This window comes from Metabacillus idriensis (genome assembly GCF_050483325.1).
GTDB classification, from domain to species: domain Bacteria; phylum Bacillota; class Bacilli; order Bacillales; family Bacillaceae; genus Bacillus_P; species Bacillus_P idriensis_A.
Genome location: NZ_JBCMYF010000017.1, coordinates 56,869 through 112,821 on the forward strand (window position 1 = coordinate 56,869; position 55,953 = coordinate 112,821).

At 40.6% G+C, this 55,953-nt stretch carries 64 protein-coding genes, 2 pseudogenes and 2 riboswitches (2 of these 68 cut by a window edge); of the genes and pseudogenes, 54 read left to right on the plus strand and 12 right to left on the minus strand.

What is annotated here, in order from left to right; all coding sequences use genetic code 11:
* The 7 genes from comGD to ABEQ24_RS10950 all read left to right on the plus strand — a co-directional run.
* Positions 1-94, plus strand: partial view of a competence type IV pilus minor pilin ComGD gene (gene comGD, locus ABEQ24_RS10920; protein ID WP_430006824.1) — the final stretch only. The gene continues 374 nt to the left of window position 1, outside the view; the window shows 94 of its 468 coding nt (coding positions 375-468); the start codon falls outside the window, past its left edge; the stop codon is at positions 92-94.
* The gene (comGE, locus tag ABEQ24_RS10925) at positions 78-410 is read left to right on the plus strand and encodes a competence type IV pilus minor pilin ComGE (RefSeq protein WP_430006825.1); all 333 of its coding nucleotides are present in this window, start codon (positions 78-80) and stop codon (positions 408-410) included. Before comGD ends, comGE begins: the two co-directional genes overlap by 17 nt.
* Positions 337-834, plus strand: a complete 498-nt coding sequence (gene comGF, locus ABEQ24_RS10930; protein ID WP_430006826.1) for a competence type IV pilus minor pilin ComGF — start codon at positions 337-339, stop codon at positions 832-834. The genes comGE and comGF overlap by 74 nt, the downstream gene beginning before the upstream one ends.
* Positions 831-1,205, plus strand: coding sequence for a competence type IV pilus minor pilin ComGG (comGG, locus tag ABEQ24_RS10935; protein ID WP_430006827.1), 375 nt, complete (start codon positions 831-833; stop codon positions 1,203-1,205). The genes comGF and comGG overlap by 4 nt, the downstream gene beginning before the upstream one ends.
* Before the next feature lie 76 nt (positions 1,206-1,281).
* A complete protein-coding gene (locus tag ABEQ24_RS10940) occupies positions 1,282-1,800 on the plus strand; it encodes a shikimate kinase (RefSeq protein ID WP_430006828.1) in 519 nt (172 codons plus the stop codon).
* Between the two features lie 24 nt (positions 1,801-1,824).
* Positions 1,825-2,004, plus strand: a complete 180-nt coding sequence (locus tag ABEQ24_RS10945; RefSeq protein WP_430006829.1) for a YqzE family protein — start codon at positions 1,825-1,827, stop codon at positions 2,002-2,004.
* A 359-nt stretch (positions 2,005-2,363) separates the two neighbouring features.
* A complete protein-coding gene (locus ABEQ24_RS10950; RefSeq protein WP_430006830.1) occupies positions 2,364-3,134 on the plus strand; it encodes a tyrosine-protein phosphatase in 771 nt (256 codons plus the stop codon).
* Positions 3,135-3,185: 51 nt separating this feature from the next.
* Here the strand turns inward: ABEQ24_RS10950 and ABEQ24_RS10955 are convergent, their stop codons facing one another.
* Positions 3,186-3,509, minus strand: a complete 324-nt coding sequence (locus ABEQ24_RS10955; protein WP_430006831.1) for a DUF3889 domain-containing protein — start codon at positions 3,507-3,509, stop codon at positions 3,186-3,188.
* An 84-nt stretch (positions 3,510-3,593) separates the two neighbouring features.
* Here ABEQ24_RS10955 and ABEQ24_RS10960 point away from each other — a divergent pair, with 84 nt between their 5' ends.
* Complete coding sequence (locus tag ABEQ24_RS10960) at positions 3,594-3,803, plus strand: hypothetical protein (RefSeq protein WP_430006832.1); 210 nt, start codon at positions 3,594-3,596, stop codon at positions 3,801-3,803.
* A 51-nt stretch (positions 3,804-3,854) separates the two neighbouring features.
* On the opposite strand, the gene ABEQ24_RS10965 is transcribed toward ABEQ24_RS10960, so the two are convergent.
* The gene (locus tag ABEQ24_RS10965; protein ID WP_430006833.1) at positions 3,855-4,202 is read right to left on the minus strand and encodes a helix-turn-helix domain-containing protein; all 348 of its coding nucleotides are present in this window, start codon (positions 4,200-4,202) and stop codon (positions 3,855-3,857) included.
* Positions 4,203-4,511: 309 nt separating this feature from the next.
* Between ABEQ24_RS10965 and ABEQ24_RS10970 the strand changes: the two genes are divergently transcribed.
* Positions 4,512-4,811: a DUF5658 family protein gene (locus tag ABEQ24_RS10970; protein WP_430006834.1), complete on the plus strand. Its 300-nt coding sequence runs from the start codon at positions 4,512-4,514 to the stop codon at positions 4,809-4,811.
* A 360-nt stretch (positions 4,812-5,171) separates the two neighbouring features.
* Here the strand turns inward: ABEQ24_RS10970 and ABEQ24_RS10975 are convergent, their stop codons facing one another.
* The 4 genes from ABEQ24_RS10975 to ABEQ24_RS10990 form a co-directional block, all read right to left on the minus strand.
* Positions 5,172-5,507: a helix-turn-helix domain-containing protein gene (locus ABEQ24_RS10975; protein WP_430006835.1), complete on the minus strand. Its 336-nt coding sequence runs from the start codon at positions 5,505-5,507 to the stop codon at positions 5,172-5,174.
* Between the two features lie 95 nt (positions 5,508-5,602).
* Positions 5,603-5,734, minus strand: coding sequence for an anti-repressor SinI family protein (locus ABEQ24_RS10980; RefSeq protein WP_430006836.1), 132 nt, complete (start codon positions 5,732-5,734; stop codon positions 5,603-5,605).
* Between the two features lie 31 nt (positions 5,735-5,765).
* A riboswitch (cyclic di-GMP riboswitch) is annotated at positions 5,766-5,852 on the minus strand.
* Between the two features lie 296 nt (positions 5,853-6,148).
* The gene (locus tag ABEQ24_RS10985) at positions 6,149-6,943 is read right to left on the minus strand and encodes a YqhG family protein (RefSeq protein WP_430006837.1); all 795 of its coding nucleotides are present in this window, start codon (positions 6,941-6,943) and stop codon (positions 6,149-6,151) included.
* Positions 6,944-6,967: 24 nt separating this feature from the next.
* Positions 6,968-8,650 (minus strand): DEAD/DEAH box helicase, encoded by a 1,683-nt coding sequence (locus tag ABEQ24_RS10990; RefSeq protein WP_430006838.1) that lies wholly within the window; start codon positions 8,648-8,650, stop codon positions 6,968-6,970.
* 312 nt (positions 8,651-8,962) lie between these two features.
* Positions 8,963-9,074, plus strand: a riboswitch (glycine riboswitch).
* A 162-nt stretch (positions 9,075-9,236) separates the two neighbouring features.
* Between ABEQ24_RS10990 and gcvT the strand changes: the two genes are divergently transcribed.
* From gcvT to gcvPB, 3 genes are read left to right on the plus strand one after another with little or no spacing between them, the layout of a single operon-like run.
* Positions 9,237-10,340: a glycine cleavage system aminomethyltransferase GcvT gene (gene gcvT, locus ABEQ24_RS10995; RefSeq protein WP_430006920.1), complete on the plus strand. Its 1,104-nt coding sequence runs from the start codon at positions 9,237-9,239 to the stop codon at positions 10,338-10,340.
* Between the two features lie 25 nt (positions 10,341-10,365).
* Positions 10,366-11,712: an aminomethyl-transferring glycine dehydrogenase subunit GcvPA gene (gene gcvPA, locus ABEQ24_RS11000; protein ID WP_430006839.1), complete on the plus strand. Its 1,347-nt coding sequence runs from the start codon at positions 10,366-10,368 to the stop codon at positions 11,710-11,712.
* Positions 11,705-13,165, plus strand: coding sequence for an aminomethyl-transferring glycine dehydrogenase subunit GcvPB (gcvPB, locus tag ABEQ24_RS11005; RefSeq protein ID WP_430006840.1), 1,461 nt, complete (start codon positions 11,705-11,707; stop codon positions 13,163-13,165). Before gcvPA ends, gcvPB begins: the two co-directional genes overlap by 8 nt.
* A gap of 119 nt (positions 13,166-13,284) precedes the next feature.
* Here gcvPB and ABEQ24_RS11010 read toward each other — a convergent pair whose 3' ends face one another.
* A complete protein-coding gene (locus ABEQ24_RS11010) occupies positions 13,285-13,656 on the minus strand; it encodes a rhodanese-like domain-containing protein (RefSeq protein ID WP_224771138.1) in 372 nt (123 codons plus the stop codon).
* A 219-nt stretch (positions 13,657-13,875) separates the two neighbouring features.
* Here ABEQ24_RS11010 and ABEQ24_RS11015 point away from each other — a divergent pair, with 219 nt between their 5' ends.
* The 6 genes and pseudogenes from ABEQ24_RS11015 to ABEQ24_RS11040 all read left to right on the plus strand — a co-directional run bounded on the left by ABEQ24_RS11015 (position 13,876) and on the right by ABEQ24_RS11040 (position 20,374).
* The gene (locus tag ABEQ24_RS11015; RefSeq protein WP_430006841.1) at positions 13,876-14,712 is read left to right on the plus strand and encodes a lipoate--protein ligase family protein; all 837 of its coding nucleotides are present in this window, start codon (positions 13,876-13,878) and stop codon (positions 14,710-14,712) included.
* Between the two features lie 326 nt (positions 14,713-15,038).
* Positions 15,039-15,827 (plus strand): annotated as a pseudogene (locus ABEQ24_RS11020) (ribonucleotide reductase N-terminal alpha domain-containing protein); the annotation flags it as partial.
* A gap of 243 nt (positions 15,828-16,070) precedes the next feature.
* Positions 16,071-16,928, plus strand: a complete 858-nt coding sequence (locus tag ABEQ24_RS11025; RefSeq protein ID WP_430006842.1) for a hypothetical protein — start codon at positions 16,071-16,073, stop codon at positions 16,926-16,928.
* A 57-nt stretch (positions 16,929-16,985) separates the two neighbouring features.
* Positions 16,986-18,758, plus strand: a pseudogene (locus tag ABEQ24_RS11030) (vitamin B12-dependent ribonucleotide reductase); the annotation flags it as partial.
* 128 nt (positions 18,759-18,886) lie between these two features.
* On the plus strand, positions 18,887-19,318 hold the full coding sequence (gene mntR, locus ABEQ24_RS11035) for a transcriptional regulator MntR (protein ID WP_070876642.1): 432 nt from the start codon (positions 18,887-18,889) through the stop codon (positions 19,316-19,318).
* Positions 19,319-19,489: 171 nt separating this feature from the next.
* On the plus strand, positions 19,490-20,374 hold the full coding sequence (locus ABEQ24_RS11040; protein ID WP_430006843.1) for a patatin-like phospholipase family protein: 885 nt from the start codon (positions 19,490-19,492) through the stop codon (positions 20,372-20,374).
* 7 nt (positions 20,375-20,381) lie between these two features.
* Here ABEQ24_RS11040 and ABEQ24_RS11045 read toward each other — a convergent pair whose 3' ends face one another.
* Both ABEQ24_RS11045 and ABEQ24_RS11050 read right to left on the minus strand, forming a co-directional pair.
* Positions 20,382-20,756, minus strand: coding sequence for an SA1362 family protein (locus ABEQ24_RS11045; RefSeq protein WP_430006844.1), 375 nt, complete (start codon positions 20,754-20,756; stop codon positions 20,382-20,384).
* Positions 20,757-20,798: 42 nt separating this feature from the next.
* Positions 20,799-21,746, minus strand: coding sequence for a DUF1385 domain-containing protein (locus tag ABEQ24_RS11050; protein ID WP_070876645.1), 948 nt, complete (start codon positions 21,744-21,746; stop codon positions 20,799-20,801).
* Between the two features lie 305 nt (positions 21,747-22,051).
* Between ABEQ24_RS11050 and ABEQ24_RS11055 the strand changes: the two genes are divergently transcribed.
* The 4 genes from ABEQ24_RS11055 to efp all read left to right on the plus strand — a co-directional run bounded on the left by ABEQ24_RS11055 (position 22,052) and on the right by efp (position 24,784).
* Positions 22,052-22,588 carry a YqhR family membrane protein gene (locus tag ABEQ24_RS11055; protein WP_430006845.1) on the plus strand — a complete coding sequence of 179 codons (537 nt, stop codon included), beginning with the start codon at positions 22,052-22,054 and terminating at the stop codon, positions 22,586-22,588.
* An 83-nt stretch (positions 22,589-22,671) separates the two neighbouring features.
* A complete protein-coding gene (gene aroQ, locus ABEQ24_RS11060; RefSeq protein ID WP_430006846.1) occupies positions 22,672-23,112 on the plus strand; it encodes a type II 3-dehydroquinate dehydratase in 441 nt (146 codons plus the stop codon).
* A gap of 1 nt (position 23,113) precedes the next feature.
* Positions 23,114-24,175, plus strand: a complete 1,062-nt coding sequence (locus ABEQ24_RS11065; RefSeq protein WP_430006847.1) for a M24 family metallopeptidase — start codon at positions 23,114-23,116, stop codon at positions 24,173-24,175.
* A gap of 51 nt (positions 24,176-24,226) precedes the next feature.
* Positions 24,227-24,784 carry an elongation factor P gene (gene efp / locus ABEQ24_RS11070; protein WP_430006848.1) on the plus strand — a complete coding sequence of 186 codons (558 nt, stop codon included), beginning with the start codon at positions 24,227-24,229 and terminating at the stop codon, positions 24,782-24,784.
* 20 nt (positions 24,785-24,804) lie between these two features.
* On the opposite strand, the gene ABEQ24_RS11075 is transcribed toward efp, so the two are convergent.
* Positions 24,805-24,981, minus strand: a complete 177-nt coding sequence (locus ABEQ24_RS11075) for a hypothetical protein (protein WP_430006849.1) — start codon at positions 24,979-24,981, stop codon at positions 24,805-24,807.
* A 117-nt stretch (positions 24,982-25,098) separates the two neighbouring features.
* Between ABEQ24_RS11075 and ABEQ24_RS11080 the strand changes: the two genes are divergently transcribed.
* The 23 genes from ABEQ24_RS11080 (at position 25,099) to spo0A (ending at position 45,127) form a co-directional block, all read left to right on the plus strand.
* A complete protein-coding gene (locus ABEQ24_RS11080) occupies positions 25,099-25,380 on the plus strand; it encodes a YqhV family protein (RefSeq protein ID WP_070876650.1) in 282 nt (93 codons plus the stop codon).
* Positions 25,381-25,453: 73 nt separating this feature from the next.
* Positions 25,454-26,374, plus strand: coding sequence for a stage III sporulation protein AA (gene spoIIIAA / locus ABEQ24_RS11085; RefSeq protein WP_430006850.1), 921 nt, complete (start codon positions 25,454-25,456; stop codon positions 26,372-26,374).
* Complete coding sequence (spoIIIAB, locus tag ABEQ24_RS11090) at positions 26,371-26,886, plus strand: stage III sporulation protein SpoIIIAB (RefSeq protein ID WP_430006851.1); 516 nt, start codon at positions 26,371-26,373, stop codon at positions 26,884-26,886. Before spoIIIAA ends, spoIIIAB begins: the two co-directional genes overlap by 4 nt.
* Before the next feature lie 21 nt (positions 26,887-26,907).
* Complete coding sequence (gene spoIIIAC, locus ABEQ24_RS11095; RefSeq protein ID WP_029279768.1) at positions 26,908-27,114, plus strand: stage III sporulation protein AC; 207 nt, start codon at positions 26,908-26,910, stop codon at positions 27,112-27,114.
* 12 nt (positions 27,115-27,126) lie between these two features.
* Positions 27,127-27,516 carry a stage III sporulation protein AD gene (gene spoIIIAD, locus ABEQ24_RS11100; protein ID WP_430006921.1) on the plus strand — a complete coding sequence of 130 codons (390 nt, stop codon included), beginning with the start codon at positions 27,127-27,129 and terminating at the stop codon, positions 27,514-27,516.
* Between the two features lie 26 nt (positions 27,517-27,542).
* Entirely contained in the window at positions 27,543-28,712 is a 1,170-nt protein-coding gene (gene spoIIIAE / locus ABEQ24_RS11105) for a stage III sporulation protein AE (protein WP_430006852.1), read from the plus strand.
* Positions 28,713-28,723: 11 nt separating this feature from the next.
* Positions 28,724-29,356 carry a stage III sporulation protein AF gene (gene spoIIIAF, locus ABEQ24_RS11110; RefSeq protein WP_430006853.1) on the plus strand — a complete coding sequence of 211 codons (633 nt, stop codon included), beginning with the start codon at positions 28,724-28,726 and terminating at the stop codon, positions 29,354-29,356.
* Positions 29,349-30,002: a stage III sporulation protein AG gene (gene spoIIIAG / locus ABEQ24_RS11115; RefSeq protein ID WP_430006854.1), complete on the plus strand. Its 654-nt coding sequence runs from the start codon at positions 29,349-29,351 to the stop codon at positions 30,000-30,002. Before spoIIIAF ends, spoIIIAG begins: the two co-directional genes overlap by 8 nt.
* A 17-nt stretch (positions 30,003-30,019) precedes the next feature.
* Positions 30,020-30,604 (plus strand): SpoIIIAH-like family protein, encoded by a 585-nt coding sequence (locus tag ABEQ24_RS11120; RefSeq protein ID WP_430006922.1) that lies wholly within the window; start codon positions 30,020-30,022, stop codon positions 30,602-30,604.
* A gap of 252 nt (positions 30,605-30,856) precedes the next feature.
* Positions 30,857-31,354: an acetyl-CoA carboxylase biotin carboxyl carrier protein gene (accB, locus tag ABEQ24_RS11125; protein ID WP_430006855.1), complete on the plus strand. Its 498-nt coding sequence runs from the start codon at positions 30,857-30,859 to the stop codon at positions 31,352-31,354.
* 11 nt (positions 31,355-31,365) lie between these two features.
* Entirely contained in the window at positions 31,366-32,718 is a 1,353-nt protein-coding gene (gene accC, locus ABEQ24_RS11130) for an acetyl-CoA carboxylase biotin carboxylase subunit (protein WP_430006856.1), read from the plus strand.
* A 23-nt stretch (positions 32,719-32,741) separates the two neighbouring features.
* The gene (locus tag ABEQ24_RS11135) at positions 32,742-33,149 is read left to right on the plus strand and encodes an Asp23/Gls24 family envelope stress response protein (RefSeq protein ID WP_070876659.1); all 408 of its coding nucleotides are present in this window, start codon (positions 32,742-32,744) and stop codon (positions 33,147-33,149) included.
* A gap of 201 nt (positions 33,150-33,350) precedes the next feature.
* On the plus strand, positions 33,351-33,743 hold the full coding sequence (gene nusB / locus ABEQ24_RS11140; protein ID WP_430006857.1) for a transcription antitermination factor NusB: 393 nt from the start codon (positions 33,351-33,353) through the stop codon (positions 33,741-33,743).
* Between the two features lie 33 nt (positions 33,744-33,776).
* Positions 33,777-34,652, plus strand: coding sequence for a bifunctional methylenetetrahydrofolate dehydrogenase/methenyltetrahydrofolate cyclohydrolase FolD (folD, locus tag ABEQ24_RS11145; protein WP_430006858.1), 876 nt, complete (start codon positions 33,777-33,779; stop codon positions 34,650-34,652).
* Between the two features lie 14 nt (positions 34,653-34,666).
* A complete protein-coding gene (gene xseA, locus ABEQ24_RS11150; RefSeq protein WP_430006859.1) occupies positions 34,667-36,019 on the plus strand; it encodes an exodeoxyribonuclease VII large subunit in 1,353 nt (450 codons plus the stop codon).
* Positions 36,012-36,248: an exodeoxyribonuclease VII small subunit gene (locus tag ABEQ24_RS11155; RefSeq protein ID WP_430006860.1), complete on the plus strand. Its 237-nt coding sequence runs from the start codon at positions 36,012-36,014 to the stop codon at positions 36,246-36,248. Before xseA ends, ABEQ24_RS11155 begins: the two co-directional genes overlap by 8 nt.
* Positions 36,245-37,129 (plus strand): polyprenyl synthetase family protein, encoded by an 885-nt coding sequence (locus ABEQ24_RS11160; protein WP_430006861.1) that lies wholly within the window; start codon positions 36,245-36,247, stop codon positions 37,127-37,129. Before ABEQ24_RS11155 ends, ABEQ24_RS11160 begins: the two co-directional genes overlap by 4 nt.
* Before the next feature lie 306 nt (positions 37,130-37,435).
* Complete coding sequence (gene dxs, locus ABEQ24_RS11165; RefSeq protein WP_430006862.1) at positions 37,436-39,328, plus strand: 1-deoxy-D-xylulose-5-phosphate synthase; 1,893 nt, start codon at positions 37,436-37,438, stop codon at positions 39,326-39,328.
* Positions 39,329-39,331: 3 nt separating this feature from the next.
* On the plus strand, positions 39,332-40,174 hold the full coding sequence (locus ABEQ24_RS11170) for a TlyA family RNA methyltransferase (RefSeq protein WP_430006863.1): 843 nt from the start codon (positions 39,332-39,334) through the stop codon (positions 40,172-40,174).
* 127 nt (positions 40,175-40,301) lie between these two features.
* Positions 40,302-40,751, plus strand: a complete 450-nt coding sequence (gene ahrC / locus ABEQ24_RS11175) for a transcriptional regulator AhrC/ArgR (RefSeq protein ID WP_133310156.1) — start codon at positions 40,302-40,304, stop codon at positions 40,749-40,751.
* Positions 40,752-40,782: 31 nt separating this feature from the next.
* Positions 40,783-42,507, plus strand: a complete 1,725-nt coding sequence (gene recN, locus ABEQ24_RS11180) for a DNA repair protein RecN (protein WP_430006864.1) — start codon at positions 40,783-40,785, stop codon at positions 42,505-42,507.
* A gap of 183 nt (positions 42,508-42,690) precedes the next feature.
* Positions 42,691-44,034, plus strand: a complete 1,344-nt coding sequence (gene spoIVB / locus ABEQ24_RS11185; RefSeq protein WP_430006865.1) for a SpoIVB peptidase — start codon at positions 42,691-42,693, stop codon at positions 44,032-44,034.
* Between the two features lie 301 nt (positions 44,035-44,335).
* A complete protein-coding gene (spo0A, locus tag ABEQ24_RS11190; protein WP_070876669.1) occupies positions 44,336-45,127 on the plus strand; it encodes a sporulation transcription factor Spo0A in 792 nt (263 codons plus the stop codon).
* A gap of 73 nt (positions 45,128-45,200) precedes the next feature.
* Here spo0A and ABEQ24_RS11195 read toward each other — a convergent pair whose 3' ends face one another.
* Positions 45,201-45,347 carry a YycC family protein gene (locus tag ABEQ24_RS11195; protein ID WP_430006866.1) on the minus strand — a complete coding sequence of 49 codons (147 nt, stop codon included), beginning with the start codon at positions 45,345-45,347 and terminating at the stop codon, positions 45,201-45,203.
* A 47-nt stretch (positions 45,348-45,394) separates the two neighbouring features.
* Between ABEQ24_RS11195 and ABEQ24_RS11200 the strand changes: the two genes are divergently transcribed.
* On the plus strand, positions 45,395-46,123 hold the full coding sequence (locus tag ABEQ24_RS11200; RefSeq protein WP_430006867.1) for a glycerophosphodiester phosphodiesterase: 729 nt from the start codon (positions 45,395-45,397) through the stop codon (positions 46,121-46,123).
* Between the two features lie 11 nt (positions 46,124-46,134).
* On the opposite strand, the gene ABEQ24_RS11205 is transcribed toward ABEQ24_RS11200, so the two are convergent.
* Positions 46,135-46,389, minus strand: coding sequence for a DUF2627 domain-containing protein (locus ABEQ24_RS11205; protein ID WP_070876672.1), 255 nt, complete (start codon positions 46,387-46,389; stop codon positions 46,135-46,137).
* A 155-nt stretch (positions 46,390-46,544) separates the two neighbouring features.
* Here ABEQ24_RS11205 and ABEQ24_RS11210 point away from each other — a divergent pair, with 155 nt between their 5' ends.
* The 8 genes from ABEQ24_RS11210 to ABEQ24_RS11245 all read left to right on the plus strand — a co-directional run.
* On the plus strand, positions 46,545-48,605 hold the full coding sequence (locus ABEQ24_RS11210) for a sigma 54-interacting transcriptional regulator (protein WP_430006868.1): 2,061 nt from the start codon (positions 46,545-46,547) through the stop codon (positions 48,603-48,605).
* Positions 48,606-48,751: 146 nt separating this feature from the next.
* Positions 48,752-49,642 (plus strand): phosphate butyryltransferase, encoded by an 891-nt coding sequence (gene yqiS, locus ABEQ24_RS11215; protein ID WP_430006869.1) that lies wholly within the window; start codon positions 48,752-48,754, stop codon positions 49,640-49,642.
* 48 nt (positions 49,643-49,690) lie between these two features.
* Positions 49,691-50,785 (plus strand): branched-chain amino acid dehydrogenase, encoded by a 1,095-nt coding sequence (gene bcd / locus ABEQ24_RS11220; protein WP_430006870.1) that lies wholly within the window; start codon positions 49,691-49,693, stop codon positions 50,783-50,785.
* Between the two features lie 82 nt (positions 50,786-50,867).
* The gene (gene buk / locus ABEQ24_RS11225) at positions 50,868-51,983 is read left to right on the plus strand and encodes a butyrate kinase (RefSeq protein ID WP_430006871.1); all 1,116 of its coding nucleotides are present in this window, start codon (positions 50,868-50,870) and stop codon (positions 51,981-51,983) included.
* Positions 51,984-52,000: 17 nt separating this feature from the next.
* Positions 52,001-53,422 carry a dihydrolipoyl dehydrogenase gene (gene lpdA / locus ABEQ24_RS11230; RefSeq protein ID WP_430006872.1) on the plus strand — a complete coding sequence of 474 codons (1,422 nt, stop codon included), beginning with the start codon at positions 52,001-52,003 and terminating at the stop codon, positions 53,420-53,422.
* A 44-nt stretch (positions 53,423-53,466) separates the two neighbouring features.
* A complete protein-coding gene (locus ABEQ24_RS11235) occupies positions 53,467-54,459 on the plus strand; it encodes a thiamine pyrophosphate-dependent dehydrogenase E1 component subunit alpha (RefSeq protein ID WP_430006873.1) in 993 nt (330 codons plus the stop codon).
* 12 nt (positions 54,460-54,471) lie between these two features.
* A complete protein-coding gene (locus ABEQ24_RS11240) occupies positions 54,472-55,455 on the plus strand; it encodes an alpha-ketoacid dehydrogenase subunit beta (RefSeq protein WP_430006874.1) in 984 nt (327 codons plus the stop codon).
* A gap of 30 nt (positions 55,456-55,485) precedes the next feature.
* Positions 55,486-55,953, plus strand: partial view of a dihydrolipoamide acetyltransferase family protein gene (locus ABEQ24_RS11245; protein WP_430006875.1) — the 5' portion only. 843 nt of this gene lie beyond the right edge of the window; only the first 468 of its 1,311 coding nucleotides appear in the window; its start codon is at positions 55,486-55,488; the stop codon falls past the right edge of the window.

Sequence of the window (55,953 nt, forward strand, 5' to 3'; positions counted from 1 at the left end):
AGCAAGCGGAACAATGAATGTTGCCTATCGCAAAAAGAAATACAGGATGATCTTTTATATGGGAATGGGGCGAATGAATGTTGAAGGGCTGTAATGGGTTTACTTTGGCTGAAATACTGATGGCCTTCAGTATATGGTCGATGATTTCTCTTATGCTTCTTCCTGCATCGGTATACATAAAAATAGAGCGGGAAGAATCTAAGCTTAAGCATGAAGCCCTGGTTCTGCTGAAAGATCACATTGAAACCCTGAATTTTGAAAACTCTGCAAAAGAGAACTTCAATCTTTCCGTTAATAATCAAAGATTTGAGATTACATGGAGCAAGGAGGAAGGCATTGATCAAGCCTGCATCAAATGGGAAAGTCAGAAAGCTGCGGAAGCTGAATGCCTTTATTCTTTTACAAAATAAAGGATTTACGTTTCTTAACATGCTTTTCTCTTTAAGCATTGTCATAATAATTGTTTCTTCTTCCGCCATTCTTATCCCTTATCTTTATGGAATATCCGAAAGAGAGAATGATTTGAATCTTCTGGAATGGGAAGTTTTTCAGCAGCAGATCTTGATCGAAATGCGGGAAGGGACGAATTTAATTGTTGAGCCGCAAAGAATATCATTCACTTCTAAATCAGGAAGAATCATTGAATATGAAAAATACGGATTTCTTATCCGCAGACAAGTTGATGGAACGGGGCATATCATCGGTCTGAGAAATGTCAAAACGATTAAATTTGAGCCGATAGCTGGCGGTGCCGCTCTTATGGTTACAAGTATGACAGATAAAGAATACCGCTGCAGTTTCAGAAATTTTCATGAACTGAGGGCCATGCAATGAAAAATGAAAGCGGGTATATTCTTCCTTCAGTCTCGATACTGTCTCTCTTTTTTCTTATGATTCTCTTTCATCATTCCGCTTTATATATAACAGAAAAAAAGTTTTATGAGGATAGGAGCGAGTCGGTTTTATTAGAAAATCTTATGCTATACGGTGTGAAACACTCATTACATCAAATTACTGGAGAAGAGATGACAGATCAGCAGCTCATAAAATTTAAAAAAGGGACAATCGTTTATACGGTTAGTGAAATTGATCCTGAATATATTCTTGTAGAACTTTCATGCGAAACAGAAAATAAGAATTTTACTTCTGCTAAATATAGATACAGCATCATTCAAAAGAAAATTGTCTATTGGACGGTATATTAGCAGCACGCTTGAAAATCATTTCCCATTAAGAGCAAATCTGTGTTAAAGTTATGAAAAAAATGCGGAGTGAATGTTTGTGAAGGCGATTTTTTTAACAGGATTTATGGGAACAGGAAAAACAACCATCGGAAAAGCCTTGGCTGAGAGGCTGAAAGTCCCTGTTTATGATATTGATGAATTCATAGCAGAAAAGACCGGAAAAGAAGTGAAAACAATCTTCAAAGAAAAGGGAGAAGAATTCTTCCGGGATCTTGAGACAAAATCCATCCGGATGCTTCCGCTTGTAGATGCGGTCATTACAACGGGAGGCGGGCTTCCTGTGCGCGCCGAAAACCGGAAGTATATGCTGGAGCATGGAATAGTTGTCTTTTTACATACAGATTTAGATGTCATTTTTGAACGGCTGAAAGAGGACAAAAATCGGCCTCTTGCCCTCCATGCTTCAAAAGAAGATCTCACTGAATTGTATTTGTCCCGAAAAACTGCATATGAAGATTGTTCATTCATGATGAAAACGACAGGAAAATCCATCAATGAAGTTACTGAAGAAATGATTGAGAGATTAGAAAGACAAAACACTGGCTATACTGAATAAAAAAGTGTGCATGAGGTGTTTGTTTTGTCTGCCAATGATTATGTGAAATATATGACACAGCAATTAGTTCGTTATATGGATACACCAAAGGAAGTACGAAAAGCCAAAAAGTCAATCCGTAAAACAGAGCGGACTCCATTTGCAAGCAGATGGTTCGGAATTTTGCCATTTGCCGTCATGTTTTTTATGAAGAAAAGAAGATAAAAGGGCAAGTGCTGGTATGAAGTGACCCCACAATGTTAGAATGATCTAATATTTGGGTGCAATTCATACCAGCACTTTTTTTGATGTGAAATGTTAAGCAGGCTTTACAATAAATATTTTCAATCTTACAATACAAGGAGAAATCGGCAGAAAGTGATCAACGTGATGAAAATCGAGTGAAGAACATGCGTTCAAGATTTGACTTCACTCAGGAAAAGCTTGCAGCACGTGCAGAAGTTACAATACAGGCAATCGCAGTAGTTAGCTTTAAAAATCTGCAAGTATTTTCCCTTAGATGAAAGAATTATTGTGGATTGAAAAGCAATGAAAGAGTGAATTTATAAAAAATGGAGAATGATATGCATCCAAAATTTGATGGACTTTATAATTTCCGCGATATTGGGGGACTTGTCACAAAAGATGGGCGGAAAATAAAAACAGGTGTTATCTTCCGCTCAGATGAGCTTTCTAAATTATCTAAGCAAGATCTTGATAAGATGTCACAGCTGAACATTAAAATGGTTTGTGATTTGAGAACATTGAGAGAACAAAAATCAAAGCCAAGTAAAATAACGGTTGAACACGGGGTAAACGTAATAAAAGTTTCTTTCCAGGATCAAAGCCAGGAATTTACGCATTTACAATTCTTTAAATTTCTTGCAGGGCAATCAGGCAGGATTGATTTTTTAGAAGTTATGGAAAATCTTTACGGTCAAATGGCATTTGACAGCGGGAAGCAGTTAAGAAAAATTATGGAGGAGCTTTCAAATGAAAGCAAGCTTCCTGCTCTTATCCACTGTACTGGGGGTAAAGACAGAACAGGTTTTATTTCAGCTTTTATTCAGCTTTTGGCAGGAGCTTCGATTGAAGATGTCACGCATCATTATCTTATATCAAACGAGCTAATTGGGCCGCGCATGAAAAAAATAGAGCGTTTTATTAGATATTTTAGTTTGTTCCGCGTTTCAGCTGAACAGCTAAAACCGGTTTTAGAAGTGAGACGGGAATATTTGCTTAAAGTCTATGAGGAAATTTTGAAGAAGCACGAAACGTTTGAAAATTATGCGGAAGAGGTTTGCGGCATAAATCAGGATCAGATAGAGAAGTTAAAACAGAATCTCCTTGTGTAATCAGAAAAGGCACCCGTTTGGGTGCCTTTTCTGGTATTGTTTCTTAATCCATTAGTCTGCCTCTTCTAATACTTGAATCTTTTTTACCTTTTCTGTTTTGGCATCGTAAGAAATTGTTACGAAAACGCCAATGTCTTTCATTCCTTCACGTACTGTAACTTTATATTGTTTTACTGTTTGATTCTTTTTGGTATTATCCCAAATCTTTTGTGCAAATAGAACCTGTGACAATGGATAACGTTTTTTTGTCTCATTAACAGCAACGTTCTTCCAGTCTGTATGCTGTGCGGCAGAAACATCACTGGAAATTGAAACCAATGAAGGAGTTAATCCGTATATAAAGAGAAGAAGCAATAAAACAATCGATTTTTTCAAACGTATCACCTTCCTTTTTAGTTATTTTTACCAAAAAGGGAGCCATTATTCAAAAATGGGTTTTTATCCGAAGGGGGCAATAATATGGTATTCGTGATCCTTTTCTTTTTTATTATCCTTCTTGCTGCAATTGTTACAGATGGGAATAGAAGCAAAAACAGGCACAGAAGCAACGGTTCCTCCGCAATTTTTCCTTTTGCGGGAACAGATTCGGATGATCGCCATCACTCTGACTCTGGCTCCTCTGACTGGGGAGGCGGAGGAGATTCAGGAGGAGGAGGCGGGGGAGATTAATCAGAATAAAGCAGCGGCTTTATTCTTTTTTTCATTTTGCGGATTACCTGCTCATTTTTTCTTTTTTTCTTTATAATGTTTGAATTTAATAAAATCTTGAAAGGTGCGAAAATCTTCCTTCGTCAAACCCTGGTCAATTGCCTCAGAAATGAGATCCGTCCATTCTTCGTCCAATTGTTTTTCCGCCTTAGGTTTTGAATCCTGATCTTCTGCAAGAAGCTGTTCAAGATCTGTTCCTAATGATACAGCAACTTTAGTCAAAAACTGCATGGAAGGATTTTTTTGAATATCCCGTTCAATATAGCTTAAATAGGATTTTGAAACTCCTGAAAGCTCTGCTAGTTCAGAAAGGGAGTATCCTTTCTTTTGCCGTAAAGATTTAATCCTTTCCCCAATCATCAAGAATGCTCCTTTACTATCAGTTTGATTTCATTATATAGAACAAATTGTTCTTAATAAAGTGGTGAGATAGTAAGATAATTAAAGCAAATAGCAGATTGTGTGCGGAAAACGTTCTTTAAAACGAAAATATGGCGGTTTTTGATGATATATTATTTGTCATTAACGTTTTATAATTTAATAGATCTTTATAAATAATAACTGATTGAAAAGAGTGCATAAAAATAGATTATGCAGCAGTAAATGGCAGCAAAAACGTTCTTAATTAAGAAATATTAACGGTCAATCAACCAAAAAGGGGAGACGCCCTTGAAACGTGTTTTCATATATTTGGCTGTTGTTAATGCATTAGATGCTTTGCTTACTGTTATTGGTCTTAAATACGGATTAATCGCTGAAGCGAATCCATTTATGAAGCTGCTCTATGAGATACATCCCCTTTTATTTGCAGGTTTCAAACTGACCTTTTCAATTTTGTTGCTTTTATTTATTTATTTCAGGTGCCTGCCTTCTTCATCGGCAGTAAAATTCATTGCTTATACAGCTTCCTTTGGTTATGGAATTGTGCTCGCGATGCATGTCTATTGGATTCATATTATTTTCATATAGAGCGGGGGACAGGTTAATGTATAAAAAACTTTGCAATCGCTGTTATCAGCCATCATTCAGCAGCTGTCCTGCAGATCGGTGGATTTGTCCAATCTGCACAAATGATCTGACAAACATTAAAGCTATTCGATCGGTGCATACGGCTAAATTTAATCCGGAAAAATATATTTCCAACAATAGGATGAAATTACCCGATCATGTTAATAAATACGCATAATAAAAACGTTCTGGCAAAATACCGGAACGTCTTTGTTTATTATTAATTCGGCTTAATTCAGTTTCATGTGGCACCGATAGTGAAAAGCACCAAATGAATTAAACCTGATTTTTAGGTTTTTTTCAATTTGGTGCACGAATTTATTATTTATCTTGGTTCATTTTCCACCGGTTAAATTCAAGAAATTCACGAAATTGATCCTTCGTCACACCAGAATTCATCGCTTCTTTCACAAGGTTTGCCCATTCATTATCAAGATTATCTTTTTTAGTCTCATAGATGGCTTCTTCTAAAATCAGGGTATTCATAGATACTCCCAGCACGGATGAGACTTTTTCAAGAAATTGAACAGAAGGGTTAGACTGCAGATTCCGTTCAATTGAACTCAAATACGATTTAGCAACACCAGCGCGATCAGCAAGTTCTGATAGAGAAAGTCCTCGTTCTTTGCGGTATTTACGGATGCGTTCACCAATCATATGATCACCTTCCCAGAGCCATTATAGCATATAACGAAGGTGGTGTTATATATATAGAACAATTTTTACAAAAAAATATGTACAATTCTAGCTTGTCAATTTTTAAGTGTTTGCGTTTTCAAAAATTCTCTAATTTCTTCTTTGCTGATGCCCATTTCCAATGCTGACAGGATTAACTCTTTCCATTCCTGATCCATCTTCTCTACATCCTTCATTAACATCTCCATTTTATCTCCTCCTAAAATACATCTCAGTATTTCAGGCAGTCCAGCCATCATAGTTTTTGTGAACCTTAGATCTGTGACTTTGCGTCCTTGCCTTTCAGCAAGTTTGCCTTTGTCTGATTATGTGCAATCGTCCGTTTTGCATAAATCAATGTTTGTTTCTTTAGTCCTTAAGGTTAATGTATCTTATTTACTACTATTATAAAAAATGATTTTTACTTTTTCTGCTGAATTGTGTCGATTGCAAAAAAAAAATTAATTTTTTTGAAAATATTAGAATTAATTGGGTGTAAATTCCTTTATTGTAGGCATTTTGATGGGTTTTGTTTTTAAGAAACGACAGGAAATTTTTCGAAATAATACAAATGGCAAAATCCCATTTTCTTTATTGAAAATGAAATTTTGCCGTTTTCGACATTAATTGAATGCATTTTGCGACAAATAAAAAATACCTCCATTGACAATCGATACATTTATTTGCGGATCATATAATTCTTTTAATGCTTCTTTTTCTAATTGATAGGCTTCCGGTTTTTCATCAAGATCTTCATAAAAATGGCTGAGAAGCATCATATCAGCATTCCAGCGCTGTCTGGCATCTTCCGCCCATGAGTGATCATCCTGCTCAATAATGGATTGAATATAGTTTTGAATTCGATTTAAGCCGCTTTGTTCCTTAATCATGGGGGAGGTCGTAAAACAAAGATCAGGAATGCGGGGAGTAAGCGTCATTTTTTCCAATTGATCCTGGAAGTTTTCAATGATTGCGCCGCTGATTAAATGGAGACCGATTGAATATAGCTGGTCCTTCTTTTTATCACTCTGATAAGATACCATGATAGTTACTCCAAGCCATGGATGCAGAGATTGCGATCTTCCTTTGTTCAGAGGACTTTCATAAAGGCGGATGTGGCTTCCGAGCTTCTTGCTCGTCCTGAAAATTTGATGGAGCCGCGGTGCACCAAAATGCATGATTTCTCCTTTTAAATCTTCAGGAACCTGTTTTGCATCTGTAAGAAATGTCAGCTGCATTGGATTTGGAATACCGCCGGTTTTTTCAAGATAGGTCCAGTAAAAAGGCCGATTCATCAGCTCTTTATCCATTTCAATTGTTAACTGCACAGTCATAAATCCTGGCTGTTTATCTGTGATCTGGCATGAATTTGCCGTGAAGAAACTTTCTAAGAATTGGCTGATCTCTTGCTGCAGCATATCTTCTAGCCTCCTTGCCTAATGTTATTTATCATTTGCAGCTTTTTGTTCTGAGCGTTCCTCCTCTGCAAAATGAAGGATGGATGTTAAATTTTCCATTTTGATTTTCATTTCGCCCTCGCTTTTAGATTGGAAGAGAATGTCCTGCAAATGATCTTCAAAATTGGAAATTTCCAGTTTGGTTAAGATTTCATCTAGCTCACCAATTACTTTTTCGAATAGATTAATTTTTTCATAAAGCAGTTTTAATATATGCTCTTCTACCGTGTTTTTTGTAGCCATGTTATAGATGTAAACGTCCTTTTCCTGACCGAGGCGATGTATCCGGCCGATTCTCTGTTCGAGCCGCATGGGATTCCAGGGCAGGTCATAATTGATGATGTGATTGCAAAATTGAAGATTTATGCCTTCGCCGCCGGCTTCTGTTGCAATCAGGACTTGAACCCGGTTTTTAAATAAATCTTTCATCCAATCTTTTTTGCCCCGCTTAAAGCCTCCCCGGAATGGCACGGAAGTAATGCCATGCTGCTGCAAAAACCACTGCAGGTAAAATTGAGTGGCACGGTATTCAGTAAAAATGATCACTTTATCATCAATTTTTTTAATAAGCTCCACTGTTTTTTGTGCCTTTGAGTTTCCGTCCACCTCATCTATGCACTGCATCAATTCCCTGATAATAGGTTCAGGAAGTGGAGAAGTTTCACCTTCAGGCCGCTCGATCATTTTTTTCAGCGTCATATAAACAGCTTCTCTGCTTGAGCAGGCTTCTCTTTGAAGGGTCATGATGGAAAACATGCTTGCAGCAGCGGTTCCGAACGATTTCAGCCTTGAAATGGCTGTGTACAAATTTCGTTCAGTTGGAGAGAGGTCAATTGGAACCGTTTCAACATGACGTTTAGGCCAGTCAATTCCGGTATCGCCGCGGCGGTTCCGAATCATTACCTTGTTGACAAGTTCCTGCAGATGTTCATGATGTTCGAGTGCGCGGTTTTTTGCTCTGAAAACTTCTGAAAAATAAGCTTCGTTTCCAAGATGACCGGGTTTGAGAAGCGAGACAAGATTAAAAATCTCTTCTACTCGGTTTTGGATTGGAGTTGCTGTCAGAAGCAGGCAGTATTTTTTTTTCAGGCTCTGAACAAATTCATAGTTTTTTGTTTTATTATTTTTGAGTTTATGAGCCTCATCTATAATGACTAAATCATATTGCTGGGCAAGGACAATTTCCCTGTGCGGACTTCGTTTTGCTGTATCTATAGAAGAAACAACCACATCACATGCTTCCCATACATAGCTCTTTTTCTGCTCAACAGCTGGAATATAGAATTTTTCATGCAGTTCTCTTGCCCATTGTGAAACAAGGGAGGCCGGCACGAGAATTAAGATCTTATTGGCAAGTCCGCGGATCATATATTCTTTTACAATCAGTCCAGCTTCAATCGTTTTTCCAAGCCCGACCTCATCTGCAAGTATTGCTTTGCCGTTCATATGCTCGACTACTTGTCTTGCAACCTCCAATTGGTGCGGAAGCGGTGTGAAATCGGTCAGATGATTTGGTGCCTGCAAGCCTTCAAATGAAGGGACAATTAACTGTTTTTGCACTTCACAGGCAAGTTTGTAATTTTCCCAGCTTGCCCAAGGCCCATCATCTTCAAGTTTTTTTAAAAAAGTATCCTGCCAGGAGGAATCAAAGTTGATTTTTACATTCATAAATGACAGCCCTTTCAAGAAAAGGTAATGTTATACTGAATCGTTCACTTTAAAGTGGGAATTCGTAGTTTATTATGATAAAATACAAATAAAACAGGTTAAACACGAACATTAAACTAAAATATATGTTTAATATTTGTGTAAAAATAGATTGATGAATAATGTTCATAATGGTAGGATGTTAATAAGTAAGAAAGTTGCTAACATACTTACTTTTCAGTCAGCAGCTTCTTTTGTCAAAAATGTCAAAATGTCAAAATGTCAAAGAATGTTATCTTTTAGTATGACCAGTTTTAAAGAAAATATGAGCGAATGAGAACAAGGGGAGAGACTGCCGGCGGCTTCATTGAATGTATGCCGCAAACGCAGCGCCGAAGGAGCAAACATCTGTGAATCTCTCAGGCAAAAGAACTCTTGTTTGACGCAACTCTGGAGAGAGTTTGTGAAAGCGGCAAACCACCAAAGGGGAAAGCTTTGCATATAGTGGCAAGGTAAACTTTCAGGTGCAGGGACAGAGACTTCCTTTTTTACATAAAAGGGGGGTCTCTGTCCTTTTTTTATACTTTTTGGGGAGGCGATCTGAATGATGGCAGATTTAAAGCGAACACCATTATTTGATGTTTATAAAGAGCTTGGAGCAAAGACCATTGATTTTGGAGGATGGGATCTTCCCGTTCAATTTTCTTCTATTAAAGAGGAGCACGAAGCGGTTCGGGGAACGGCAGGCTTATTCGATGTTTCGCATATGGGTGAAATTGAAGTGACCGGCACTGACAGTCTCGCTTTTCTTCAAAAAACAATGACAAATGATGTTTCCCTGCTGAAAGACGGCGGAGCGCAGTACACGGCTATGTGCTATGAAGATGGCGGAACAGTGGACGATTTATTAATTTATAAAAAATCAGACTCTCATTATTTATTAGTGGTAAATGCTTCAAATATTGAAAAAGATTATGATTGGCTGGACTCTCATAAATTCGGAGATACAGAGCTGCAAAATATCTCAGCTGACATTGCCCAGCTGGCCGTACAGGGTCCTAAAGCTGAATCAATTCTTCAACAATTAACAGAAACAGATTTAAGTGAAATCAAATTTTTCAAATTCAAAGATGACGTTGTTATTAATGATAGTAAAGCACTTGTTTCCAGAACGGGCTATACAGGCGAAGACGGCTTTGAAATCTATTGTCCTTCTTCAGAAGCGCCTTCTTTATGGAATGCGATCCTGGAAGCAGGGAAAAATGAAGGAATTCTGCCATGCGGATTAGGGGCACGCGATACGCTCCGCTTTGAAGCGAATCTTCCTTTGTACGGACAGGAGCTTACTAAGGACATTACTCCGATTGAGGCAGGGATCGGCTTTGCTGTAAAACCGAATAAAGAGACAGTTTTCATCGGGAAAGAAGTATTAAGAGATCAAAAAGAGAATGGCACATCAAGAAAGCTTGTCGGCATAGAGATGATTGACAAGGGAATTCCAAGGCACGGGTATGAAGTATTTCATGGAGACGAACAAATCGGCGAGGTAACAACTGGCACACAATCTCCTACATTAAAGAAAAATATTGGCTGGGCTCTGCTGAAAAAGGAATTTACAGAACCAGGCTCTGAAGTGAGTGTTCAAGTGCGCAAGAAACGCTTAAAAGCAGTTGTAGTTGCTACACCTTTTTATAAACGACCAAAAAAATGAACTAGTTTGAAAGGGGAACACATCCATGAAACATCGTTATTTGCCGATGACAGAACAAGATCAGCAGGAAATGCTTGACGCTGTCGGAGTATCTTCTATAGATGAGCTTTTCTCAGATATTCCCGAGAGTGTGCGTTTTCAGGGGGATTACAAAATCAAACAAGCAAAGTCTGAAACGGAACTTGTAGGTGAGCTAAGTGAGCTTGCTTCAAAAAATAAGGATTTAAGAAGCAATGCTTCTTTCCTTGGTGCAGGTGTATATGATCATTACATGCCGATTATCGTTGATCATGTAATTTCAAGGTCAGAGTTTTATACAGCCTATACTCCTTATCAGCCGGAAATTTCACAAGGCGAGCTTCAGGCCATCTTTGAATTTCAAACAATGATTGCTGAACTTACTGGAATGGATGTTGCAAACTCATCCATGTACGACGGCGGTACTTCTCTTGCTGAAGCTGCCATGCTTGCTGCCGGTCAAACAAAAAAGAAAAAAGTCATCGTTTCAAAAGCTGTTCACCCGGAAAGCAGAGATGTTCTTAAGACATATGCAAAAGGACAGTATATTGAAGTAGTAGAAGTGCCTGTTAAAAATGGAGTAACAGACCTTGAAGCTTTAAAAGCGGAAATGTCAGACGATGTTGCGGCTGTCGTTGTGCAGTATCCAAACTTCTTCGGGCAAGTCGAGCCTCTTAAAGACATTGAGCCGATTGCTCACACCGGAAAGAGCATGTTTATCGTGTCTGCTAATCCGCTTGCGCTGGGAGCTTTAACACCTCCTGGAAAATTTGGAGCTGATATTGTGGCAGGCGATGCTCAGCCTTTCGGTATTCCGACTGCTTTTGGCGGTCCGCACTGCGGATATTTTGCTGTAACTCAAAAATTGCTCCGCAAAGTACCGGGACGATTGGTTGGACAAACGACAGATGAACAGGGCAGACGCGGGTTTGTCTTAACTCTGCAGGCACGTGAGCAGCATATTAGACGTGACAAAGCGACTTCTAATATATGTTCAAATCAGGCTTTAAATGCTTTGGCAGCCTCGGTTGCCATGACTGCACTGGGAAAAAAAGGCGTAATAGAGATGGCTTTGCAAAATATTCAAAAAGCAAATTACGCTAAAAAAGAATTTGCTGCAAGCAGGATTGAAGTTCCATTTGAAGGGGCAATTTTTAACGAATTCGTCATTAAATTAAACAAACCGATTAAAGAGGTAAATGCGAAGCTCATTCAAAAGGGCATCATTGGAGGTTTCGATTTAGGCAGTGTATACCCCGAGCTTGAAAACCACATGCTTGTTGCGGTAACTGAATTGCGCACAAAAGAAGAAATTGACTTATTTGTTAAGGAATTGGGGGATGGACATGAATAAGCAGGATCAGCCACTAATATTTGAACTGACAAAACCAGGACGAACAGGCTATAGTTTGCCTTCATTGGATATCCCTGAAATTGCTGCAGATGAATTGATTCCAAGTGAATATTTGCGTGCAGATGATGCTGAACTGCCGGAAGTATCTGAACTTGATATCATGAGACATTATACAGCTCTTTCCAAGAGAAACCATGGAGTTGATTCCGGATTTTATCCGCTTGGATCCTGTACGATGAAGTACAATCCGAAAATTAATGAAAATGTTGCGCGTATGGCAGGGTTGGCTCATATTCATCCATTACAGGATGAGAGTACAGTTCAGGGTGCACTTGAGCTAATGTATGATTTACAGGAGCATCTCATTGAAATTACCGGAATGGATGAAGTTACACTTCAGCCTGCAGCAGGAGCTCATGGTGAATGGACCGGCCTGATGATGATCCGTGCTTATCATGAAGCGAACAATGACTTGAACCGGACAAAAGTAATTGTTCCTGACTCGGCTCACGGAACAAATCCGGCATCTGCAACTGTAGCGGGATTTGAGACGATTACGGTTAAATCAAACGAACAGGGTCTTGTTGATCTTGATGATTTAAAGCGCGTCGTTGGGGATGATACAGCTGCGCTTATGTTGACGAATCCTAATACCCTTGGTCTTTTTGAGGAAAATATATTGGAAATGGCGAAAATTGTTCATGATGCAGGAGGCAAGCTTTATTACGACGGTGCAAATTTAAATGCCGTACTAAGCAAGGCACGTCCCGGAGATATGGGATTTGATGTCGTTCATTTAAATCTTCACAAAACATTTACCGGTCCTCATGGAGGCGGCGGCCCTGGATCTGGCCCGGTCGGAGTAAAAGCTGATCTGATTCCGTACTTGCCAAAACCTGTTTTAGTAAAAAGAGATGATAAATATACGTTTGACTATGACCGCCCACAGTCTATCGGCAGAGTGAAGCCATTCTACGGCAACTTCGGCATCAATGTCCGTGCATATACTTATATCCGCACAATGGGACCGGATGGTTTAAAAGCGGTGACGGAATATGCCGTTCTAAATGCCAACTATATGATGAGAAGACTTTCGAAAGCCTTTGATCTGCCTTTTGACAGACATTGCAAGCACGAATTTGTTCTGTCAGGCAAGCGCCAGAAAAAATTAGGGGTGCGCACGCTCGATATCGCAAAAAGGCTGCTTGATTTCGGCTATCATCCGCCGACAATCTACTTCCCGTTAAATGTTGAAGAGTGCATCATGATTGAGCCGACTGAAACAGAATCAAAAGAAACGTTAGATTCCTTTATTGAGGCGATGCTCCAAATCGCAAAAGAAGCGGAAGAAAATCCTGAAATCGTACAGGAAGCTCCTCATACGACAGTTGTCAGCCGCTTAGATGAAACTACAGCAGCAAGAAAGCCGATTTTGCGTTATCAAAAGCAATAAAAGGCGCAAGAAAAAGGATCCGCTCTATATGCGGATCCTTTTTCTATCAAAAAAAGCCTGCAGAACTGTCTGCAGACTTCTTCTTAAGAGATAAGCAAGGATAAAATTTTGCGCTTTCCTTATTTCTTTGCTTTAATTTTTCCGCCCCAGCCCTTGAAGCCGCCTTTAAGCATGTAAAGATCATTGTAGCCTTTTCTTTTCAGCATTTGAGCTGTCCGTCCGCTTCTGACAGTGTTTTGACAGTAGATGTAGACAGGCTGATCTTTGCGGATTTCCTTATGTCTTTGTCTCATTTGGGATAAAGGAATGTTTCTTGCTCCAAGGATATGCCCGCCGTCAAATTCATTTGGTTCACGGACATCAATTAACTGAGCTTTTCTGTATCCTGCTCGGAATTCTTCTTCCGTTAAAGTTTTCATTATTTTACGCTGATAAAAATAAGAGTAAATCGTGTAGGCTGCTAGTGCGCCTAAAAGAATCAATAAAAAAATCCATGTTGTCAAGCTGACCCGACTCCTTTATAAGCAACTTTTCTAAGACAAGTTCAAATGAACTTTAATAATATTGGACAACTACTATTATATAAGAGCAGGATCAAATTGTCATCTATGAATAAGACATAAATATTTTCAACCTTGCCTTCTTTTTGATAGACTAGGTAAGGCACAGAAAATGAAATACATACTTATCATGGAAAATGGGGTATGAAGATGGCAAAAGAAACTTGGAGATTTATTGATTCAGGGAATTGTTCCCCGTCCTATAATATGGCATTAGATGAAGCGCTGCTTGAGTGGAACAGTCAGGGCATTATCCCGCCTGTCATTCGTTTTTACGGCTGGAACCCTGCCACTCTTTCAGTTGGATATTTTCAAAAAGCCGAAAAAGAAATTGATCTTGATGCCGTTAAAGAGTACGGGCTGGGCTTTGTGCGCAGGCCTACAGGAGGCAGGGGGGTTCTTCATGACAAAGAACTGACCTACAGCGTCATCGTGTCAGAAGAGCATCCTGAAATGCCAAAGACTGTAACTGAAGCATATAGAGTCATATCAGAAGGTATTCTTCAGGGTTTCAGGGAACTGGGACTTGATGCATATTTCGCCGTTCCGAGAACGGAGGAAGAGAAGCAGGGACTTAAGAATCCGCGTTCTGCCGTATGTTTTGACGCACCATCCTGGTATGAACTCGTTGTAGAAGGACGCAAGGTGGCAGGAAGCGCTCAAACGCGCCAAAAAGGAGTCATTCTTCAGCACGGCTCCATTTTGCTCGATATAAATGAAGAAATGCTCTTTAACCTGTTTAAGTATCCAAGTGAGCGGGTAAAAGAACGAATGCAGAAAAATTTTAAAAATAAGGCAGTTGCTGTCAATGCTTTGCGAGAAACTCCTGTTACCCTGGAGGAGTCAAAGCATGCTTTTAAAAAGGGCTTTGAGATGGGTTTGAATATATCGCTTGAGCCTTATGCACTGACAGATGAAGAACATGCATATGTAGAGAAGATTGCAAGGGGAAAATATGATACAGATGAATGGAACTATAAACGATAAGCGACTTGAACCCAGTCGCTTTTGTTTATTTTTTTGTGATGATTTTCAACTTATTTCAATAAATTCCTTATTTTTCTAACCTCATGTTCTCTTCGGATTTTGCAAGCGACAAAATTCATCAAAAAAAGTGATTATGGAGTTCCTATCTTCTTTTTTCTCATTAATTCTGCTTTATTTGTGCAGTTAGTAATTTGACAAAATAAAATAGGTTTGCCTTTTTATCCATATATAGTATTGTCGAACGAAAATGTAATACTATATATTGATAAAAGACTGGCTGTGTGATAAATTAAATCAAGTATAAGATAGATAGGGGAGTTGTTTGAATGAGCGTAGCACTTAATGAAAATTTAAAACTTGATGTGGACAAGCTGAACCACGATATTTCATTGTTTCCCCAAGTTCACCCAATAACTGATGACATGAAATTGAAACACAAAGGAGTATCGCGTTTAGTCATGCTTGACCGATACACGTATAAAGACACTGAAAAGCTGACATTATCAAAAGGGGATTTTGTCGTTCTGACGATCAAAGAAGATCCGAAATTCCCTGCAAGAGGGCTTGGCTATATTTTAGAGATTGACTGGCAGGCTAAAATGGCAAGTGTACAGGTTGAAGAAGAGTACCGTCATTCACTAGAAAAGCCTGAAGAGACTGAGACGGGTGTTATCCACCGTTCTTTGGATGTCATCGAAAAACCACTTGAAGTATTTTATGAGCAAATTGCAAAACGAAATGCTACAGGGCTTGCTTCTGTTGAAAAAACAGAAGAGAAGCGGAATGAATGGTTCGAGAAGTTCTATCAGGAATTAGTCGGATTGAACTTTGTGCCGGCGGGACGTGTTTTATACGGAGCTGGAGCAGGAACAGACGTGACTTACTTCAATTGTTACGTGATGCCCTTTGTACAGGATTCACGCGAAGGCATCTCAGAGCACCGCAAGCAAGTAATGGAAATCATGAGCAGAGGCGGCGGTGTTGGAACAAACGGTTCAACCCTGCGCCCAAGAAATACACTCGCACGCGGAGTGAACGGCAAATCGTCCGGTTCTGTCTCATGGCTGGATGATATAGCGAAACTGACGCATTTAGTTGAGCAAGGGGGATCCCGTTAATAAATAAGTCCACACGGCGGGATTAAAATCTCGTGAATTGCTGGAACACCCTAAAGCTTTTTCAACCACAACGTGACTGGCAACAGTGAGCGTGAAGGTCCAAAAATGAAAAAGATAAACAATGGGCAATCAGCAGCGAAGCGTCTTTGGAAACGCAGACGAACGTTCAGAGACTATTGAAACTTTCTAAGGGTTAAGAAATTAGAAAATTAATTAACCTATGTGAGGAGTAAACCAAATATGCGTAGACGTATATATGGGGCGCGAGACAAAGAAGAATTGATAAAGGTTATAGTCAATCTCCATAATAAAGGATTTAGCCAGGTAGATATTGCTAAAAAAATTAACATAAATAGAGGAACAATAAAACGTTGGAATGATGAATTGAATTTTATTAATATTAGAACTCCTGGTGAAGCAGGTAAATTAAAAAATAAAATTTATAAATATAATGAAAATTATTTTGCTCATATAAAAACTGCAAATCAAGCATATTTAATTGGATATATTACAGGAGATGCAACCATTATTGACCGTGAAAAGTCCAAAAGGCTGGTCCTCAGTCTTGCTGAAATGGACAAACAACTCCTAACTGATATTTCAAGGGAATTAAATATGTTAGATGCAATAAAATTCAGGCGGAAATCTGCAGAAAACGAACAAAATAAATTTTCATTAGTCATTAATTCAACAAAAATGTGTAATGATTTGATTAAACTGGGAATTGGACCAAGAAAAACGGGAACTGAAAAATGGATTAACTTTGATGATAATGCTCTTCAATGGGCATATTTAAGGGGATTCTTCGATGCCGATGGTCATATAAGAGTTTATTCGAGAAATGGATATAAGAAAGCAAGACTTGGATTCACAGGTAATCCACAGTATTTAAAATGTATTTTAACATTTTTAAAATCAAATGGTCTTGCCACTAAAGTTAATTCCATTACACATAAACAAGGTTGTTCTGATTTGTGTATTAGCAGTATTAAAGATCTGATTTTAATCTTTGGATACTTATATGAATATGGGGATATTAAACTAAACCGAAAATATCAAAAACTTTCTACTTTGATGATAGAGTCCGAACTCATGTGAAAACATGAGAGACAGGCAGAAATGACCTGGCCCCTCAATCAAAAGAGGAGTAACAATTTGCGTGGCGCTCAAATGATCATGCTTGCCGACTGGCATCCTGACATTATCGAATTTATCATTTCAAAAATGCAAAACCCTCGTATTTTACGCTATTTAATCGAAAATACGAATGACGAAACAATCAAGAAATACGCACAGGAAAAATTAAAGTTCAAGCCTCTGACTGAGGATGAAAAAGCAATGTACCAAAGCATTGTGAACTACAAGCAAATTCCAGGCTTCGGCGGATTTAATGAAAAAATCATTAAAGATGCAGAATTAAAGCTTGTGACTGGAGGAACATACAGCGTTCATAACTCTGAATTCCTTACAGGCGCCAACATTTCCGTCACGTTAACGAAGGATTTCATGGATGCTGTTGAAAAAGATGAAGATTACGAGCTTCGCTTCCCTGATGTGGAAAGCTATCATGCAGACCAAATGAAAGCCTATAACGAAGACTGGCACAATCATGGCGATGTCCGCGAGTGGGAGAAGCTGGGATACAAAGTCCGCACATACCGCACAATCAAAGCGAAAGAACTTTGGAACTTAATCAATATTTGTGCGACATATTCGGCAGAGCCCGGCATTTTCTTTATCGACAATGCAAACGACATGACGAATGCTAAAGCGTATGGACAAAAGGTTGTAGCAACAAACCCATGTGGAGAGCAGCCTCTCGCTCCGTATTCTGTCTGCAACCTTGCAGCGGTCAATCTTGCTGAAATGGCAGACAAAGAAAGGAAAACGGTCAATTTCGAAAAGCTGAAAACAACGGTTGAAGTCGGTGTCCGCATGCAGGATAATGTCATCGATGCAACACCTTATTTCTTAGAAGATAATAAGAAGCAGGCATTAGGCGAACGCCGTGTCGGCCTTGGCGTTATGGGATTGCACGATCTGCTGATCTACTGTGAAACAGAGTACGGTTCAGAAGAAGGCAATCAATTGATTGATCAAGTCTTTGAAACGATCGCAACAACTGCATATAAAGCTTCTGTTGAGCTTGCAAAAGAAAAAGGAAGCTTCCCGTTCCTCACTGGTGAAACAGAAGAAGAAACAAACCGTTTGCGTGATGCATTCACAAAAACAGGCTTTATGAGCAAAATGCCGGCTGATCTTTTAGATGATATTAAGGAATACGGCATTCGGAACTCCCATTTATTGACTGTTGCACCGACGGGCAGTACAGGTACAATGGTTGGCGTATCTACTGGACTCGAGCCATACTTCTCTTTCTCTTACTACAGAAGCGGAAGATTAGGAAAGTTCATTGAAGTAAAAGCGGATATCGTAAAGGAATATCTGGATCAGCATCCTGAAGCAGATCCTGATAATCTGCCAAAATGGTTTATTTCAGCTATGGAACTGAGTGCAGAAGCTCATGCAGATGCGCAGTGTGTAATTCAGCGCTGGATTGACAGTTCAATCAGCAAAACAGTAAACGCACCAAGAGGATATACGGTTGATCAAGTTCAAAAAGTATATGAACGATTATATAAAGGCGGCGCAAAAGGCGGAACGGTTTACGTTGACGGAAGCCGTGACACTCAAGTTCTGACTTTAAAAGCGGAAGAAAACACATTCTCTGAGAGTGAAGAAACACCAGCTAAAGAAAAAGGAAAAGTTGTGCTGGTTGATACAATACAGGCATTAAGATCAACAAATGTAACAATCGGCAACGAAGTAGGAAATACATGTCCGGTCTGCAGGGAAGGTACGGTTGAAGACATCGGCGGCTGCAACACTTGTACTAGCTGCGGAGCACAATTGAAGTGTGGTCTATAAGATAAAGAGCTGGATTGCCAGCTCTTTTCTTTTTGCAATTAGAACGAAAGCTTCCTTGTCATCCCCCTTAAACTAGTGTACACTTGTAATGATTTCCTATGTTTTGAACGTTTTTTGGAGGGGACCGCATGCCAACACCGAGTATGGAAGATTATATTGAACAAATTTACTTATTAATAGAAGAAAAGGGATATGCCCGCGTTTCTGATATTGCGGAAGCACTATCCGTTCATCCCTCCTCAGTAACAAAAATGGTCCAAAAACTAGATAAAGATGAATATCTCATATATGAAAAATACCGTGGACTTATCTTAACGCCAAAAGGCAAAAAAATTGGAAAGCGTCTCGTCTACCGTCATGAGCTTTTAGAGCAGTTCATGAGGCTGATCGGCGTGGATGAAGAAAAAATTTACAATGATGTTGAAGGCATTGAACATCACCTTAGCTGGAATGCCATTGACCGCATCGGCGATCTTGTGCAATTCTTTGAAGGGGATGAAGCGCGCGTTGAAACGCTGCGTGCTATACAAAAACAGAATGAACAGGACAGCGAGTCCTAAGAAGACGGAAGCAGATGCTTCCGTCTTTTTTTCTGAATTGCTTTTTAAACAGTAAAAATATATCTGCAAAAATGATCATTGAAAGAGCGCTGTCCTAAACGAGCGGAAAAGGTCTATTTTCCGCCTCCCAAACTTACAATGTAAGGATGGGAGAAGAGGGGAGGAACTTCTGTGTATATTGATGGCGTCTTCTCTGGCGGGGGAATTAAAGGCTTTGCCCTAATTGGGTCTTATCAGGCGATTGAGCGAAGGGGCCTGCAATTTGTAAGGGTTGCAGGAACAAGCGCCGGCTCCATTATTGCTGCCTTTATTGCTGCGGGATACCGAAGTGATGAAATCATAACAATGATGGATGATATGGAACTAGGAAAGTTTTTAGAGCGAAACCCTTCCATCCTTCCATTTAAATTTATGAAATGGCTGAATATTTATTGGCGGCTGGGTCTTTATAAAGGCGGCAAACTTGAAGAATGGATAGCAGGCAAGCTGAAGGAGAGAGGGGTATCGACCTTTGGTGATTTAAGACCAGGCTCCCTTAAAATCGTTGCTTCTGATCTGACTAATGGAAGAATTATTGTGCTTCCGGATGACCTGCCAAGGTACGGACTTGCTCCAGAGCGTTTTTCTGTTGCGAGAGCTGTTCTTATGAGCTGCAGCCTTCCCTATTTTTTTGAACCTGTCAAACTGACTTCTGCTGAAGGAACCAATATTGTCGTGGATGGGGGAGTTTTAAGCAATTTTCCAATTTGGCTGTTTAAAGAAAAGAAATCGATTCAGGCACGGCCGGTTCTTGGCATCAAATTAAGTCCAAGAGATGAAGAGAGACCGAGAAACAATATCCGAAATGCAATAGAAATGTATGGCGCTCTTTTTGAAACGATGAAAGACGCGCATGATGCCAGGCATATTTCGAGCAGGCATGAAAAAAATATCATTTTTCTGCCTGTCGAAAGTATTTTAACAACTGAATTTGACTTAACAGAACAAAAAAAACTAGCTCTTATTGAGCTAGGAAGAAGCCGTACTGAACTTTTTTTAAAAAAATGGACGTATTAACAGCAGGCTAGAAAAATGCCCTGCTTTTCTTTTTGCCTTTTTTTCCTTCAATCACTGTTAAATGAGAGGCTTGTTTCTTTTTAAGAGCAGATGTTTTGCTGCTCTTTTTTTGTGTTGAAACGCTTTTCAAATGGGAGCTGCTCTGATTGCGGTCGCCAAAACGTCTTTTAGAATGTTTAGCAGCTTTTGAGTATGAGGAAGAGTCTTTTCCCATTCTTTGTTTTGTAAAGTAACGGACAACAAAATAGATGATGGCTAGAACAATAATGAAGATCAGCATCTCTCTGAAGAGGAATCCGGGTCTGGTTATAAGCGTAACCAGGAACCCGATGCCGCCAAGAGCTAACACAATCATCACAAATGGATTCACACGATTTTTCATGAGTCCACCTCCCAAGATGAAAATGAATTAATGAAGTTCAGCTTATACAATTTGTTCCGTTTTTATACCTTCTTCCGTTTCCTTTTCCATCCGCAGCAATTCATTAAAGCTTGCGATGGCAACTTCCACCTGATCATTGTCAGGCTCTTTCGTCGTCAGAAGCTGAAGACTTAAGCCGGGATAACCGAGCCATTTTAAAACAGGAACATCCCTGAGTTTGTTTGTAAACTGAAGGACTTCAAATGAAATGCCAATCACAACAGGTATTAATGCCAGCCTGTTAAGGACGCGCACATAAAGCGGTTCTGTCGGAACAAGCATGTAGACAAATACCCCTACAATCACAGTGAATAACAGGAAACTGCTTCCGCACCTGTAGTGCAGACGTGTTTGTTTCTGAACATTTTCTATCGTAAGCGGCATTTCATTTTCATAGCAATTTATGACTTTATGCTCGGCACCGTGATATTGAAAAACACGCTTGATCAGCGGAGTAAACGATATCGCATAAATATAGACTAAGAGCAGAATTAATTTGAATAAACCTTCAATTAATATTTGTGCAAGGTCAGAAGAGAAAATTGGCCTTGTCAGCTCAGCCAGAAACAGCGGCACTAATGTGAAAATGAATTTCCCAAAGAGAAACGACAGGACACCGATTGCAGCAACACCGAGAATCATCGTCATCTTGGATTCTTTTTTAGGCTGCTTGAGTATTTCATCTTCCTCAGGATCGAGATCATACCTGTCTGTTGAAAAATTCAGGTGCTTCGTTCCATTTGCGCTTGCTTCTATAATAGCTGCGATGCCGCGAATGAATGGAATCTTTTTAAGGCTTGTCATCATGCTGCTTGATTTTCGCGGTAACCGGAAATAGTCGATTTGTTTGTTTTTGCGTCTGATGGCTGTTACATAATGATGCTTTCCGCCGAACATGACGCCCTCTACCACTGCTTGCCCGCCATATGCAGGCTTATTCTGCTTTGACATTTTTCACCAACCTACCTATCTATTCTCTTTTTGGACTGTTTTTAAACAAAGCTGCAGAGAATGTTATGTTTATATTCTACATAAAAACAGGATAAACCTCTAGGCAGTTGAATTTAAATCTTTTTGAATTGATCAATTTTGCTATTTTAAGTCAAAGATCTGCTTGCATTTTACTTTCAGTGCTGATCAAGTGATGTATCACTTTTAATAGTATAACCCTGCAGCTATTTGCTAGACATCTAATTGCATCCTTTTTGAATGATGGAGCAGAATTCCTGCACATACTATAAGCAGGAGGTGTACATATGACAGAAGATTTTCAATCTAATTCTGCCGGAGAAAAAAGAGATGATCCTGATAAGCCAGGTGAATCGATTCCTTTTATAGGAAGAGTGGTGATTACAGGTTTTGCAGGCGGTGTGATATGGAGTTTGCTCGGTTATTTAGCTTATGTCCTTAACTTAACAGAAATTAGCCCGAATTTATTGCTTCAGCCATTTATTTTAGGGGAATGGAAAAATGGCGTCATTGGAAACTTTGTTTCAGTATTCTGTATTGGCATTCTTTCCGTAGGAGCGGCGCTTTTGTATTATCTTGTTTTAAAAAGATTCTCATCCATGTTTGTTGGCCTTGCTTTTGGCCTCTTGCTATGGGCGCTCGTATTCTTCCTGTTAAATCCCATTTTTCCTAATTTAAAATCCGTCTTTGAACTTGAACGGCTGACTACGGTTACGACGATATGTCTTTATATTTTATATGGGGTATTTGTCGGCTATACCATTTCCTTTGAACATAACGAGCTCTTAAGCAAAAAAAATGCGAAAGCAGCCACTCAACATTAAAGCAAGTAATCGGTGATTATGGTAGAATGTTCATAAATTGAACATTCTATTTTTTTAGCTTATAGAAGCAAGGAGTTTTTATGATGCGGCATTTCTTAATAATCAACGGTCCAAATCTCAATCGTCTTGGTAAGCGGGAGCCGGATGTTTATGGCAGCAAAACGCTTACAGACCTAGAACATGAATTAATGTTATTTGCAGAAAAACAAGGATTTCAGATCACTTGCTTTCAATCAAATCATGAAGGGGACTTGATCGATGCCATTCATGAGGCAGACGATCAATATGATGGAATTGTGCTTAACCCCGGAGCTTTTACTCATTACAGCTATGCTATAAGAGATGCAATTGCAAGCGTTTCCCTGTCTGTCATCGAGGTTCATATATCTAATGTACATAGCCGCGAACCATTCAGGCATCAATCTGTAACAGCTCCTGTAACAGCAGGACAAATTATCGGCCTTGGTTTTGAAGGTTATCAATATGCTTTACTCGCATTACATAAAAAGATGGGGGAGAAATAAGATGAAGCTTGAGAAAATGAGAAACAGATTAAAAGAACTTGATGTAGATGGAATTCTTATTACGAGCACCTACAACCGCCGTTACATGACAGGCTTTACGGGATCTTCCGGTGTAGCGGTCATCACTGACTCGCATGCTGTTTTTATTACAGATTTCAGATACACTGAGCAGGCAGCGACACAAATTGAAGGTTTTGAGATTGTTCAGCATAAAGGACCGATTCTTGAAGAAGTGGCAGCCCAAGCCGCAAAGTTGTCGATTAACCGCCTTGGTTTTGAGCAGGATGATCTTTCTTTCGCTTCATACTCTGCTTATAAGGCTGAATTAAAAGGGATTGAGTTTATTCCCGTCTCCGGTGCTGTAGAAAAGTTACGCTTGATTAAGTCTGCAGCAGAGATTAAGATATTAAAGGAAGCTGCGGAGATTGCAGATGCTGCATTTAAGCACATTTTGACAGTTATTCGACCAGGAATGAAGGAAATTGAGGTCGCGAATGAACTTGAATTTTTCATGCGAAAACAAGGCGCTGTTTCTTCTTCATTCGATATTATTGCTGCATCAGGATATCGCTCTGCGCTGCCGCACGGTGTAGCAAGTGAAAAAGAAATTGAAAAAGGCGATTTTTTAACACTTGATTTTGGTGCATACTACAAAGGATATTGTTCAGATATTACAAGAACGATTGCGGTGGGAGATCCAAGTGATGAGCTGAAGAAGATTTATTCCATTGTACTCGAAGCACAGCTGCGGGGAATGAATGGGATAAAAGCAGGAATGACGGGAAAAGAAGCAGATGCTCTTACAAGAGACTACATTGCAGAAAACGGCTACGGTGAATATTTCGGCCATTCAACTGGCCATGGTCTTGGCATGGAAGTTCATGAGGGCCCGTCACTGTCTGTCAAATCTGAAACAGTACTTGAACCCGGCATGATCGTAACTGTCGAGCCTGGAATTTATATACCAAATCTTGGCGGGGTGCGCATCGAGGATGATACAGTGGTTAAAGAAGACGGTAATGAATCACTGACACACTCCCCAAAAGAGCTTATTATTTTATAATAAAAGCTTCCAAACCATTAATAAAGCAGCATTTACATAGGAGGAACATAAATGATTTCAGTAAATGATTTTCGTACAGGCTTAACAATTGAAGTAGATAATGGCATTTGGCGCGTAATGGATTTCCAGCACGTAAAGCCAGGTAAAGGAGCAGCATTCGTACGCTCCAAGCTTCGCAACCTGCGTACAGGAGCTGTTCAGGAAAAAACATTCCGCGCAGGTGAAAAAGTGGCGAAAGCTCAAATTGAGAACCGCAAAATGCAATATCTTTATGCAAACGGAGATCTGCACGTTTTCATGGATAACGAATCATACGATCAAGTGGAACTTCCGGAAGCATCTATTGAATACGAATTGAAGTTTTTAAAAGAAAACATGGAAGTGTCCATCATGATGTTTGGAAGCGAAACACTTGGAGTTGAACTTCCAAACACAGTTGAACTCGAAGTTATTGAGACGGAGCCTGGCATTAAAGGCGATACTGCTTCAGGCGGAACGAAGCCTGCAAAAGTGCAGACCGGACTGGTTGTAAACGTTCCTTTCTTTGTAAATGAAGGAGACGTTCTTATTGTTAATACTACTGACAGCTCATACGTTTCAAGAGCATAGTCATGAAAAACTCCATCTTTTCAGATGGAGTTTTTTGTATCCTCTAATAGTGGCTGCGTCCGGAAGGCTTTTCCCTTATCCTCTTTCTTTTTACCCGCTCTGAAAAGAAGTGCTGCCGGTATGAAAATATAAATCATCATTCCAATGAACCATTGTAAATAGTTATATAATTCATAAGCTTCCACTCCAAATCCCATGACACATCCCCCTTTCTACCTATTATTATTAAATCTGAAAATTCTGTCAAGTATTCTTTTTGTCTATTTAGCCTCCGTTCTTCATAGGTTTTAGTAATAACCATGGAGGAGGACAAGATGAAACACTACCTCGCTAATTTAGATCCGGCAGTAAGATCAATGGCTCTTTTAAGATTATTATCCGCAAGCATTGAAATGACGGCAGCTATATTAATGCTCGTCTTTAACGATGTGCGCAAAGCTGTATTAATTAATTCCATGCTTGCCATCGTTGGCCCGATTATTTTTATTTTAACCATGACTATAGGAATCTTTCAGATTGCAGAGCAGCTTTCATATGCAAAACTGATTTTTATCGCAATAGGGGTGTCATTTATATTAATTGGCGTCTATAAGTAACATAAGAAGTCATATTGTGTCCAAGCCTGCATAAACATTAGAGTATCAAGAGACCATGCAAGGAGGAAGCCAGTTGAACGAGATTACAGAGATGCTTCCTGAAACCATAAGAAAACACGTGCAGAATCTGCCGCGGGAAGCGCTTGAAAAAATCGAAGAGATCCGCATCAGGATTTTGAAAAGAGTAGAAATTGTAGTAGCAGGAGAACCATTTTTTCTGCCTTGCGAGGCTACTTATCAAGACGGAATATCTCTTTTAAATGAGCTGAGCCAATACTCGATCTATACGCTTGAAGAGGAGCTGAAGCGAGGCTTTATTACGATTCAGGGCGGTCACCGCGTGGGATTGTCAGGGCGTGTTATTACAGAAAACGGCGCTGTGAAAGCCATTCGAAATGTAACATCCTTTAATATTCGAGTGGCAAAACAGAAAAAGGGCATTGCTGAACCTTTTATTTCCAGCATCTATCATAATACTTGGATGAATACCATGATTATCGGTCCCCCTCAAACAGGAAAAACAACTCTTCTTCGTGATTTTGCAAGAGTTATGAGTACAGGAACAGGCAGTATTCCTTCGATAAAAGTAGGAATTGTGGATGAGCGGTCAGAAATTGCAGGCTGCATCAATGGAATTCCCCAGCATGATTTCGGGGATAGAGTGGACGTGCTTGATGCTTGTCCGAAAGCAGAAGGAATGATGATGATGATCAGGTCGATGAGTCCGGATGTTCTGGTTGTGGATGAGGCAGGCAGGATGGAAGATACAGAAGCGATTTTGGAGGCCGTTCATGCAGGAGTAGGGCTTTTCATATCCGTTCACGGCTATTCGCTTGACGACGTCATTTCACGTCCCACAATAAAGCCTTTGGCAAAGCATGGCATCTTTAACCGGTATATTGAACTCTCAAGAACAAATGGTCCTGGGACGGTTCAAAGAATATTGGATGCTGATAGACGGCTGATACGAAATAAAGTGAGTATAACGTCATGATAAAAATACTTGGAGCTGTATTTATTTTGCTTGCGACTACTTGGACAGGGTTTGAAGTGGCGAAACACATAAGTGAGCGTCCGCGGCAGCTAAGGCAGCTCAAGGTTGCTCTCCAGGCACTTGAGGCAGAAATTATGTATGCGCACACACCTCTCAAAGAAGCGGCAGCCACTTTATCAAAACAGATGCCAAAGCCGCTCTCCTGGTTTTTCGAAGAGTTTTCAAAACGATTATCCGCAGGGCATACAAGTGTGAAGGCAGCCTGGGAAAATAGCCTGCAGGAAGTTTGGCGGATGACGGCATTTAAGCAGGGAGAATATGAAATTTTAAAGCAATTTGGAGAGACGCTCGGACAGCACGACACAGTATCGCAGCAAAAACATATTCGCCTGACTTTAACCCATCTTGAACGAGAAGAAGCGGATGCTCTTGATAAACAAAGCCGCTATGAAACAATGCTGAAAAGCTTAGGTTTTTTATCTGGATTATTGCTCGTTATTTTATTGATGTAGCAGTCAGGAGGATTTCATGAAATGGGAGTAGATGTAAATATCATTTTTCAAATAGCTGGAATTGGAATAGTCGTAGCATTTCTTCACACCATACTTGATCAAATGGGAAAGAAAGAGTATGCACAATGGGTTACATTGCTTGGGTTTATCTACATTCTGTTCATGGTTGCTTCCATAGTTGAAGATCTGTTCCAAAAAATAAAATCAGTCTTCCTCTTTCAGGGTTAGGGGGGATTATCGATTGAAATTATCCAGATTGTCGGACTTGGCTTAGTGGCCACTTTTCTCGCATTAATCGTAAAAGAACAAAAGCCGACATATGCATTTATGCTTGTAGTATTTGTCGGCTGCGTCATTTTTCTATTTCTGGTCGATCAGGTTTCACAGATTATCACGATGATTGAAAAAATAGCCTTAAATGCAAATATTAATATGATGTATGTAGAAACCATCTTAAAAATAATCGGAATCGCCTATATTGCAGAGTTTGGAGCTCAGATTACAAAAGATGCCGGTCAGGGCGCCATTGCCTCGAAAATTGAGCTTGGCGGAAAAATATTGATACTTGCCATGGCAGTGCCTATATTAACTGTCATTATTGAAACCATAATCAGCTTAATACCGGCTTAATAGCGGGGCTTAAAGGGGTGAGTAAAATGAAAAAAGGAATCATTGCTATTTTTTTTCTTTTCTTTTTTTCTTTTCCAGTGATTGTACAAGCTTCTCCCCCTCCACAGCAGCAGGACTTGATTGATCAGCAAATAGACAAGCTCGGAATTCAGGAAATTAAAAAATTCTGGGATGACATTATGACAGAGTATGGAGGGTATCTTCCGGAGAGTCAAAAGGGAAGTTTGCTTCAATTTTTAAATGGAGAAAAGGAATTGTCGTTCCAGGAATGGTCAAAAGCGTTTTTGAAATATATTTTTCATGAGATCATTGCAAACGGCAAATTGCTCGGAACGCTGATTCTTCTGACGATTTTCAGCATGCTTCTGCAGCTGCTTCAGGATGCATTCAGCCAAAGTACGGTAAGCAAAGTAGCATATGCGCTTGTCTATATGGTGCTGATGATTATCGCTCTTAATAGTTTTCACATAGCAATTGAATACACAGTTGAAGCGATACAGACGATGACAAGCTTTATTTTGGCTCTGATTCCCCTGCTGCTTGCGCTCATGGCGGCTTCAGGCGGCCTGATCTCAGCAGCATTTTTCCATCCGGTCATCCTCTTCCTTATGAACACAAGCGGAGTATTGATTGAGAAAATCGTTCTGCCGCTGTTATTCCTTTCTGCTCTGTTAAGCATCGTAAGTACATTGACAGACCAATACAAAGTGACCCAGCTTGCACAGCTGCTGCGCAACATAAGTATTGGCCTGCTCGGAACGTTTTTAACTGTCTTTCTCAGTGTCATCTCTGTTCAGGGAGCATCTGCCGCCGTATCTGACGGTATGGCGATTCGTACAGCTAAATTTGTCACAGGCAACTTTATTCCGGTGCTTGGCAGAATGTTCACCGATGCAACCGATACAGTCATAAGTGCTTCAGTCCTTTTAAAGAATACAGTCGGGATTATCGGTGTTGCGATCCTGCTTTTTATCGCAGCGTTTCCTGCGATAAAGGTTTTGACACTTGCCTTTATCTATAAATTTACGGCTGCCCTGCTGCAGCCGCTCGGCGGAGGCCCGATTATCAAGTGCCTCGACATCATCAGTAAAAGCGTGATTTATATTTTTGCCGCACTTGCCATTGTTTCTTTGATGTTTTTCTTAAGCATTACAGTCATTATTGCTGCCGGAAATATTACCATGATGGTTCGATAGGAGGATGAGGCATGTCTTTTTTAACAGAATGGATAGCGAATATCATTCTATTTATTATGCTTGCTGTCATCCTTGATTTGCTGCTGCCGAATTCGGCCATGCAAAAATACGCAAAGATGGTCATCAGTCTTCTGCTTATCGTCATCATTCTCACACCGATCTTCAAATTATTATCGGCTGACATCAATACGCTTGTATCAGATGTTCAAATGGAGTCTCCCACAAAAGAAGAAGAAATAAAAAAAATGATAGATTTGCAAAAAAAAGAAATACAAGCTTCCAATGATGCATATATTTTAAAAAACATGGCTGTCCAATTAAAATCACAGGCAAAAGAGGAGCTGGTGCAAAGCTATGATGTATCGATTAAAGATATCTCTCTATCTGTAGAAGAACCATTTGAAGAAATTCAAAAAAGTCTTCAGGGCATAGAGGTGATACTTGTTGCAGAGGAAGCAGAATCCGAAGCAGTTGAAACCATTCAGCCAGTTATTCTTGGTGCGGAGGAAACAGATGAAACTGAAAAAGAAAATCAAATCAGGCAGGCATCAGAGATTAAATCATACCTGGCTAATATCTGGGAAGTTGACCCTGATAAGATTTCCTTGAAAATGGAAGGAGGGGAGGGCAGCACAGATGAGTAATCCAAAGAATCTGTTTGAAAAGCTAAAAAGCATGATGAAAATTGAAAACGGCAAAAAACCATCTAAGTATCACTATGTTCTGATCGTTTTGGCAATCGGAATAGGTTTTATGCTTATCAGCAACCTTTTCACGAATGAGGCAAGTTTGCCGAAGGTGTCGCAAGTATCCGGTCTGACATCAACAGCTTCAGGTGATGCCGATGTCTTTAAACCCTCTGAAGAAAGCGGGGGATCAGGGTCTATAGATAAATATGAGCAAGAATATGAGAATCAATTAAAAGAGGCGCTGGATTCAATGATCGGCATTGAAAATGCAATGGTTGTCGTCAATGTTGATGCCACATCAGAGCAAATTCTTGAAAAAAACAGCGTGTCACAAAGCCAAACGACAGAAGAGACTGATCCTCAGGGAGGAAAGAGGACGGTCGAAGATGGTTCTACAGAAGAATCCGTTGTCATTATCCGAAAGGGAGAGCAGGAAACTCCAATCATCCTTCAGACAAAGAAACCGGAAATCAGGGGAGTGCTTGTTGTAGCTGCGGGTGCTGATAACATTCAAATAAAAAAATCAATTGTTGAAGCTGTAACGAGAGTGCTGGGAGTACCGAGCCACCGCGTTGCAGTTGCAGCTAAAAAAGGGAAATAAAGGAGGATTCACGAATGATGCTGAAAAAACAAACGGTTTGGTTATTAACGATGTTAAGTTTGGTTGTAGTCCTGTCAGTCTACTATATTACAACTCCCGAAGAAGTGAAAAATGATGTGGCATTGACTGGAGCAGAGGCTGAAAAAGGTGAAAAATCAGAAGCCGTGAAAGGGACAGAAAAGGAAAATGATAAAGGGGAAGTTACGATCGAGGAGGCTGAGGATGGAACTGTTGTATCGGTTTCAAACGATGAGCTTTTTGCTACCATGCGTCTGCAGCTTGAAGATGCGAGAAGTGCAAGAAAAGAAAGCTTAGAGGATATTGTTGCAAGCAAAGATGTAACAGCCGCTGAGAAAAGTGCCGCAAGAGATGAAATGAATGCAATTGATGAAGCGGTGGCCAATGAGGAAATACTTGAAACGTTCATAAAATCCAATGGTTATGACGATGCTCTTGTCCGCATCGAAGGAGAGAAAGTGAAAGTAACGGTGAAAGCGAAAGAGAGCTCAGCATCTGAAGCAAACAAAATCATTCAGCTTGTCAGCAGTGAAATGAAAGGCATGAAAGATGTAGCGGTTACATTGGAACCTTCTAATCAATAAACAGCAACTTCCCTGTGTGTGTGCCACACGGGGATTTTCTATTTAATTGGTGTAAACGTTTCATATTTATTTGATTTACCTTATAATTTAAAGTAGTCTTACATATTAAGATCCTGTCCTCAGGAAAGAATTAATATTGAATTTCATGCATGACCTGTCGTAAGATATAATAGGACTAAGTTTTAGTACTAGATATTAAAACAAAAAAGATGGTCAAAAAATCATCAAGAATTTGAATAGGGGTGCCAGCAGATGTTGAAGATACAAGAAATCAGAGAACTGATCAAACTTATTGACCAGTCTTCTATTGATGAATTTACTTATGAACATGAAGGATCAAAAATTAAATTAAAAAAACGTTTGGATGAATTAGAGAAAACTGCAAATCGCGTTACTTCAGTAGCGGCAGTCGAACAGAGCCAAAGCCCTGCTCCACAGGCTGCAGCAGCAATACAGGAAGTAAAAGAACAGCCTAAAAAAGAAGCAGAAGCTCCTGTGCAGGAGGAATCCTTACATAAAATCACGTCTCCAATGGTTGGAACGTTTTATGCTGCTTCTTCACCGGATACAGACGACTACGTAAAAATAGGATCAAAAATAACATCTGATTCAGTCGTTTGTATCGTTGAAGCCATGAAATTGTTTAATGAAATTGAAGCAGAAGTAAAAGGGGAAATTGTTGAGATTCTAGCTGAAAATGGTCAGCTTGTTGAATACGGTCAGCCATTATTCCTTGTCAGACCAGAGTAAGGAGAGAAACTATGATTAAGAAATTGCTTATAGCAAACAGAGGAGAAATTGCGGTTCGGATTATTCGGGCATGCAAAGAACTTGGAATAGAGACGGTTGCAGTCTTCTCAGAAGCCGACAGAGACTCTTTGCATGTACAGCTGGCAGATGAAGCGTTTTGTGTAGGTCCGACAGCTTCAAAAGACAGCTATTTGAATTTCACGAACATTATTAGTGTTGCAAAATTAACCGGCAGTGAAGCTATTCATCCCGGCTATGGTTTTTTAGCTGAAAATGCTGATTTTGCAGAGCTTTGCCAGGAATGCAACATTATCTTTGTGGGACCAAGCGCTGATGCCATTTCAAAAATGGGAACAAAAGATGTTGCAAGGGAAACGATGAAAAAAGCGGGAGTGCCGATTGTTCCGGGCTCACAGGGAATTATTAAAGATTCTGGCGACGCTGTTTCGCTTGCAAATGATATCGGGTATCCTGTTATAATTAAAGCAACAGCAGGCGGAGGCGGAAAAGGAATCCGTGTCGCAAAAACGGAACAAGAGCTGATAAAAGGCATCCAAATTACTCAGCAGGAAGCAGCAACTGCATTTGGAAATCCTGGAGTCTATATTGAAAAGTACATTGAAGATTTTAGACATGTAGAAATTCAAGTTATGGCTGATTCCCTTGGGAATGTCATTCACCTTGGTGAAAGAGATTGTTCCATTCAGCGCCGTCTTCAAAAATTAGTTGAAGAAACACCTTCTCCGGCATTATCAGCGGAAATGCGCGAGACGATGGGAAGAGCAGCAGTTAAAGCAGCAGAAGCAGTAAACTATACGGGAGCAGGAACAGTAGAATTTATTTTTGATTATAATGAAAATAAATTTTATTTCATGGAAATGAATACGCGCATTCAAGTTGAGCATCCCGTGACTGAAATGGTAACAGGCGTTGATTTGATTAAAGAACAGATTAAAGTAGCGTCAGGATCTGCCCTGTCTGTAAAACAGGAAGATGTTGTTTTCAATGGCTGGGCCATCGAATGCAGGATCAACGCAGAGAATCCAGAGAAGAATTTTATGCCGTCCCCTGGAAAAATTGAGATGTACTTGCCGCCTGGCGGACTGGGTGTTAGAGTGGATTCTGCCGTATACCCGGGCTATTCAATTCCGCCATACTATGACTCAATGATTGCTAAACTGATTACATACGGAGCTACGCGCGAGGAAGCTATTGCGAGAATGAAGCGTGCCCTGGGTGAGTTTGTGATTGAAGGAATTCATACAACGATTCCTTTTCACCAAAAGCTGCTTGAGCATGATACGTTTGTATCAGGAGAGTTTAATACGAAATTTTTAGAGATCCATAAAGTGATGGAAGCTTGAAAAATATATGGAGGTGCTGATTCTTGAAAGAAAACAAATTACTTGAAATGACTCATGAAGAAAATGGTCTTGGCAAGGTTGAAATTGCCCCTGAGGTCATTGAAGTTATTGCCGGGATTGCAGCTTCTGAAGTAGAAGGCGTTGCCCAAATGCGCGGCAACTTCGCATCTGGCGTAGTTGAACGTTTAGGGAAAAAAAATCACGGCAAAGGTGTAAAAGTTGATCTTTCAGAAGACGGAATTACGATTGACGTTTATTGTGTCATGATGTTCGGAGTTTCTATTCCTACTGTTGCTCAGCGCATTCAGGATAATACGCGCCAGGCTTTATACAACATGACAGCACTTGAAATCAATGAAATTAATATTCATGTAGTCGGAATTCAGTTTGAAACAAAGTCACAGGAAATTGAAGTCGACCAGGAAATGTAAAGCCAGAGGAGATCTTCCTTTGGTTTTTTTTTACTTAAATAGAGTGAACATTTGGTTAAGTACGAATATTAAGTTGTGTGAGAAGTTTTTTATTCGTCATTTCGACAGAAAAGGTTTTTAACGATGTGCTTCTGTCCATGAAATATGGTATTATCTTTTTATGACATTTCGACATTTTTGTACATAAAGGAGCAAGAACAAATGAAACGAAGATTAGCAAGGGAAAAAGCGCTGCAGGCACTCTTTCAAATAGATGTAAGTGATATTGATCCTAAAGAAGCGATGTCTCATGCGCTTGACGGGGAAGATCTGGACGAGTTTATGACTGCTCTTGTTCTTGGAACAATTGAGCATATGGCTGAGATTGATGAACAAATCAAACCTCATTTAGTGAAGTGGAAACTTGAGAGGCTTGCAAATGTAGATCGGTCAGTACTGCGTCTCGCTGTATACGAAATGATGTATATTGAAGAAATTCCAGTCAATGTAACTCTTGATGAAGCAATTGAACTCGCAAAAACCTTTGGCGATGATCAATCACCGAAGTTTATTAATGGTGTCCTCTCGAACATTAAACAGACAATTGACAAATAATCAGTCACAATACTCAAGAGGAGGAACAAAACAATGACAGCTTCAATAATCAGCGGAAAAGAATTAGCTCAGGAAAAACGCAAACAGCTTGCACAGGAAGTGAAAGAATTAAAACAGCAAGGTGTTGTGCCGGGACTTGTCGTAATTTTAGTAGGCGATCATCCAGCATCTATTTCTTATATTAAAGGAAAACAAAAAGCGTCAGAAGAAATCGGTGTGGCATTCACGCTTGAACATTTTCCTGAATCAATGGAAGAAAAAGAACTTCTGGATGTAATTGAGAAATATAATCATGATGAAAGCTGCCATGGCATCCTTGTTCAGCTTCCATTGCCAGATCATATTCAAGAAAAAGCCGTCATTGAAAAAATTTCTCCTTTAAAAGATGTAGATGGATTTCATCCTCTGAATATCGGGCAAATGATGATCGGCGAAGATACATTCTTGCCGTGCACACCTGCTGGAATTGTGGAAATGATCAAATCTGCAAATATTGAAATTGCCGGTAAACATGTTGTAGTAGTAGGACGAAGCAATATCGTAGGCAAACCGGTAGGCATCCTGCTTTTGAATGAGCATGCTACCGTTACTTATTGTCATTCAAGAACACCGGACTTAAAAGAAGCAACAAAGCAAGCCGATATTTTAGTTGTAGCTGTCGGAAGAGCTAATTTCATTACAGGCGAACACATTAAAGAGAATGCTGTCGTAATCGATGTGGGTGTTAACAGACTTGAAACAGGGAAGCTTTGCGGAGATGTCGTTTTTGAAGATGCAAAGGAAATTGCAAGCCATATTACTCCTGTTCCGGGCGGCGTAGGTCCGATGACGATTACAATGCTTGCTCACAATGTAGTAAAATCAGCAAGAAATTCCGCTGAAAGACTGCAGGTAAGTAAAGAGCTTTAAAGGAGTCCTGATCAATGAGTGAAATGAAGCATGTGACAGTTACGGCCCTGACAAAGTATATTAAACGCAAGTTTGATGCTGATCCCCACTTGAAGGATATCTGGGTAAAGGGCGAACTTTCAAATGTTAAAATGCACAGCCGGGGCCATATGTATTTCACATTAAAGGATGAAGGAGCGCGAATTGCTGCCGTTATGTTTGCAGGGCAAAATTCATCGCTTAAATTCAAGCCTGAAAATGGCATGAAAGTGCTGCTGCGCTGTGAAATTTCAGTTTATGAACCGAGCGGCAGCTATCAAATGTACGTGAAAGAAATGCAGCCTGACGGTATCGGAAGCCTGTATCTTGCATATGAGGAACTTAAAAAGAAACTCGAACAAGAAGGGCTGTTTGATCAAAAGCATAAACAGCCGATTCCAAAATATCCTCAGGCAATAGGTGTCATAACTTCCCCTACTGGAGCTGCAATCAGGGATATTCTGATTACAATCAAGCGCCGCTATCCTTCGGCTAAAGTCATCATTCTCCCTGCACTTGTGCAGGGAATCCATGCTGGACCGTCTGTTGTTAAAGCGATTAAGCAGGCGAATGCATTGGGTTATCTTGACGTGATGATTGTTGGACGCGGAGGAGGATCCATCGAAGAGTTATGGGCATTTAACGAAGAAATGGTTGCAAGAGAAATATTCAATTCCGCCGTTCCGGTCATCTCGGCTGTTGGACATGAAACGGATTATACGATAGCAGATTTTGTTGCAGATTTAAGGGCGCCAACTCCAACTGGGGCAGCAGAACTTGCGGTGCCGCATTTTGCAGAGCTTCTGGAGAGGATTTCCAATAGGGAAACACGTTTGATGCGTACAATGCAGGAAAAGATTTCTTCAAAAAAAGAGCAGCTTGCTTATTTTCAAAAGTCGTATGCCTTTAAATATCCTAAGCAGCTGTATCAGCAGAAGGAACAGCAGCTCGATCAATTGGTTGAAGCACTGCAAAAAGAGAGCCTCAGATCCATCCAGCTGAAAAAGGACAAATTTGATCAATCAAAAAGTCGTTTATACCGTCTGCATCCCCGTGAACAAATCCGCCGTGAAAAAGAGAAGCATCAGCAATTGGTCAAGAAAATGACAAGGGATATGTCTGTTCTGCTGCGTCAAAAACAGGCCGGATTTCAGTCAATGGCCGCAAGTCTGAACGCGCTGAGTCCCCTGAAAATAATGGAGCGCGGATACAGCATTGCTTATCAGGATGAAGATCTTGTGAAAAGCATCTCACAAGTCAAAACCGGTGATGAACTTCACATTCAAATGCAGGACGGGCAGGTTATTTGCCAAGTTACAGGAGTGGAGGAGAGAAAAGCTTATGAGTGAGAAAAAAGAAGCAACTTTTGAACAAGCCATGGAAGAGCTCGAACAAATAGTCGAAAAGCTTGAAGAGGGCGATGTGCCCCTTGAGAAAGCAATTGCTTATTTTCAGGACGGAATGAAGCTTTCAAAACTTTGCCATGATAAGCTGCAGACGGTTGAAAAGCAAATGGACCAGATTCTCCGCGAAGACGGAGAGCTTGCTCCTTTTGATCTGCAGGAGGAAGAGGAATGACACTGTCTCTTGACACTTTTCTTTCTTCGAGAAAAGTGATAATTGAAAAAGAACTGCCTTTATACATCAGCAGGCTGGCAGCCCCGCCTTCTATAAAAGAGGCAATGATCTACTCGCTTAGCGCTGGCGGCAAACGAATTCGTCCTGCTTTAGTGCTTGCCGTGCTGCATGCTTTCGAAAAGAAGGAAGAAATCGGAATCCCTGCTGCCTGCGCAGTGGAAATGATTCATACATATTCTCTTATTCATGACGATCTTCCCTCAATGGATGATGATGATCTAAGAAGGGGAAAGCCTACAAATCATAAAGTGTTCGGAGAAGCACTTGCCATTCTTGCAGGAGACGGTCTCCTTACACACAGCTTTGGACTGATTGCTGATCAGGATGGCATTTCTGCAGAGATGCGCCTTGCCCTGATCAGTGAATTAGTAAAAGCTGCAGGCATTGAAGGGATGGTAGGAGGCCAGGTGGCAGACATGCAGGGAGAAGCAAAAAACCTGAGCCTATCAGAGCTTCAGTATATTCATGAACATAAAACAGCAAAATTACTTGCCTTCAGTATTATCGCTGGTGCAATCTTAGCTGAAGCATCCCGCGAGGAAATTGCTCAGCTGCGTGAATTTGCTTATCATATCGGAATTGCTTTTCAAATTCAGGATGATATTTTAGATATTGAAGGGCAGCAGCTTAAAATAGGAAAACCTGTCGGATCGGATGAAACAAATCAAAAAACGACCTATCCGTCACTTCTTACTTTAAACGGTGCAAAACAGAAACTAGAAGACCATATTAGCCATGCAAAAGCAATTCTGGGAGATATCAATATTCATTCAGGCCTGCTTGAAGAATTATGCGACTTAATTGCTTCTAGAGATCATTAAACCAAAAACGTGACAGCTGAATGTCACGTTTTTGATTTTTACGATTTTTTACCCCGATTCAGTTTCACTTTCTGCTCAATATCCCTTCAACCTGTTATAGCACACCATCAAATTGAGGTTTTTATAACGGTATGTTATACTTACACCATATTTTATACATATCGATTCCATACAGCGCGGGATATTAGGATGAAAAAAGAATTTCATGAAATGCTGCAAATTTCGCCGTTATCACAGCTGTGTTAGCGGCTATTTTAAACATTAAAAGAACCATTTTGAAAATGAACCTGAAAGTGAGTGATCCATTTGGATCTGTTATCCATTAAAGACCCTTCATTCCTTAAGAAGCTATCAAATAACGAACTAGAGCAATTGAGTGCCGAAATCCGCAAATTTTTAATCGAGAAGCTGTCTGTCAGCGGAGGACATATCGGACCTAATCTTGGCGTTGTCGAGCTGACAATTGCTCTTCATAAAATATTTGACAGTCCTAATGATAAATTCCTTTGGGATGTGGGACATCAATCGTATGTTCATAAAATTTTGACTGGACGGGCATGCGAATTTGATACAATCAGGCAATATCAAGGTCTGTGCGGGTTTCCTAAACGCAATGAAAGCGAACACGATGTCTGGGAAACAGGACACAGTTCTACTTCTTTATCTGCAGCAATGGGAATGGTTATTGCTAGAGATTTAAAAGGGACAAAAGATCATATCGTGCCGATTATCGGAGACGGCGCCTTAACGGGAGGAATGGCTCTCGAAGCGCTTAATCATATCGGACACGAACAAAAAGATATGATCATCATTTTGAATGATAATGAAATGTCTATCGCACCAAATGTAGGTGCTCTTCATAATGTTCTTGGAAAATTAAGAACGGCAGGAAAATATCAATGGGTTAAAGATGAGCTTGAGTACATTCTAAAGAAAATACCTGCTGTTGGCGGCAAACTCGCAGCGACTGCCGAACGCGTAAAAGACAGCTTAAAATATATGCTGGTCTCTGGCATCTTTTTTGAGGAGCTTGGAATCACATATCTCGGGCCGGTAGATGGTCATAATTACGATGATCTTTTTGAGAATCTGCAGTATGCTAAGAAAACAAAAGGACCTGTTCTTTTACATGTTATTACAAAAAAAGGCAAAGGATATCAGCCTGCTGAAACAGATAAAATTGGAACATGGCATGGAACTGGACCGTATAAGATTGAAACGGGTGATTTTGTAAAGGGTGAAGCTGCAGGTCCTGCATGGAGCAGCCTAGTCAGCGAAACCGTGAGAAGAATGGCGCGGGAAGACAATCGAATTGTTGCCATTACACCGGCTATGCCTGTCGGTTCAAAACTTGAAGGCTTTGCAAGCGAATTTCCGGACCGGATGTTTGATGTCGGAATTGCAGAACAGCATGCAACTACAGTGGCTGCCGGCCTTGCCACACAGGATATGAAGCCGTTTTTGGCCATCTATTCAACATTCCTTCAGCGTGCATACGATCAGGTCGTTCATGACATTTGCCGTCAAAATCTCAATGTATTCATCGGAATTGACCGATCAGGATTGGTCGGTGCTGATGGTGAGACACATCAGGGTGTTTTTGATATCGCGTTCTTGAGACATTTGCCGAATATGGTAGTCATGATGCCTAAAGATGAAAATGAAGGCCAGCATTTAGTCTATACGGCATTAAAGTATAATGATGGGCCAATCGCGCTCCGTTACCCTAGAGGAAATGGAATTGGCGTGAAAATGGATGATGAGCTGAAAGAAATCCCGATCGGAACATGGGAAGTTATCAGAGAGGGTACAGATGCTGTGATCCTGACTTTCGGCACAACGATTGAAATGGCTTTGAAGGCTGCTGCAAGTCTTGCGAAAAAAGATATTTCAGTCCGAGTAGTGAATGCAAGGTTCATCAAACCTCTTGATGAGACAATGCTTTCAGAAATCTTTGCTGAAAAAATGCCTGTGCTTACAATTGAAGAGGCTGTTCTGCAAGGCGGTTTCGGCAGTGCGGTGCTTGAATTTGCTCATGAGCAAGGCCATTCTGATGCCGTTATAGACCGAATGGGTATTCCTGACCGATTCATTGAACACGGCAGTGTAAATAAACTGCTTGAAGAAATAGGATTAACGGCTGCTCACGCAGAGGAGCGGATTTTAAGCATATCAAAAGCGAAAGAGAAAAGGGTTTAATGAATGAGTTCGAAAAAAGAAAGAATTGATATCCTCCTTGTTGAAAGAGGACTGATTGAAACGAGAGAAAAGGCGAAGCGTGCCATAATGGCAGGACTTGTCTATGCAAACGAAGAAAGAGTTGAAAAACCGGGCGAAAAAGTAGATCCTGCTCTAAATCTTACAATCAAAGGGAATATGCTGCGATATGTAAGCCGCGGAGGTTTAAAACTTGAAAAAGCATTAAAAGAATTTGATCTTTCAGTTGAAAATAAAATTCTGCTCGACATCGGTTCTTCAACAGGCGGATTTACGGATTGCGCGCTCCAAAATGGGGCCAAGCTGTCATATGCCCTTGATGTTGGCTATAACCAGCTTGCATGGAAACTCCGCCAGGATGAACGGGTTGTTGTCATGGAACGGACGAATTTCAGATATTCAACGCCAGCTGATTTTACAGAAGGATTGCCTGAAATTGCTTCAATAGATGTTTCATTTATTTCTCTGAAATTAATTCTGCCGGCACTTAAGAAGATTCTGGCTGCCGGCGGTGACTGCATCGCTCTTGTGAAACCGCAGTTTGAAGCAGGCAGGGAACTTGTGGGAAAAAAAGGGATTGTCAGGGAGCCAAAAACGCATAAATTGGTACTGGAGTATATTACTGACTTTGCCCTAAAAGAAGGCTATGACTGCTGCAACTTGTCTTTTTCTCCTATAACAGGAGGAGACGGCAATATCGAATTTCTGCTCCATCTGCGCTGGAATGGATCAGATGAAGCAGGAAACATGAGCTTTACTGATACAATCGACAGCGTGGTTGAAAAAGCCCACAATGAACTAAAAAGCAAAAAATCGGAACAGGAATAATAGAGCAGCTATTATTCCTGTTTGTTTTGATTAAAATAAGAACATACACTTCGACAAAAACGTGTACTTTTATTAAAATATCATATAACATATTCAGTATAAACATACAGTTAACAAGGGGTGCCTAATGAATAAAGGTCAAAGACACATAAAAATCCGCGAGCTGATTACTCATAATGAAGTTGAAACTCAGGATGAGTTAGTGGACATGCTTAAGGAAGCTGCCTTCAACGTGACACAGGCCACTGTTTCAAGAGATATTAAAGAGCTTCATCTAGTAAAAGTGCCTATGCTTGACGGCAGGTACAAATACAGCCTTCCTGCAGATCAGCGTTTTAATCCGCTGCAAAAGCTGAAGAGGGCTTTAATGGATGCTTTCGTGAAAATTGATTCAGCAGGCCATAACATCGTCATGAAAACGCTGCCTGGCAATGCTAATGCTATTGGTGCATTAATTGATAATCTGGATTGGAACGAAATTCTGGGCACTATTTGCGGAGATGATACGATTCTCATCATTTGCCGTACGCCTGAGGATACTTCCATTATTTCGAAACGTTTTCTGGATATGCTGTAATAACGAAATATTTAAGGGGGGATCCGGCGCTGTGTTAGCGGAACTTTCAATAAAAAACTTTGCAATTATCGAATCATTGACGGTTTCCTTTGAGAAAGGGCTGACCGTCTTAACTGGAGAAACCGGGGCAGGTAAATCGATTATCATTGATGCCGTTCATTTGCTTGTCGGCGGAAGAGGCTCATCTGAATTTGTTCGTTACGGAGAGAAACGTGCTGAATTAGAGGGTCTTTTTTTACTTGATGATGAAAAACACCCCTGTATAGACAGGTGCAATGATTTTGGAATCGATACGAGCGACGGAATGATTGTTTTAAGACGCGACATTTCATCCTCGGGAAAAAGCATCTGCCGTATTAACGGGAAGCTTGTCACCATAGGGATTCTTAGAGAAATTGGACAAATGATTATTGATATTCATGGACAGCATGACAATCAGGAGCTGATGAACGAAGAAAACCACTGGAAGCTCCTCGATCAGTTCGGCTCGGGAAAAATCAATCATGCACTTGCTTCTTACAGAGAAATTTACGATACATACGCTAAGCTTGTGAAAAAAATAAAACAGCTGTCTGAAAATGAACAGGAAATGGCCCATAGGCTTGACTTGATTCAGTTTCAGCTTGAAGAAATTGAAAAAGCAGATTTAAAAATCAAAGAAGATGAAAGGCTGATGGAAGAAAAAAGCCAAATATCCAACTTTGAAAAAATATTTGAATCCCTTCAAAACAGTTATAATTCATTGCACGGCGAGCAGAGAGGCCTCGATTATATCGGTCATTCCATGAGTCAATTAGAAGAAGTATCAGCTATAAATGAGCCGCTGAAAGAAATGTCTGAAACCATGTCAAACTGTTATTATATGCTTGAGGATTTATCTTTTCAGATACGAAATGAGCTTGATCAATTGGAATTCGATCCTGAGCGCTTGAATGAAATCGAGACACGGCTGGGGGAAATTACTCACCTTAAGAGAAAATACGGACAGGATGTAGAAGAAATCCTCGAATACGCAGCAGCCATAGAAGAAGAAATTGACACGATTCAAAACCGCGACAGTCATTTGTTCAAGCTGAAAAATGAGCTTGACAGCCTGGTAAAAGATCTGATCGTTGAAGCAAAAAATGTGACAGCTGTCCGGAAAAAAAGCGCCGCTGAGCTGACAAAACAAATTCAGCGGGAGCTGAAAGAACTGTATATGGAAAAAACAAAATTTGAGGTTGTTTTTGGCATAAGGGAAGGTAGCAAAGATGCGCCTGAAATTGAGGGTGTACCTGCTAAATTTGGAGAAAATGGCGTAGATGAAACGGAATTTTACTTATCGACAAATCCTGGTGAACCATTAAAACCGCTCTCAAAAATTGCTTCCGGCGGAGAGCTCTCAAGGATTATGCTTGCCATGAAAAGCATCTTTTCAAAGCACCAGGGTGTCACATCCATTATTTTTGATGAGGTGGACACAGGTGTAAGCGGACGGGTTGCACAGGCAATTGCTGAAAAAATTTACAAAGTTTCTGTCGGGTCACAGGTCCTTTGCATAACACACCTTCCACAAGTTGCCGCAATGGCAGACACACATCTTTTTATATCAAAAGAAACGGTTAAAGGAAGAACCAAAACAAGTGTAAAACCACTTCTTGAAGAAGAAAAAATAAAAGAGGTCGGCAGGATGATCGCCGGCGTTGAAGTAACAGATTTAACAAAACAGCACGCAAAAGAGCTGCTTGCTCTTGCTGATACGGTCAAGAGCTTATAAATACTGCCATCACCGGCAGTATTTTTTTGCATTTTTTTACGTCAAATCAAGCATATGGGCGATTTACCGCGGCTGACCATTCAATTCGCTTCCTTATTTTTGAGCGTTACACGGGTTATACATCAAAACAGCAACATTTTCTTTTAATATCAGTTATAAATGAGCCTTCAGAAGGCAAAATTAATGAATGTAGCCGATGTATTGGTGTGGTGTAAGGAGCGAGGAGAGTGTGTATATTTGGGCTTTGATAAAATTAGAAAAATAATTGGTTGTATTCTCCTTGTTTCTTTAATGAGTTTAGGATTTGTAAAACCTGTTAAAGAATACATTCAATTGCCAAATTCTTTAACCGTATTTGAAAATCAGCAATTATCAATGGAAACATCTCTGCAGGCTGGTGCAAAAGCTGCCGATTCAAAACAGGTTTTTTCAATTAAGACCGGTGCTGAATCCCTTCAGATTGAAGGAAAGCAAAGCGGAGTTGGTGAAATAGTATTTGATTTAGCGGGAATTCCCATCAAAAAAGTCGATGTAAAAGTGCTTGAGGATTTTAAAATCATCCCAGGCGGCCAATCAATCGGAGTGAAGCTGAATACGCTTGGTGTTCTTGTTGTAGGTCATCATCAAATTAAAACAGCAGAAGGCAAAAAGTCGCCCGGTGAAATTGCAGGTGTCAGGGTAGGAGACATTATTAAGAAAATAAATGGTTCCACTGTCGAGAGTATGAGTGATGTAACGCCATTCATACAGGATGCCGGAAAAACAGGCAAACCGCTTGATTTAGTGATATCCAGAGAGAATAAAGAAATTGAAACAAAATTAGTTCCTTTGAAAGATGAAAATGAACGTGCTTACCGAATTGGTTTATATATACGTGATTCCGCAGCAGGAATTGGGACCATGACTTTTTATGATCCAAATTCAAAAAAATACGGAGCACTTGGACATGTTATTTCTGATATGGATACGAAAAAACCGATTGTCGTACAGGATGGGCAAGTCGTAAGATCAACAGTGACATCGATTGAAAAAGGAAGCAACGGGAATCCCGGTGAAAAGCTTGCAAGATTTTCAAGCGATCGTCATGTAATCGGGAATATTACAAGAAACAGCCCCTTTGGAATCTTTGGAAAGCTAAATGAGGACATGGCAAATGGACTTTATGATAAGCCGATGCCAATTGCTTTATCAAACGAAGTAAAAGAAGGTCCTGCTCACATTTTAACAGTGGTCGACAAGGACAAAGTAGAAGAATTTGATGTAGAAATCGTCAGTTCCACTCCTCAAAAATTTCCTGCGATTAAAGGGATGGTCATAAAAATTACCGACCCGGCGCTTTTGGCAAAATCCGGAGGTATTGTTCAGGGAATGAGCGGAAGTCCTATTATTCAAAATGGAAAAGTGATCGGAGCAGTCACACATGTTTTCGTAAATGACCCAACTTCAGGCTATGGTGTTCATATTGAGTGGATGCTGAGTGAAGCGGGTATTGATATCTATCATAACGATGCAAAAAAAGCGAGCTGATGAATTAGCTGTTGAGACAAGTTTCTTAACAGCTATTTTTTTGGCTTTATTTATCGTCTATTATTAGGTAAAATAGACGAAAGAAGATTTTTCGACAAAACTGTTTAACTTTGGAAAAGATAAATAGCGTAAAACGTCGAAAACGGGAGCGAATTGAAGAAGAATTTAGATATTTCATTTTTTTGGTATTTTTTAAAAAAATAAGAGGAATTTTTGTTGCATTGTCGAAATTCTCATTTAGAATGATGTATAGAGATACTATCGATTTAAGCGGGAAATGAAGACTGAGGAGGAAGCTTAATTGAAGAAAATAAAAGTGTGTGTCGTTGATGATAATCGGGAGCTTGTGGGGCTTTTGGATGAATTTATTTCAAGTCAGGAAGACATGGAAGTGCTTGGTATTGCATACAACGGACAAGAGTGTCTGAATATGTTAAAGGATAAAGATCCGGATGTTTTGGTTCTTGACATTATCATGCCTCATCTGGATGGACTGGCTGTTTTAGAAAAAGTGAGAGAGATGGAAAAATCCAAACAGCCGAATGTCATCATGCTTACAGCATTCGGGCAGGAAGATGTGACAAAGAAAGCTGTTGATCTTGGTGCATCTTATTTCATCTTAAAACCTTTTGATATGGAAAACCTGGTTAATCACATTCGTCAAGTAAGCGGAAAATCAGCAGCTCCGATTCTTTCAAGATCAAACTCCTCTCTCAGATCCCAGTCCGAAAATAAAGGAAGAAACCTTGATGCGAACATTACGAGCATTATTCATGAAATTGGCGTTCCTGCCCACATCAAAGGCTATTTATATTTAAGAGAAGCCATTTCGATGGTATATAACGATATCGAATTGCTTGGGTCGATTACAAAAGTGCTGTACCCTGATATTGCCAAAAAATATAACACGACAGCAAGCCGTGTCGAGCGTGCGATCCGCCATGCAATTGAAGTAGCATGGAGCCGTGGGAATATTGAATCAATTTCCTCTTTGTTCGGATATACAGTAAGCATGTCTAAAGCGAAACCGACGAATTCTGAATTCATCGCAATGGTCGCTGACAAATTGCGTTTAGAGCATAAAGCTTCTTGAGAGAGCTAGAATCTTAGAAGCTGCATCAACATAAAAAAGAACCCAATCAAGTGAAAATTGGGTTCTTTTCTGTTTACTCTTCATTGTCTTTTTTATTCTGCATTTCAGCAAGCTTAGCTAAAAGGATATGCTGTGGCATATGCATAATCTGTTCAATCGGCACGTTTAGTTCTTCTGAAAGCTTTATCGCTGTTTCAGCGGATATCGGTAGCGGTCTCATAGCTCTTCTATGCTCCTTTCTAAAAATAATGGATACAGGTGATGCATATGACTAAAATATTTGGGCACCGTGGTGCTGCAGGTACATATCCTGAGAATACAATGGCTTCTTTTAAAGCGGCGATTGATTGTGGTGCTGATGGAATTGAACTTGATGTTCACCTTACGAAGGATGGAGTTCCTGTTGTTATTCATGATGAAACGGTTGATCGTACAACAAATGGCAATGGTTTTGTAAAAGACTTAACTTTTTCGCAGCTTAAAACATTGGATGCATGCTGCTGCTTTCCTGATTACTCAGGGATAGCATCTGTCCCGTCTCTTGAAGAAGTGCTTTCGTGGAGCAGCACATCTAATTTTCAGGTGAATATCGAATTGAAAAACGATCGGATTCAATATGAAAACCTTGAAGAAAAAGTGATACAGCAGATTTTCACTCATAACATGCAAAATCGCGTCATTCTCTCTTCCTTTAATCATGACAGTCTGATGACGTGTCATAGGATCTCATCTGAACTGGAAACAGCAGCCCTTATAAGCGAGAGGTTATTTGAACCATGGAATTATGCCAAAACATTTTCAGCCAGCGGAATTCATCCAATCCATTATTCGGCTGATCAGAACGTGATCTTCCAATCTCAGGCTAATGGGATTAGGGTGCGCCCGTTTACAGTCAACGATGAAACAACAATGCGAATGCTTTTTAAATCAGAGTGTGCAGGATTTTTCACGGATTATCCTGAAAAGGCTTTATTGCTTAAAAAAGAAATAATTTGACCCCGTTTATCTTAAACTAACGGGGTTCTTTTATTTTTCTGGAATTTTTTCTGCACTTTATTTCGTTTGCGGTCACGGTAAAAAATAAACCCTGCGACAAAACTTAATCCGCCTATAAATAAAAGCAGTCCGGCAGTGAATTGCAGCCCTAGGTTTGGAAAAGGAGCCTGAAGAATGCCAAAGAGCATATCCCGCATTAATTTAATGCCGTAGCCGGCCAAAACTCCGGGAATGACCATGATTAATAAAGCGAAAATACGTATCATTTTTTTATTCCTTTCCCCTTCGTCTTATTAAATTGTTCAACGAAAAAAACAATTTGTCAAGTGAACAAAAAATGATATGATAAAACCGTGCAAAATTTTGCACAAATTATTCAAAACCATTTTTTACATATAAAAAACGATAAGGGGTTATCAATATGCAAAAGGTCTTGCTGGTAGGTGCGGGTAAAGGCGGGACAACGCTGCTAAAAATGCTCTTAGAAATAAAAGCGATGGAAATTATGGCAGTTGTGGACATTAAAGCGGATGCGCCAGGTATGCAGCTAGCAAAAAAGCTTGGCATTTTGACAAGCTCTGAATGGAAGCCGCTGCTGTCGGATCAAATCAATATTGTGATCGAGGCAACAGGGAGCAATGAGGTATTTGAGGATCTGCTGCAGTGCAGAAGCAGAAATACGGTCATTATCCCTGGAAGTGTCGCACATATTATTTCCAATCTGATCAATCAGAAAGAAGATTTAATTACAGCTTTAAAAGATATTACACATAAGCATGAAACTATTTTTGATTCAACAAATGACGGCATGATCGTCATCGATGATAAAGAACGGCTGATTCTTTTCAATAAAACGGCAGAGCGGATGACCGGGTTAAAAAAGGGAGATGTAATTGGCCGTCTTATTGAAGAGATGATTCCTTCAAGCAGACTTCCAAGGATTCTGAAAACAAAAGAAGTGGAAATGAATCAAGAACAGGTGCTTGAAAATGGCCTTAAAATTATTACGACAAGAATCCCGATATTTGATGACTCGGGAACACTGCTCGGCGCCCTTTCCTTGTTTAAAGATATTACCGATATTGTGAACCTTGCTGAAGAAATGACGAACTTAAAGGAGATTCAAACCCTTCTTCAAGCGATCATCCAGTCATCTGACGAGGCCATAACTGTTGTAGATGAGGAAGGACGGGGAATTTTGATCAACCCTGCCTATTCAAGAATGACTGGCCTGACTGAAGAACAAGTGCTGGGAAAGCCTGCGACGGCTGATATATCTGAGGGTGAAAGCATGCATATGAAGGTGCTTGAAACGAGAAGGCCTGTCAGAGGCGTGCGGATGAAGGTTGGCCCTGGCAAGAAAGACGTAATTGTAAATGTAGCTCCAATCATTGTTGATGGGATCCTAAAAGGAAGTGTGGGCATTATTCATGATATGTCCGAGATCCAGACTTTAACGACAGAATTGCACAGAGCAAGGCAAATTATCAGAACACTTGAAGCAAAGTATGCTTTTGAAGATATTATCGGTGGAAGCGAAGAGATCAAACTTGCGATTGAACAGGCGAAGCTCGGGGCTAAAACACCTGCGACGGTTCTTTTGAGAGGAGAATCTGGAACAGGAAAAGAATTATTCGCCCATGCGATCCATAATGCAAGTGACCGGAAGTACAACAAATTTATCCGTGTGAATTGTGCCGCTATTTCAGAAACGCTGCTTGAAAGCGAGCTATTCGGCTATGAAGAAGGGGCTTTTTCGGGAGCAAAAAGGGGCGGAAAAAGAGGTTTTTTTGAAGAAGCCAACAAAGGGAGCATTTTTCTTGATGAAATTGGCGAGCTTTCGGCAAATGTTCAGGCAAAATTGCTCCGTGTGCTGCAGGAAAAAGAAATTGTCCGCGTCGGTTCAACGAAATCCATTCCAATCAATGTAAGAGTTATTGCTGCAACAAATATAAATATTGAAAAAGCAATGGCTGACGGCACCTTTCGTGAAGATTTGTATTACCGCTTAAATCGGTATCCGATTTCGATCCCTCCTCTCAGGAACCGGAAAAGTGATATTCCAATGCTTGCTCTGCACCTTATCAGGAAATTGAATCAGGACTATGGCAGAAGTATTGAAGGGATTGATGACTCTGCTTTGGACATGCTTGTTGCGCACAGCTGGCCCGGTAATGTAAGAGAGCTTGAAAATGTTCTAGGAAGAGCAATGATTTTTATGAAATACAATGAAACTGAAATTTCTGCCCAGCATTTGCCCGAACTCTCACAGGATGATGAAAAAAAGTCCGGTGTAATAGCTTATTCTTTAGAAGGCAGCGATAATCGAACTCTTGCAGAATCAATCGAACAGCTAGAAGAAGTACTAATAAGAGAGGCATTGAACAAGCATCATTTTAATCGGACAAAAACCGCCCTTTCATTAGGTATTTCGCTTAGAAACCTGTATTATAAAATAGAAAAATACAATCTTGCAAAGTAATGCACGCAATTATTTGCACGGTATGAAACAAGTTGCATGTTTTATGCCCGCCAAAATGAAGCGTTTACAAGTTTTTATGTTGGCACGCTTCTTGCATTATAAAATAACGGGTGCTGTGAATACATCTTGAAGGGGTTGAAAACACGATGAACTTAGAAGACCTGCTAGAAAAAGCAGCCCAGCTTGAGAACAAAACCGTGGCAGTGGCCTCTGCTGAAGATCCAGAAGTGCTTGAAGCAGTATTGGAAGCTTCAGAACGGGGACTGGCAGAATTTATTTTGTTCGGAAATAAAGAAGAAATTGAAATCATGCTTCAAGAAAGAAGTGCTCATTCTGAAAAGGTTAAAATTATACATGCAAGATCTGTTGAACAAGCTGCAGAATTTGCTGTTAAAGCTGTCTTTCAAAATGAAGCGGACGTTTTAATGAAAGGAAATGTTCCTACTGCCATTATTCTAAAGGCGGTTTTAAACAAGGAATATGGACTTCGCACAGGCAAAATTCTATCGCATGTAGCTGTTTTTGAAGTGCCGGGCTACGACAGATACACGATTGTAACAGATGCAGCGATGAATCTTGCACCAGATCTGGAGCAGAAAAAGCAGATTCTTGCAAATTCTGTCATGGTTGCAAAGAAGATTGGAATAGATCTTCCAAAAGTAGCGCCTCTTGCAGCTGTTGAAGTTATAAATCCTTCCATGCAGGCGACGCTCGATGCAGCTGCTCTCACCCAAATGAACAGAAGAGGGCAGATAAAAGACTGTATCGTTGATGGCCCGCTTGCACTTGATAATGCTGTTTCATTAGATGCTGCAGAGCATAAAGGCATTACAAGTGAAGTCGCAGGACAGGCTGATATTCTTTTAGTACCAACCATTGAAGTTGGCAATGTTTTATATAAATCGCTTATGTATTTTGCGAACGCAAAAGTAGGAGCCATCATTGCAGGTGCAAAAGCACCGATTGTCTTAACAAGCCGTGCTGATTCAGCTGAAAGCAAGCTGTACTCTCTAGCTTTGGCGATCTGTTCTAGTTAAGAGACAAACTCAAAATGAAATTGAAAAGAACTTTAGGAGGAATTACACATGGAAATCTTCAAATATATGGAACAATATGATTATGAGCAATTGGTATTTTGCCAAGATAAACAATCAGGGCTAAAAGCAATTATCGCGATTCATGATACAACTTTAGGACCTGCACTTGGCGGCACGCGCATGTGGACTTATGCTTCAGAAGCTGATGCGATTGAAGATGCTCTTCGTTTAGCCAAAGGCATGACTTACAAAAATGCAGCAGCAGGATTAAACCTTGGCGGAGGAAAGACAGTTATCATCGGTGATCCCCGCAAAGATAAAAACGAAGAAATGTTCCGGGCTTTCGGCCGCTACATTCAAGGACTTAACGGCCGTTATATTACTGCTGAAGATGTCGGCACCACTGTTGAAGACATGGATTTAATCCACGAAGAAACCAATTATGTAACAGGTATTTCACCTGCTTTCGGATCTTCAGGAAATCCGTCTCCTGTAACGGCGTTCGGCGTATACCGCGGAATGAAAGCTGCTGCAAAAGCTGCGTTCGGCACAGATTCATTAGAAGGCAAGACTGTGGCAGTTCAAGGTGTCGGCAACGTTGCATTCAACCTCTGCAGACATTTGCACGAAGAAGGCGCACAGCTGATTGTGACAGATATTAATAAAGAAGCGGTTCAAAGAGCAGTTGAAGCTTTCGGAGCTAAAGCTGTAGATCCAGATGAAATTTACGGAGTGGAATGCGATATTTATGCACCGTGCGCACTTGGAGCTACTATTAATGACGATACGATCCCTCAAATCAAAGCTAAGGTCATTGCGGGTGCCGCAAATAACCAGTTAAGAGAAACTCGCCATGGCGATACGATTCATGAAATGGGAATTGCTTATGCACCAGACTATGTCATTAATGCCGGCGGCGTAATTAACGTAGCGGATGAGCTTCTTGGATACAACAGCGAAAGAGCGATGAAAAAAGTAGAAGGCATTTATCAAAATATTGAACGTGTATTTGAAATTGCAAAACGCGACGGCATCCCTACATATGCGGCAGCTGATCGTTTAGCGGAAGAGCGTATTGAAAGAATGAGAAATTCCCGCAGCCAGTTTCTGCAAAATGGACATCATATTTTAAGCCGCCGCTAATAGGCAATTTTTTGAGAAGAGATTAAGAAGACAGTGTGTTGGTGCGCTGTCTGATCTTTCTCATATATGGAGGTTTTAGAAGTTGCAAGAAAAAGAATATCGGATTCTCGTCATAAACCCGGGTTCGACTTCGACGAAAATTGGTGTATTTGATAATGAACGATCGATTTTTGAAAAAACAATCCGTCATGATACAGACAAAATAAATGCTTTTAACAGTATTATTGATCAATATGAATTCAGAAAACAAACCATTCTTGAAACGCTTGATGAAGAGGGCATAAATATCTCTAAATTAAGCGCGGTATGCGGAAGAGGCGGTCTGCTTCGTCCGATAGAGGGCGGAACATACCATGTAAATGAACAAATGCTCAACGATCTCCGCATCGGTTATGCAGGGCAGCATGCTTCCAATTTGGGAGGCATCATCGCATTTGAAATTGCTGGCGGACTAAATATACCTTCTTTTATTGTGGATCCAGTGGTTGTAGATGAAATGGAGACAATCGCAAAAGTATCTGGAATTCCATCAATTGAACGAAAAAGTATTTTTCATGCTTTAAACCAAAAATCCGTTGCGAGGAAAGTAGCTCAGCAGTATGGCAAAAAATACGGCGAAATGAACCTGATTGTGGCTCATATGGGCGGCGGGATTACAGTCGGTGTACACAGGCTTGGAAAAGTCATTGATGTCAATAACGGACTCCACGGAGATGGTCCATTCAGTCCTGAACGGGCAGGCACTGTTCCTGCAGGTGATTTAGTGAACCTTTGTTATTCAGGTGACTATTATCGAGAGGAAGTTATGAAAATGCTTGTTGGAAAAGGCGGGCTGGTCGGGTATCTTGGCACCAATGACGGCCAGAAGGTTGAACGCATGATTTCTGCAGGCGATCAAAAGGCCAAACTTGTATTTGATGCCATGGCTTATCAGATCGGTAAAGAAATTGGTGCAGCAAGCGCCGTTTTAAAAGGGAAAGTAGATGCTATCATTCTTACTGGCGGCCTTGCCTACGGGAAAAAATTCGTAAAAGAAATTTCATCCTACATTGATTGGATCGCAGATGTGAATGTCTTCCCGGGCGAAAATGAGCTTCAGGCTTTAACCGAAGGGGCTCTTCGCGTTCTCCGCGGAGAAGAAGAAGCGAAGGAATATCCGAATAAAAAAGTGGATTCTAAGATTTACAACCAGGTTTAAAAGAGAGGAGCATCAGTATGGCAACAGATTATGATCTCGTCATTGTAGGCGGCGGAACAGGCGGATATGTAGCCGCGATCCGCGCAAGCCAGCTTGGCTTAAAAACAGCGATTGTTGAAAAAGGAAAACTGGGAGGCACATGCCTTCATGCCGGATGTATTCCAAGCAAAGCGCTGCTTAGAAGTGCGGAAGTGTTTGCTACAGCGAAAAGAAGCGAAGAGTTTGGCGTCATTACATCAGGTGTTGAGCTCGATTTCACGAAGGTTCAAGAGCGCAAACAATCAATTATTGATAGTCTGCATAAAGGTGTCCAGCATTTAATGAAGCAGGGAAAAATCGATGTCTATGAGGGAACAGGCCGCATTTTGGGACCTTCTATTTTCTCCCCGATGCCTGGAACCATTTCTGTTGAAATGAATAACGGCGAAGAGAATGAAATGCTGATTCCTAAAAATGTGATTGTCTCTACAGGATCAAGACCGCGCAGTCTGCCTGGCCTTGAAATTGACGGTGAATCTGTTTTAACGTCAGATGAAGCACTTGCGCTTGAATCGCTGCCCAAATCAATTATCATTGTGGGCGGAGGAGTAATTGGAATAGAGTGGGCATCCATGCTGTCTGATTTTGGACTTGAGGTAACTGTACTTGAGTATGCAGAACGGATTCTGCCTACTGAAGATGCTGAAATATCCAAAGAAATGCAGCGCTTGCTTAAGAAAAAAGGCATTAACCTTGTAACAGGGGCTAAAGTGCTGTCTGAAACCCTTGAAAAAGGAGAAGCTGTTTCTATCAGTGCTGAACATAAAGGGGAAGTGAAGATATTCTCTGCTGAAAAAATTCTTGTATCTGTCGGACGTCAGGCAAATGTTGAGGGCATCGGAATTGAAAATACAGATATTCAGCTTGAAAATGGCTTCATTAAGACCAATCAATTTATGCAGACGAAAGAATCACATATTTATGCGATTGGTGATGTTATAGGCGGACTTCAGCTTGCACATGTGGCTTCACATGAGGGCATTACGGCAGTTGAGCATATTGCCGGACATATTCCTTCTGCAATTGATTATAAAAAAGTTTCAAGATGTGTATACAGCACACCTGAAATTGCAAGTGTCGGCTATACAGAAGAAGAAGCGAAAGAAGCGGGATTTGAAGTGAAAACAGGTAAATTTTCATTCCGTGCGATCGGCAAAGCGCTTGTTTTTGGGGAATCCGATGGGTTTGTCAAATTAATTGCCGATGCTGCTACAGATGATCTCCTGGGTGTTCATATGATTGGACCGCATGTAACGGATATGATTTCTGAAGCAGGACTTGCAATGGTGCTTGATGCAACACCATGGGAAATTGGACAAACCATACATCCTCATCCAACTCTGTCTGAAGCAATTGGTGAAGCGGCACTTGCAGTTGATGGGAAAGCAATCCATTCTTAAAGGGATCATGTCCCTTACATATTGATTTTTAAGGAGGCAAAATGATGGCTGAAAATCGTCATAAAACACTTGGCTTATCTGATCAAGAAGTTCTTGAAATGTATGAAACAATGGTCATGGCGCGCAAAATCGATGAACGCATGTGGCTGCTCAACCGTTCAGGGAAAATTCCATTCGTGATTTCATGTCAGGGACAGGAAGCGGCTCAGGTTGGTGCTGCATTTGCACTTGACCGCAAAAAAGACTATGCTCTTCCTTATTACCGTGATATGGGTGTCGTGCTTGCGTTTGGCATGACGGCAAAGCAATTGATGCTTTCCGGATTTGCAAAAGCTGAAGATCCAAACTCAGGAGGCCGTCAAATGCCCGGTCACTTTGGACAAAAAGAAAACCGGATTGTGACAGGCTCATCACCGGTTACGACTCAAGTGCCGCATGCGGTTGGAATTGCTCTTGCGGGCAAAATGGAGAAAAAGGATCTTGTTACATTTGTTACATTCGGGGAAGGCTCTTCAAATCAGGGAGATTTCCATGAAGGAGCAAATTTTGCAGGAGTACATAAGCTGCCTGTTATTTTCATGTGTGAAAATAATAAATACGCAATCAGTGTTCCGTATGAAAAACAAGTTGCATGCGAGAAGATTTCAGATCGTGCGATTGGGTATGGTATGCCTGGCTTTACAGTGGATGGAAATGATCCGCTTGAAGTGTATCAGGCCGTAAAAGAAGCTGCAGACAGAGGCCGCCGCGGAGAGGGCCCTACCCTGATAGAAGCAATCTCATACCGTCTGACTCCTCACTCAAGTGATGACGATGATCGTTCATATCGCGGCCAGGAAGAAGTATCAGAAGCTAAGAAAAATGATCCTATCTTAAAATTTGCCGCTTATTTAAAAGAAACTGGCGTCATGACAGATGAGAAGGAAAAAGAAATTCATGACGCGATCATGAAGGTTGTTAATGAAGCAACAGATTACGCAGAAAGTGCACCTTATGCAGAAGCAGAGTCAGCACTTAAATACGTATACGCAGAGTAAGGGGGAAGAACAATGCCAGTCATTTCTTATATAGATGCTGTCACGTTGGCGATTCGTGAAGAGATGGAACGTGATCCAAAAGTTTTCGTGCTTGGGGAAGATGTAGGCAAAAAAGGCGGAGTTTTTAAAGCAACTGCCGGATTGTACGACAAGTTTGGAGAAGAGCGCGTCATTGATACTCCGCTTGCAGAATCAGCGATTGCAGGTGTGGGGATTGGCGCAGCCATGTACGGAATGAGACCAATCGCAGAAATGCAATTTGCGGACTTTATAATGCCTGCAGTCAATCAAATCGTTTCAGAGGCTGCCAAAATCCGCTATCGTTCAAACAATGATTGGAATTGCCCGATTACAATCCGTGCTCCTTATGGCGGAGGTGTGCATGGCGCTCTCTATCACTCTCAATCGGTCGAATCATTATTTGCCAATCAGCCTGGTCTTAAAATTGTCATGCCTTCAACACCTTATGATGTAAAAGGACTCTTAAAGGCTGCAATCAGAGACGATGATCCAGTACTGTTTTTTGAACATAAAAGAGCTTACCGCCTCATCAAAGGCGAGGTTCCGGATGATGATTATGTACTGCCGATCGGTAAAGCCGATGTGAAGCGTGAAGGGGAAGATCTTACAATCATCACCTACGGCCTTTGCGTGCATTTTGCCCTTCAAGCTGCAGAAAAGCTTGCGCAGGACGGGATTTCAGCGCATATTCTTGATTTGCGCACAGTATATCCGCTGGATAAAGAAGCAATTATTGAAGCCGCTTCTAAAACAGGAAAAGTGCTCCTGCTGACAGAAGACAACAAAGAAGGAAGCATCATGAGCGAAGTGTCAGCCATCATCGCTGAAAACTGCCTGTTTGATTTGGATGCGCCAATCATGCGTCTTGCAGGGCCTGATGTGCCGGCAATGCCATATGCTCCGACAATGGAAAAATATTTTATGATCAATCCAGATAAAGTAGAAGCGGCTATGCGGAAGCTTGCTGAATTTTAAATAAGATTTTCATTTGAGGAGGGAACAGACATGGCAGTTGAACAGATGACAATGCCCCAGCTTGGGGAAAGTGTAACAGAAGGCACCATCAGCAAATGGCTTGTATCAGTCGGTGATACTGTAAACAAATATGATCCAATTGCTGAGGTTATGACTGATAAAGTAAATGCAGAGGTTCCATCTTCATTTACAGGCGTAATCAAAGAATTGGTTGCAGATGAAGGCGACACGCTTGCTGTCGGAGAAATCATTTGTAAAGTTGACGTCGGCGGAGGAAGTGAAGATGCTAAAGCAGCAAACGCACCAGTTTCATCAGCTTCCGAGCAAACACAAAAAGCAGAGCCTGCAGAGCAAACAGACCAATCAAACAAGAAACGATATTCCCCTGCTGTCCTGCGTTTAGCACAGGAAAACAACATCGATCTAGAACAGGTTGCAGGTACAGGCGCCGGCGGCAGAATTACAAGAAAAGACCTGCAGCAAATCATTGAGAGCGGA

What these genes read in the sequence shown, in the direction of transcription:
- comGE (WP_430006825.1), top strand. Translation starts at nt 78, where the DNA reads ATGTTGAAGGGCTGTAATGGGTTTACTTTGGCTGAAATACTGATGGCC.
- comGG (WP_430006827.1), top strand. Translation starts at nt 831, where the DNA reads ATGAAAAATGAAAGCGGGTATATTCTTCCTTCAGTCTCGATACTGTCT.
- ABEQ24_RS10950 (WP_430006830.1), top strand. Translation starts at nt 2,364, where the DNA reads ATGCATCCAAAATTTGATGGACTTTATAATTTCCGCGATATTGGGGGA.
- ABEQ24_RS10960 (WP_430006832.1), top strand. Translation starts at nt 3,594, where the DNA reads ATGGTATTCGTGATCCTTTTCTTTTTTATTATCCTTCTTGCTGCAATT.
- ABEQ24_RS10965 (WP_430006833.1), bottom strand. Translation starts at nt 4,202, where the DNA reads ATGATTGGGGAAAGGATTAAATCTTTACGGCAAAAGAAAGGATACTCC.
- ABEQ24_RS10975 (WP_430006835.1), bottom strand. Translation starts at nt 5,507, where the DNA reads ATGATTGGTGAACGCATCCGTAAATACCGCAAAGAACGAGGACTTTCT.
- ABEQ24_RS10980 (WP_430006836.1), bottom strand. Translation starts at nt 5,734, where the DNA reads ATGGAGATGTTAATGAAGGATGTAGAGAAGATGGATCAGGAATGGAAA.
- ABEQ24_RS10985 (WP_430006837.1), bottom strand. Translation starts at nt 6,943, where the DNA reads ATGCTGCAGCAAGAGATCAGCCAATTCTTAGAAAGTTTCTTCACGGCA.
- ABEQ24_RS10990 (WP_430006838.1), bottom strand. Translation starts at nt 8,650, where the DNA reads ATGAATGTAAAAATCAACTTTGATTCCTCCTGGCAGGATACTTTTTTA.
- gcvT (WP_430006920.1), top strand. Translation starts at nt 9,237, where the DNA reads ATGGCAGATTTAAAGCGAACACCATTATTTGATGTTTATAAAGAGCTT.
- gcvPA (WP_430006839.1), top strand. Translation starts at nt 10,366, where the DNA reads ATGAAACATCGTTATTTGCCGATGACAGAACAAGATCAGCAGGAAATG.
- gcvPB (WP_430006840.1), top strand. Translation starts at nt 11,705, where the DNA reads ATGAATAAGCAGGATCAGCCACTAATATTTGAACTGACAAAACCAGGA.
- ABEQ24_RS11015 (WP_430006841.1), top strand. Translation starts at nt 13,876, where the DNA reads ATGGCAAAAGAAACTTGGAGATTTATTGATTCAGGGAATTGTTCCCCG.
- ABEQ24_RS11025 (WP_430006842.1), top strand. Translation starts at nt 16,071, where the DNA reads ATGCGTAGACGTATATATGGGGCGCGAGACAAAGAAGAATTGATAAAG.
- mntR (WP_070876642.1), top strand. Translation starts at nt 18,887, where the DNA reads ATGCCAACACCGAGTATGGAAGATTATATTGAACAAATTTACTTATTA.
- ABEQ24_RS11045 (WP_430006844.1), bottom strand. Translation starts at nt 20,756, where the DNA reads ATGAAAAATCGTGTGAATCCATTTGTGATGATTGTGTTAGCTCTTGGC.
- ABEQ24_RS11050 (WP_070876645.1), bottom strand. Translation starts at nt 21,746, where the DNA reads ATGTCAAAGCAGAATAAGCCTGCATATGGCGGGCAAGCAGTGGTAGAG.
- ABEQ24_RS11055 (WP_430006845.1), top strand. Translation starts at nt 22,052, where the DNA reads ATGACAGAAGATTTTCAATCTAATTCTGCCGGAGAAAAAAGAGATGAT.
- aroQ (WP_430006846.1), top strand. Translation starts at nt 22,672, where the DNA reads ATGCGGCATTTCTTAATAATCAACGGTCCAAATCTCAATCGTCTTGGT.
- ABEQ24_RS11065 (WP_430006847.1), top strand. Translation starts at nt 23,114, where the DNA reads ATGAAGCTTGAGAAAATGAGAAACAGATTAAAAGAACTTGATGTAGAT.
- efp (WP_430006848.1), top strand. Translation starts at nt 24,227, where the DNA reads ATGATTTCAGTAAATGATTTTCGTACAGGCTTAACAATTGAAGTAGAT.
- ABEQ24_RS11075 (WP_430006849.1), bottom strand. Translation starts at nt 24,981, where the DNA reads ATGGGATTTGGAGTGGAAGCTTATGAATTATATAACTATTTACAATGG.
- ABEQ24_RS11080 (WP_070876650.1), top strand. Translation starts at nt 25,099, where the DNA reads ATGAAACACTACCTCGCTAATTTAGATCCGGCAGTAAGATCAATGGCT.
- spoIIIAB (WP_430006851.1), top strand. Translation starts at nt 26,371, where the DNA reads ATGATAAAAATACTTGGAGCTGTATTTATTTTGCTTGCGACTACTTGG.
- spoIIIAC (WP_029279768.1), top strand. Translation starts at nt 26,908, where the DNA reads ATGGGAGTAGATGTAAATATCATTTTTCAAATAGCTGGAATTGGAATA.
- spoIIIAE (WP_430006852.1), top strand. Translation starts at nt 27,543, where the DNA reads ATGAAAAAAGGAATCATTGCTATTTTTTTTCTTTTCTTTTTTTCTTTT.
- spoIIIAF (WP_430006853.1), top strand. Translation starts at nt 28,724, where the DNA reads ATGTCTTTTTTAACAGAATGGATAGCGAATATCATTCTATTTATTATG.
- spoIIIAG (WP_430006854.1), top strand. Translation starts at nt 29,349, where the DNA reads ATGAGTAATCCAAAGAATCTGTTTGAAAAGCTAAAAAGCATGATGAAA.
- ABEQ24_RS11120 (WP_430006922.1), top strand. Translation starts at nt 30,020, where the DNA reads ATGCTGAAAAAACAAACGGTTTGGTTATTAACGATGTTAAGTTTGGTT.
- accB (WP_430006855.1), top strand. Translation starts at nt 30,857, where the DNA reads ATGTTGAAGATACAAGAAATCAGAGAACTGATCAAACTTATTGACCAG.
- accC (WP_430006856.1), top strand. Translation starts at nt 31,366, where the DNA reads ATGATTAAGAAATTGCTTATAGCAAACAGAGGAGAAATTGCGGTTCGG.
- nusB (WP_430006857.1), top strand. Translation starts at nt 33,351, where the DNA reads ATGAAACGAAGATTAGCAAGGGAAAAAGCGCTGCAGGCACTCTTTCAA.
- folD (WP_430006858.1), top strand. Translation starts at nt 33,777, where the DNA reads ATGACAGCTTCAATAATCAGCGGAAAAGAATTAGCTCAGGAAAAACGC.
- xseA (WP_430006859.1), top strand. Translation starts at nt 34,667, where the DNA reads ATGAGTGAAATGAAGCATGTGACAGTTACGGCCCTGACAAAGTATATT.
- ABEQ24_RS11155 (WP_430006860.1), top strand. Translation starts at nt 36,012, where the DNA reads ATGAGTGAGAAAAAAGAAGCAACTTTTGAACAAGCCATGGAAGAGCTC.
- ABEQ24_RS11160 (WP_430006861.1), top strand. Translation starts at nt 36,245, where the DNA reads ATGACACTGTCTCTTGACACTTTTCTTTCTTCGAGAAAAGTGATAATT.
- ABEQ24_RS11170 (WP_430006863.1), top strand. Translation starts at nt 39,332, where the DNA reads ATGAGTTCGAAAAAAGAAAGAATTGATATCCTCCTTGTTGAAAGAGGA.
- ahrC (WP_133310156.1), top strand. Translation starts at nt 40,302, where the DNA reads ATGAATAAAGGTCAAAGACACATAAAAATCCGCGAGCTGATTACTCAT.
- spoIVB (WP_430006865.1), top strand. Translation starts at nt 42,691, where the DNA reads ATGAATGTAGCCGATGTATTGGTGTGGTGTAAGGAGCGAGGAGAGTGT.
- ABEQ24_RS11195 (WP_430006866.1), bottom strand. Translation starts at nt 45,347, where the DNA reads ATGAGACCGCTACCGATATCCGCTGAAACAGCGATAAAGCTTTCAGAA.
- ABEQ24_RS11200 (WP_430006867.1), top strand. Translation starts at nt 45,395, where the DNA reads ATGACTAAAATATTTGGGCACCGTGGTGCTGCAGGTACATATCCTGAG.
- ABEQ24_RS11205 (WP_070876672.1), bottom strand. Translation starts at nt 46,389, where the DNA reads ATGATACGTATTTTCGCTTTATTAATCATGGTCATTCCCGGAGTTTTG.
- ABEQ24_RS11210 (WP_430006868.1), top strand. Translation starts at nt 46,545, where the DNA reads ATGCAAAAGGTCTTGCTGGTAGGTGCGGGTAAAGGCGGGACAACGCTG.
- yqiS (WP_430006869.1), top strand. Translation starts at nt 48,752, where the DNA reads ATGAACTTAGAAGACCTGCTAGAAAAAGCAGCCCAGCTTGAGAACAAA.
- bcd (WP_430006870.1), top strand. Translation starts at nt 49,691, where the DNA reads ATGGAAATCTTCAAATATATGGAACAATATGATTATGAGCAATTGGTA.
- lpdA (WP_430006872.1), top strand. Translation starts at nt 52,001, where the DNA reads ATGGCAACAGATTATGATCTCGTCATTGTAGGCGGCGGAACAGGCGGA.
- ABEQ24_RS11235 (WP_430006873.1), top strand. Translation starts at nt 53,467, where the DNA reads ATGGCTGAAAATCGTCATAAAACACTTGGCTTATCTGATCAAGAAGTT.
- ABEQ24_RS11240 (WP_430006874.1), top strand. Translation starts at nt 54,472, where the DNA reads ATGCCAGTCATTTCTTATATAGATGCTGTCACGTTGGCGATTCGTGAA.